General features: G+C 74.0%; 58 protein-coding genes and 1 tRNA gene (2 of these 59 cut by a window edge). 43 read left to right on the top strand and 16 right to left on the bottom strand.

The genetic code is table 11. The features are described 5' to 3' along the window. The 7 genes from pyrG to BJ968_RS02480 all read left to right on the top strand — a co-directional run. Window positions 1–1,647, top strand: the 3' portion of a protein-coding gene (pyrG, locus tag BJ968_RS02510; RefSeq protein WP_343077770.1) for a CTP synthase. 78 nt of this gene lie to the left of the window's left edge; only the last 1,647 of its 1,725 coding nucleotides appear in the window; its start codon lies beyond the left edge, outside the window; the stop codon is at window positions 1,645–1,647. Beyond that, the gene (locus BJ968_RS02505) at window positions 1,644–2,318 is read left to right on the top strand and encodes an NUDIX domain-containing protein (RefSeq protein WP_179748931.1); all 675 of its coding nucleotides are present in this window, start codon (window positions 1,644–1,646) and stop codon (window positions 2,316–2,318) included. The genes pyrG and BJ968_RS02505 overlap by 4 nt, the downstream gene beginning before the upstream one ends. Window positions 2,319–2,388: 70 nt before the next feature. After that, window positions 2,389–3,375: a tyrosine recombinase gene (locus BJ968_RS02500; protein WP_179748929.1), complete on the top strand. Its 987-nt coding sequence runs from the start codon at window positions 2,389–2,391 to the stop codon at window positions 3,373–3,375. Between the two features lie 373 nt (window positions 3,376–3,748). Next, window positions 3,749–4,603 carry a ParA family protein gene (locus BJ968_RS02495; protein WP_343078223.1) on the top strand — a complete coding sequence of 285 codons (855 nt, stop codon included), beginning with the start codon at window positions 3,749–3,751 and terminating at the stop codon, window positions 4,601–4,603. A gap of 220 nt (window positions 4,604–4,823) precedes the next feature. After that, window positions 4,824–7,433 carry an AMP-binding protein gene (locus BJ968_RS02490; RefSeq protein WP_179748927.1) on the top strand — a complete coding sequence of 870 codons (2,610 nt, stop codon included), beginning with the start codon at window positions 4,824–4,826 and terminating at the stop codon, window positions 7,431–7,433. A 163-nt stretch (window positions 7,434–7,596) separates the two neighbouring features. Then, a complete protein-coding gene (locus tag BJ968_RS02485; protein ID WP_179748925.1) occupies window positions 7,597–7,974 on the top strand; it encodes an SAF domain-containing protein in 378 nt (125 codons plus the stop codon). 451 nt (window positions 7,975–8,425) lie between these two features. Next, window positions 8,426–8,851: a hypothetical protein gene (locus tag BJ968_RS02480; RefSeq protein ID WP_179748923.1), complete on the top strand. Its 426-nt coding sequence runs from the start codon at window positions 8,426–8,428 to the stop codon at window positions 8,849–8,851. A gap of 619 nt (window positions 8,852–9,470) precedes the next feature. Here the strand turns inward: BJ968_RS02480 and BJ968_RS02475 are convergent. Both BJ968_RS02475 and BJ968_RS02470 read right to left on the bottom strand, forming a co-directional pair. Further along, on the bottom strand, window positions 9,471–10,448 hold the full coding sequence (locus BJ968_RS02475; RefSeq protein ID WP_179748921.1) for a hypothetical protein: 978 nt from the start codon (window positions 10,446–10,448) through the stop codon (window positions 9,471–9,473). Continuing rightward, the gene (locus tag BJ968_RS02470) at window positions 10,445–10,807 is read right to left on the bottom strand and encodes a MazG-like family protein (protein ID WP_179748919.1); all 363 of its coding nucleotides are present in this window, start codon (window positions 10,805–10,807) and stop codon (window positions 10,445–10,447) included. The genes BJ968_RS02475 and BJ968_RS02470 overlap by 4 nt, the downstream gene beginning before the upstream one ends. A 117-nt stretch (window positions 10,808–10,924) precedes the next feature. Between BJ968_RS02470 and BJ968_RS02465 the strand changes: the two genes are divergently transcribed. Beyond that, a complete protein-coding gene (locus BJ968_RS02465; RefSeq protein ID WP_179748917.1) occupies window positions 10,925–12,409 on the top strand; it encodes a hypothetical protein in 1,485 nt (494 codons plus the stop codon). A 78-nt stretch (window positions 12,410–12,487) separates the two neighbouring features. Here BJ968_RS02465 and BJ968_RS02460 read toward each other — a convergent pair whose 3' ends face one another. The 4 genes from BJ968_RS02460 to BJ968_RS02445 form a co-directional block, all read right to left on the bottom strand. Further along, complete coding sequence (locus BJ968_RS02460; RefSeq protein WP_179748915.1) at window positions 12,488–12,901, bottom strand: hypothetical protein; 414 nt, start codon at window positions 12,899–12,901, stop codon at window positions 12,488–12,490. Window positions 12,902–13,142: 241 nt separating this feature from the next. Continuing rightward, on the bottom strand, window positions 13,143–14,048 hold the full coding sequence (locus BJ968_RS02455) for a hypothetical protein (protein WP_179748913.1): 906 nt from the start codon (window positions 14,046–14,048) through the stop codon (window positions 13,143–13,145). After that, window positions 14,045–14,401, bottom strand: coding sequence for a hypothetical protein (locus BJ968_RS02450; protein ID WP_179748911.1), 357 nt, complete (start codon window positions 14,399–14,401; stop codon window positions 14,045–14,047). The genes BJ968_RS02455 and BJ968_RS02450 overlap by 4 nt, the downstream gene beginning before the upstream one ends. Continuing rightward, window positions 14,398–14,604 carry a hypothetical protein gene (locus BJ968_RS02445; protein WP_179748909.1) on the bottom strand — a complete coding sequence of 69 codons (207 nt, stop codon included), beginning with the start codon at window positions 14,602–14,604 and terminating at the stop codon, window positions 14,398–14,400. The genes BJ968_RS02450 and BJ968_RS02445 overlap by 4 nt, the downstream gene beginning before the upstream one ends. 459 nt (window positions 14,605–15,063) lie before the next feature. On the opposite strand from BJ968_RS02445, the gene BJ968_RS02440 reads away from it, so the two are divergent. Then, window positions 15,064–15,540 carry a hypothetical protein gene (locus BJ968_RS02440; RefSeq protein ID WP_179748907.1) on the top strand — a complete coding sequence of 159 codons (477 nt, stop codon included), beginning with the start codon at window positions 15,064–15,066 and terminating at the stop codon, window positions 15,538–15,540. A gap of 133 nt (window positions 15,541–15,673) precedes the next feature. Here the strand turns inward: BJ968_RS02440 and BJ968_RS02435 are convergent, their stop codons facing one another. The 6 genes from BJ968_RS02435 to BJ968_RS02410 all read right to left on the bottom strand — a co-directional run bounded on the left by BJ968_RS02435 (window position 15,674) and on the right by BJ968_RS02410 (window position 19,909). Next, window positions 15,674–16,918, bottom strand: a complete 1,245-nt coding sequence (locus tag BJ968_RS02435) for an AAA family ATPase (protein WP_179748905.1) — start codon at window positions 16,916–16,918, stop codon at window positions 15,674–15,676. Then, window positions 16,915–17,229 carry a hypothetical protein gene (locus BJ968_RS02430; protein WP_179748903.1) on the bottom strand — a complete coding sequence of 105 codons (315 nt, stop codon included), beginning with the start codon at window positions 17,227–17,229 and terminating at the stop codon, window positions 16,915–16,917. The genes BJ968_RS02435 and BJ968_RS02430 overlap by 4 nt, the downstream gene beginning before the upstream one ends. Continuing rightward, complete coding sequence (locus tag BJ968_RS02425) at window positions 17,226–17,384, bottom strand: hypothetical protein (protein ID WP_179748901.1); 159 nt, start codon at window positions 17,382–17,384, stop codon at window positions 17,226–17,228. The genes BJ968_RS02430 and BJ968_RS02425 overlap by 4 nt, the downstream gene beginning before the upstream one ends. Beyond that, window positions 17,381–17,755, bottom strand: coding sequence for a hypothetical protein (locus BJ968_RS02420; RefSeq protein ID WP_179748899.1), 375 nt, complete (start codon window positions 17,753–17,755; stop codon window positions 17,381–17,383). The genes BJ968_RS02425 and BJ968_RS02420 overlap by 4 nt, the downstream gene beginning before the upstream one ends. A 218-nt stretch (window positions 17,756–17,973) precedes the next feature. Further along, window positions 17,974–18,216, bottom strand: a complete 243-nt coding sequence (locus BJ968_RS02415; RefSeq protein WP_179748897.1) for a helix-turn-helix domain-containing protein — start codon at window positions 18,214–18,216, stop codon at window positions 17,974–17,976. Between the two features lie 286 nt (window positions 18,217–18,502). Beyond that, window positions 18,503–19,909 (bottom strand): recombinase family protein, encoded by a 1,407-nt coding sequence (locus tag BJ968_RS02410; protein WP_179748895.1) that lies wholly within the window; start codon window positions 19,907–19,909, stop codon window positions 18,503–18,505. A 26-nt stretch (window positions 19,910–19,935) separates the two neighbouring features. Between BJ968_RS02410 and BJ968_RS02405 the strand changes: the two genes are divergently transcribed. From BJ968_RS02405 to BJ968_RS02295, 23 genes are all read left to right on the top strand, one after another. Then, window positions 19,936–20,325: a hypothetical protein gene (locus BJ968_RS02405; RefSeq protein WP_179748893.1), complete on the top strand. Its 390-nt coding sequence runs from the start codon at window positions 19,936–19,938 to the stop codon at window positions 20,323–20,325. Window positions 20,326–20,329: 4 nt separating this feature from the next. Beyond that, window positions 20,330–21,118: a hypothetical protein gene (locus tag BJ968_RS02400; protein WP_179748892.1), complete on the top strand. Its 789-nt coding sequence runs from the start codon at window positions 20,330–20,332 to the stop codon at window positions 21,116–21,118. Next, entirely contained in the window at window positions 21,115–22,461 is a 1,347-nt protein-coding gene (locus BJ968_RS02395; RefSeq protein WP_343077769.1) for a TadA family conjugal transfer-associated ATPase, read from the top strand. Before BJ968_RS02400 ends, BJ968_RS02395 begins: the two co-directional genes overlap by 4 nt. Continuing rightward, window positions 22,458–23,306 (top strand): type II secretion system F family protein, encoded by an 849-nt coding sequence (locus BJ968_RS02390; protein WP_343077768.1) that lies wholly within the window; start codon window positions 22,458–22,460, stop codon window positions 23,304–23,306. Before BJ968_RS02395 ends, BJ968_RS02390 begins: the two co-directional genes overlap by 4 nt. Beyond that, window positions 23,303–24,265, top strand: a complete 963-nt coding sequence (locus tag BJ968_RS02385; RefSeq protein WP_343077767.1) for a type II secretion system protein — start codon at window positions 23,303–23,305, stop codon at window positions 24,263–24,265. The genes BJ968_RS02390 and BJ968_RS02385 overlap by 4 nt, the downstream gene beginning before the upstream one ends. A 24-nt stretch (window positions 24,266–24,289) precedes the next feature. Next, window positions 24,290–24,523: a hypothetical protein gene (locus BJ968_RS02380; protein ID WP_179748888.1), complete on the top strand. Its 234-nt coding sequence runs from the start codon at window positions 24,290–24,292 to the stop codon at window positions 24,521–24,523. Beyond that, the gene (locus tag BJ968_RS02375) at window positions 24,484–24,915 is read left to right on the top strand and encodes a TadE/TadG family type IV pilus assembly protein (protein WP_343078222.1); all 432 of its coding nucleotides are present in this window, start codon (window positions 24,484–24,486) and stop codon (window positions 24,913–24,915) included. Before BJ968_RS02380 ends, BJ968_RS02375 begins: the two co-directional genes overlap by 40 nt. Beyond that, window positions 24,912–25,316, top strand: coding sequence for a TadE/TadG family type IV pilus assembly protein (locus BJ968_RS02370; protein ID WP_179748884.1), 405 nt, complete (start codon window positions 24,912–24,914; stop codon window positions 25,314–25,316). Before BJ968_RS02375 ends, BJ968_RS02370 begins: the two co-directional genes overlap by 4 nt. After that, on the top strand, window positions 25,313–25,771 hold the full coding sequence (locus BJ968_RS02365) for a pilus assembly protein TadG-related protein (protein ID WP_218884708.1): 459 nt from the start codon (window positions 25,313–25,315) through the stop codon (window positions 25,769–25,771). The genes BJ968_RS02370 and BJ968_RS02365 overlap by 4 nt, the downstream gene beginning before the upstream one ends. Then, window positions 25,768–26,328, top strand: coding sequence for a hypothetical protein (locus BJ968_RS02360; RefSeq protein WP_179748882.1), 561 nt, complete (start codon window positions 25,768–25,770; stop codon window positions 26,326–26,328). Before BJ968_RS02365 ends, BJ968_RS02360 begins: the two co-directional genes overlap by 4 nt. Continuing rightward, a complete protein-coding gene (locus BJ968_RS02355) occupies window positions 26,328–27,506 on the top strand; it encodes a hypothetical protein (protein WP_179748880.1) in 1,179 nt (392 codons plus the stop codon). Before BJ968_RS02360 ends, BJ968_RS02355 begins: the two co-directional genes overlap by 1 nt. A gap of 65 nt (window positions 27,507–27,571) precedes the next feature. Then, window positions 27,572–29,479: a LysM peptidoglycan-binding domain-containing protein gene (locus BJ968_RS02350; RefSeq protein WP_179748878.1), complete on the top strand. Its 1,908-nt coding sequence runs from the start codon at window positions 27,572–27,574 to the stop codon at window positions 29,477–29,479. 125 nt (window positions 29,480–29,604) lie between these two features. Further along, complete coding sequence (locus BJ968_RS02345) at window positions 29,605–29,901, top strand: WXG100 family type VII secretion target (RefSeq protein WP_179748876.1); 297 nt, start codon at window positions 29,605–29,607, stop codon at window positions 29,899–29,901. Between the two features lie 177 nt (window positions 29,902–30,078). Continuing rightward, window positions 30,079–34,416 (top strand): FtsK/SpoIIIE domain-containing protein, encoded by a 4,338-nt coding sequence (locus BJ968_RS02340; protein WP_179748874.1) that lies wholly within the window; start codon window positions 30,079–30,081, stop codon window positions 34,414–34,416. A 4-nt stretch (window positions 34,417–34,420) separates the two neighbouring features. Further along, window positions 34,421–35,347, top strand: coding sequence for a segregation/condensation protein A (locus tag BJ968_RS02335; protein ID WP_179748872.1), 927 nt, complete (start codon window positions 34,421–34,423; stop codon window positions 35,345–35,347). Continuing rightward, the gene (scpB, locus tag BJ968_RS02330; RefSeq protein ID WP_343077766.1) at window positions 35,344–36,084 is read left to right on the top strand and encodes an SMC-Scp complex subunit ScpB; all 741 of its coding nucleotides are present in this window, start codon (window positions 35,344–35,346) and stop codon (window positions 36,082–36,084) included. The genes BJ968_RS02335 and scpB overlap by 4 nt, the downstream gene beginning before the upstream one ends. Then, complete coding sequence (locus BJ968_RS02325) at window positions 36,081–37,106, top strand: pseudouridine synthase (protein ID WP_179748870.1); 1,026 nt, start codon at window positions 36,081–36,083, stop codon at window positions 37,104–37,106. The genes scpB and BJ968_RS02325 overlap by 4 nt, the downstream gene beginning before the upstream one ends. A 35-nt stretch (window positions 37,107–37,141) precedes the next feature. Next, window positions 37,142–37,504 (top strand): chorismate mutase, encoded by a 363-nt coding sequence (gene aroH, locus BJ968_RS02320; protein ID WP_179748868.1) that lies wholly within the window; start codon window positions 37,142–37,144, stop codon window positions 37,502–37,504. A 10-nt stretch (window positions 37,505–37,514) separates the two neighbouring features. Further along, a complete protein-coding gene (locus tag BJ968_RS02315) occupies window positions 37,515–38,627 on the top strand; it encodes a prephenate dehydrogenase (protein WP_179748866.1) in 1,113 nt (370 codons plus the stop codon). A gap of 94 nt (window positions 38,628–38,721) precedes the next feature. After that, entirely contained in the window at window positions 38,722–39,453 is a 732-nt protein-coding gene (gene cmk, locus BJ968_RS02310; RefSeq protein WP_343078221.1) for a (d)CMP kinase, read from the top strand. Beyond that, window positions 39,450–40,214, top strand: a complete 765-nt coding sequence (locus tag BJ968_RS02305) for a 1-acyl-sn-glycerol-3-phosphate acyltransferase (protein WP_218884706.1) — start codon at window positions 39,450–39,452, stop codon at window positions 40,212–40,214. Before cmk ends, BJ968_RS02305 begins: the two co-directional genes overlap by 4 nt. Beyond that, the gene (gene der / locus BJ968_RS02300; RefSeq protein WP_179748862.1) at window positions 40,211–41,701 is read left to right on the top strand and encodes a ribosome biogenesis GTPase Der; all 1,491 of its coding nucleotides are present in this window, start codon (window positions 40,211–40,213) and stop codon (window positions 41,699–41,701) included. The genes BJ968_RS02305 and der overlap by 4 nt, the downstream gene beginning before the upstream one ends. Window positions 41,702–41,758: 57 nt before the next feature. Next, window positions 41,759–41,832, top strand: a tRNA-Pro gene (locus tag BJ968_RS02295). Between the two features lie 70 nt (window positions 41,833–41,902). Here BJ968_RS02295 and BJ968_RS02290 read toward each other — a convergent pair. Beyond that, on the bottom strand, window positions 41,903–42,568 hold the full coding sequence (locus tag BJ968_RS02290) for a TetR family transcriptional regulator (RefSeq protein ID WP_179748860.1): 666 nt from the start codon (window positions 42,566–42,568) through the stop codon (window positions 41,903–41,905). A gap of 100 nt (window positions 42,569–42,668) precedes the next feature. Here BJ968_RS02290 and BJ968_RS02285 point away from each other — a divergent pair, with 100 nt between their 5' ends. Both BJ968_RS02285 and BJ968_RS02280 read left to right on the top strand, forming a co-directional pair. Beyond that, window positions 42,669–43,571, top strand: a complete 903-nt coding sequence (locus BJ968_RS02285; RefSeq protein WP_179748858.1) for an SDR family NAD(P)-dependent oxidoreductase — start codon at window positions 42,669–42,671, stop codon at window positions 43,569–43,571. 308 nt (window positions 43,572–43,879) lie between these two features. Then, window positions 43,880–44,194 carry a hypothetical protein gene (locus BJ968_RS02280; RefSeq protein ID WP_179748856.1) on the top strand — a complete coding sequence of 105 codons (315 nt, stop codon included), beginning with the start codon at window positions 43,880–43,882 and terminating at the stop codon, window positions 44,192–44,194. Window positions 44,195–44,216: 22 nt separating this feature from the next. Here BJ968_RS02280 and BJ968_RS02275 read toward each other — a convergent pair whose 3' ends face one another. After that, on the bottom strand, window positions 44,217–44,795 hold the full coding sequence (locus BJ968_RS02275) for a TetR family transcriptional regulator (RefSeq protein ID WP_179748854.1): 579 nt from the start codon (window positions 44,793–44,795) through the stop codon (window positions 44,217–44,219). 123 nt (window positions 44,796–44,918) lie between these two features. Here BJ968_RS02275 and BJ968_RS02270 point away from each other — a divergent pair, with 123 nt between their 5' ends. From BJ968_RS02270 to BJ968_RS02250, 5 genes are read left to right on the top strand one after another with little or no spacing between them, the layout of a single operon-like run. Then, window positions 44,919–45,755, top strand: a complete 837-nt coding sequence (locus BJ968_RS02270; protein ID WP_179748852.1) for an ABC transporter ATP-binding protein — start codon at window positions 44,919–44,921, stop codon at window positions 45,753–45,755. Continuing rightward, on the top strand, window positions 45,752–46,528 hold the full coding sequence (locus BJ968_RS02265; protein ID WP_343077765.1) for an ABC transporter permease: 777 nt from the start codon (window positions 45,752–45,754) through the stop codon (window positions 46,526–46,528). The genes BJ968_RS02270 and BJ968_RS02265 overlap by 4 nt, the downstream gene beginning before the upstream one ends. A 17-nt stretch (window positions 46,529–46,545) precedes the next feature. Further along, window positions 46,546–47,643 carry an ABC transporter substrate-binding protein gene (locus BJ968_RS02260; protein WP_179756076.1) on the top strand — a complete coding sequence of 366 codons (1,098 nt, stop codon included), beginning with the start codon at window positions 46,546–46,548 and terminating at the stop codon, window positions 47,641–47,643. Further along, window positions 47,640–48,701: an LLM class flavin-dependent oxidoreductase gene (locus tag BJ968_RS02255; RefSeq protein WP_343077764.1), complete on the top strand. Its 1,062-nt coding sequence runs from the start codon at window positions 47,640–47,642 to the stop codon at window positions 48,699–48,701. The genes BJ968_RS02260 and BJ968_RS02255 overlap by 4 nt, the downstream gene beginning before the upstream one ends. A 13-nt stretch (window positions 48,702–48,714) precedes the next feature. Further along, window positions 48,715–49,377, top strand: coding sequence for an isochorismatase family protein (locus BJ968_RS02250; RefSeq protein WP_179748848.1), 663 nt, complete (start codon window positions 48,715–48,717; stop codon window positions 49,375–49,377). On the opposite strand, the gene BJ968_RS02245 is transcribed toward BJ968_RS02250, so the two are convergent. Continuing rightward, window positions 49,353–49,985, bottom strand: a complete 633-nt coding sequence (locus tag BJ968_RS02245) for a hypothetical protein (protein WP_179748846.1) — start codon at window positions 49,983–49,985, stop codon at window positions 49,353–49,355. The genes BJ968_RS02250 and BJ968_RS02245 overlap by 25 nt on opposite strands. Window positions 49,986–50,166: 181 nt before the next feature. Between BJ968_RS02245 and hrpA the strand changes: the two genes are divergently transcribed. After that, window positions 50,167–54,348, top strand: coding sequence for an ATP-dependent RNA helicase HrpA (gene hrpA, locus BJ968_RS02240; protein WP_179748844.1), 4,182 nt, complete (start codon window positions 50,167–50,169; stop codon window positions 54,346–54,348). 27 nt (window positions 54,349–54,375) lie between these two features. Here hrpA and BJ968_RS02235 read toward each other — a convergent pair whose 3' ends face one another. After that, window positions 54,376–55,131: a 3-oxoacyl-ACP reductase FabG gene (locus BJ968_RS02235; protein WP_179748842.1), complete on the bottom strand. Its 756-nt coding sequence runs from the start codon at window positions 55,129–55,131 to the stop codon at window positions 54,376–54,378. Between the two features lie 128 nt (window positions 55,132–55,259). Here BJ968_RS02235 and clsA point away from each other — a divergent pair, with 128 nt between their 5' ends. The 3 genes in view from clsA to BJ968_RS02220 are tightly spaced (at most 11 nt apart) and all read left to right on the top strand, a layout consistent with a single transcriptional unit that may run on beyond the window. Then, a complete protein-coding gene (gene clsA, locus BJ968_RS02230) occupies window positions 55,260–55,847 on the top strand; it encodes a cardiolipin synthase ClsA (protein ID WP_179748840.1) in 588 nt (195 codons plus the stop codon). Beyond that, complete coding sequence (locus BJ968_RS02225) at window positions 55,844–56,731, top strand: DUF881 domain-containing protein (protein ID WP_179748838.1); 888 nt, start codon at window positions 55,844–55,846, stop codon at window positions 56,729–56,731. Before clsA ends, BJ968_RS02225 begins: the two co-directional genes overlap by 4 nt. An 11-nt stretch (window positions 56,732–56,742) precedes the next feature. Further along, a protein-coding gene (locus tag BJ968_RS02220) for a DUF1290 domain-containing protein (protein WP_179748836.1) crosses the window boundary here: on the top strand, window positions 56,743–56,816 show its 5' end (the start). 259 nt of this gene lie beyond the right edge of the window; the window shows 74 of its 333 coding nt (coding positions 1–74); it begins with the start codon at window positions 56,743–56,745; its stop codon lies off the right edge, out of view.

The following is a 56,816-nucleotide window of genomic DNA, read 5'->3' as shown; positions in this document are numbered from 1 at the left end:
GGGTTGACCGCCTCCAGCCTCGGTCGTCTCCTCCGCGCCCGCGGTCTGCGCGTCGCGATGCAGAAGCTCGACCCCTACCTCAACGTCGACCCCGGCACGATGAACCCGTTCCAGCACGGCGAGGTCTTCGTGACCGACGACGGCGCCGAGACGGACCTCGACATCGGCCACTACGAGCGCTTCCTCGACGTGCGCTTCGACGCCTCGGCGAACGTCACGACCGGTCAGGTGTACTCCGCGGTCATCGCCAAGGAGCGGCGCGGGGAGTACCTCGGTGACACCGTCCAGGTCATCCCGCACATCACCAACGAGATCGTCGACCGGATGCGGGCCCAGGCCCGCGAGGACATCGACGTCATCATCACCGAGGTCGGCGGCACGGTCGGCGACATCGAGTCCCTGCCGTTCCTGGAGGCCGCCCGTCAGGTCCGCCAGCGCCTCGGCCGCGACAACGTGTTCTTCGTCCACGTCTCCCTCGTGCCGTACATCGGGCCCAGCGGTGAGCTGAAGACCAAGCCGACGCAGCACTCCGTCGCCCAGCTGCGCAACATCGGCATCCAGCCCGACGCCATCGTGTGCCGCGCCGACCGGGAGATCCCCGAGAGCGTCAAGCGCAAGATCGCCTCGATGTGCGACGTCGACGACGAGGCCGTCATCGCCTGCGTCGACGCGCCGTCGATCTACGACATCCCGAAGGTCATCCACCGCGAGGGCCTGGACGCCTACCTCGTCCGCAAGCTGAACCTCAGCTTCCGCGACGTCGACTGGTCGACCTGGGACGACCTGCTGCGCCGCGTGCACAACCCGCGCCGCCGCGTCGAGATCGCGCTCGTCGGCAAGTACATCGACCTGCCCGACGCCTACCTGTCGGTCACCGAGGCGCTGCGCGCCGGGGGTTTCGCCGAGGACGCGAAGGTGGACATCCGCTGGGTCGCCTCCGACGACTGCAAGACCCCCGAGGGCGCGCGCAAGCAGCTGCACGGCGTCGACGCGGTCTGCGTCCCGGGCGGTTTCGGGGTCCGCGGCATCGAGGGCAAGCTCGGTGCGCTGAAGTGGTCGCGGGAGAACGGCGTCCCGACCCTGGGGCTGTGCCTTGGCCTGCAGTGCATGGTGATCGAGTACGCGCGCAACGTCGCCGGGCTGAAGAACGCCAGTTCCACCGAGTTCGAGCCCGACGCCAAGCACCCCGTCATCGCCACGATGGCCGAGCAGCGCGAGATCGTCTCCGGCGAGGGCGACATGGGCGGCACGATGCGGCTGGGTTCCTACGACGCCGTGCTGCAGCCGGGGTCGGTCGTCGCCGCCACCTACGGCAGCGAGCGCATCTCCGAGCGGCACCGGCACCGCTACGAGGTGAACAACTCCTACCGCGACCAGCTGTCCGCCAAGGGCCTGGTGTTCTCCGGCACCTCCCCGGACCGCGAGCTCGTCGAGTTCGTCGAGCTGCCCGCCGAGGTGCACCCGTACTACGTGGGCACGCAGGCGCACCCGGAGTTCAAGTCCCGGCCGACGCGGTCGCACCCGCTGTTCTCCGGTCTCGTCGCGGCGGCTCTGCTGCGCCAGCGCGAGGGGCAGCTCCTGGACGTCGACCCCGAGCCGGCGGCCGAGGCCGGGCTCGTCGAGGAGCTCACGGACGTGAAGGCGTGAGCTTCCCGGCCGAACTGGGTGTCCCCGTCGTCGACGGGGCCGAGCTCCTGGACGCCGTCGCGCAGCGGCGGCTGGTGGGTTCGGACGTGGTGTTCTCGGGGCACGTCTGGGACGTCGTGCGCGAGACGGTGGAACTGCCCGACGGCGGCACGGTCGTGCGCGACGTGCAGCGCCACCCGGGCGCGGTGACGATCCTGGCCCTCGACGACGACGAGAACGTCCTGTTCATCAAGCAGTACCGCCACCCCGTGCGGCGGGAGCTGTGGGAGCTGCCCGCCGGGCTGCTGGACGTCGCCGGGGAGGAACCGCTGCTGGCGGCCCGGCGCGAGCTGGCCGAGGAGGCCGACCTCGTCGCCTCCGACTGGGCCGTCCTGGTGGACTGGTTCAACTCCCCCGGGGGGTCCAGCGAGGCCAACCGCATCTACCTGGCGCGCGGCCTGAGCGCCGTCCCCGAGGCCGACCGGCACCTGCGGGAGGACGAGGAGAAGGACCTCGTCCCGGTGCGGGTGCCGCTGGCGCAGGCCGTGCGGGCCGTCCTGGAGGGGCGGCTGACCAACCCCGGCAGCGTCATCGGCGTCCTGGCGCTGCAGGCGGCCCGGGCCGGCGGCTGGCAGGACCTGCGCCCGGCGGGCACGCCGTGGCCGACGGGGCTCATCACGCCGCCGCGCTGACCCGCGCCACGCCGGTCCCTCCCCGCGTGGGGGACCGGCCGGCGCCGGGGCGGGCCACTAGGGTCGGAGCGTGTCCGCCCAGCCCCTCGCCCCGCCCACGGGTGCGCCCGAGGAGGCGCCCGCCGCGCTGCGCTCGGCGGTGCGGGACTACCTCGGTCACCTGCAGGTCGAGCGGGGGCTGAGCGCCAACACCCTGGGGGCCTACCGCCGCGACCTGGCCCGCTACGTCCGCTTCCTCGCCGCGCGGGGCGTCGCCGACCCGACCGGTGTGGACGAGGCCGTCGTCGCGGCGTTCGTCGCGGCGCTGCGCTCGGGGGAGGACGGCGGCACCCCGCTGACGGCCAGCTCCGCGGCGCGCACGGCGTCGGCGGTGCGCGGCTGGCACCGGTTCCTGCACGCCGAGGGGCGCAGCGCGGACGACCCGGCCCTGCTGGTGCGCCCGCCGGCGCCGCCGCGGCGCTCGCCCGCGGCGTTGACGGTGGAGGAGGTCACCCGCCTGCTGCAGGTGGCGGGGCTGGGCGGTGAGGGGGAGCCGGCGGCGGTGCCGCTGCGGGACCGGGCGCTGCTGGAGGTGCTCTACGGCTGCGGGGCCCGCATCAGCGAGGCCGTCGGGCTGGACGTGGACGACGTCCCGTCGCGGCTGGCGGGGCGCCCGGGCGTGTTCCGCCTGCGGGGTTCGGGGGCTAAGGAGCGCCTCGTGCCCCTGGGGTCCCTCGCGCAGGACGCCCTGGAGCAGTACCTCCTGCGATCCCGGCCGCTGCTGGCGGGGCGCGGCGCCGGCACCGGCGCCCTGTTCGTCAACACGCGCGGTGGCCGCCTGTCGCGGCAGAGCGCCTGGGCCGTCCTGCAGACCGCCGCCCGCCGGGCCGGCATCACCCGGGCGGTGTCCCCGCACACCCTGCGGCACTCCTTCGCCACGCACCTGCTGCGGGACGGGGCCGACGTCCGGGCCGTCCAGGAGCTGCTGGGGCACGCCTCGGTGACCACGACGCAGGTCTACACGACGCTCGTCACCGCCGACGCCCGGCGCGAGGTGCGCACCGGGTCGCCCTCGTGAGCCTGCGCGCGCCCCGTCCGGCCCTCAGGGCCCACGCTGCGCGCACGCGGAACCACGACCCGTCGGCACCACCACCCGTTCGCGGCGACTAAGGTCGCGGCAGGACCGCCCGACCCGACGACCGCCCGAGGAAGTGCCACCTCCCGTGACCAGCGAGCACCTGCCGTCCGCCACCGCCCGGCCCTCGGCCTTCGGCCCCGCCGTGGACGCCTCCCGCGCCGCCGGGCAGCCGGTGCCGGCCGCGCACGATCCGGCGCCCCGGCCCGTGGTCCCGGTGGTGCAGCAGTCCTCGCAGGACCCCTCGCAGAACGCCTCGCCGGAGGCCGTGGCCCAGCCCGTGACGCCGGCCGAGCCGCGCGCGGTCCAGGGCGAGATCGAGCTGGGGCCGCAGGACGGCCCCACGGGCCGCCCGCTGCCGACCTTCCCGGTCCCGGCCCGGCTGGACCACCACGGCCCGGCGCGCGTCATCTCCATGTGCAACCAGAAGGGCGGCGTCGGCAAGACGACGACGACCATCAACCTGGGGGCGGCGCTGGCCGAGTACGGCCGCCGCGTGCTGCTCGTCGACTTCGACCCCCAAGGCGCGTTGTCGGCCGGGCTGGGCGTCAACCCGCACGAGCTCGACAAGACGGTCTACCAGCTGCTCATGGAGCGCGGGACGGACGTGCGCGAGGTCATCCGCGAGACGGCCGTCGAGGGGCTGGACCTGCTGCCGGCCAACATCGACCTGTCCGCGGCCGAGGTCCAGCTCGTCGGCGAGGTCGCGCGCGAGAGCGTGCTGGCCCGCGCGCTGCGCCCGGCGCTGGCCGACTACGACGTGGTCCTCATCGACTGCCAGCCGTCCCTGGGGCTGCTGACGGTCAACGCGCTGACCGCCTCGCACGGCGTGCTCATCCCGCTGGAGTGCGAGTTCTTCGCCCTGCGCGGGGTCGCGCTGCTGGTGGAGACGATCGAGAAGGTGCAGGAGCGCCTCAACCCCGCCCTGGAGATCGACGGGATCCTGGCCACCATGTACGACGGCCGGACGCTGCACAGCCGCGAGGTCGTCACGCGCGTCGTGGACGCGTTCGGCGACGACGTGTTCCACACCGTCATCGGGCGCACCGTGAAGTTCCCGGACGCGACCGTCGCGGCCGAGCCCATCACCTCCTACGCGGGCAACCACCCGGGCGCGGAGGCGTACCGGCAGCTGGCCCGGGAACTCGTCGCCCGCGGCGACGCGGCCTGAGGGCCGGCCCCGAAACCTGCCGCAGGGTAAGGGTTTCGGGGTTCTAGAACCTGTTCCCGTGCCTCTCGGTCGCTGCGCGTGAACGGTGAGTCACGAGGTATCGGCCGGTCGGAGCCGATCACCCACAACACCCCCGCATCGGCCGTTCGAGCGAACCCGAAAGGGCTATGGTTCGGCGTCGTGACCGGATCCACGTCCGGTCGGGGGAGGGGGCTCACCCGTGGGGGACAACACCGGAACGGCAACCGTGGACGACGGGTTCACGACGTTCTCCGAGGAACACGCGCAGGGGCAGCTGATCCCGCGCATCGTCGACGTCGCGCTCGCCCGCGCCGCGCACGTCCTGGTGGCCGACGCCACCACGCGGCTCACCGGCGCCGACCTGCTGCGCCGCGCGGCGCTCGTGCGCGACGCCGTCACCGCCCACCACGCCGGGACCGGGACCGCGCCGCAGAGCGCCCCCGTGGCCGTCCTGCGCGGTCACGACGCGGGCGCGGTCGCGGCCGTGGTCGGCGTCGTCGCCGCCGGCCACCCCGTCGTCGTCCTGGACCCCACGACGCCCGCGCCCCGGCTGCGGCACTACGTCGAGGCGGCCGGGGCCACCCTCGTGGTCTCCGACGCCGAGCGCCGCGAGACGGCCGCGCAGGTCGCCGGGACCGTCGTCGACCCCGACCAGGACGCCACCCGCCGCCGCCCCGACCACGTCGAGGCCGCCGCCGCGCTGCTGGGCACGCCCGCCGCCCCCGACGACGTCGCCGTCATCGTCTACACCTCCGGGTCCACCGGCGCCCCCAAGGGCGTGGCGTGCGACCACCGCTCGATCCTGCACGACACCTGGGTCAGCTCCGAGGGCACCGGCGCCTACCCCGCCGGCAGCGTCGTCGCCCACCTGCTGCCCATGGCCTTCAGCGCCGGTGTCACCCCGACCCTGGGCTGCCTGCTCGCCGGGGCCCGGCAGGAGCTGTTCGACCCCCGCCGCCGGCCCGTCACCGAGCTGCCGCAGTTCCTCGCCCGGGTCGGCGCCGACGTCCTGCTCGCCTCGCCCGCGATCCTGCGCGGGGTCATCGCCTCCCTGGGTCCCGCCGGCCGCCTGCCGGGCCTGAAGACGGTCACGATGGCCGGGGAGACCGTCCACGGCGCCGAGCTCGCCGCCGTGCGCCGCGCCGTCGGCCCGCAGTGCGTGGTCCGCAACCGCTACGGCTCCACCGAGACGTGGCTCATGACCGAGTACCCCATCACCGGCGACGACGAGGCCCCCGAGGGCGCCACGCCCGTGGGCTGGGCCGTCCCCGGCGCGCGCCTGCAGGTCGAGCGCGAGGACGGCACCCTCGCCGACGAGGGCACCGGCCGCGTCGTGCTCACCTCCCGCTGGCTCGGCGGCCGGTACTGGAGGAACCCGGGGAAGACGGCGGAGGTGTTCTCCGACAACCCCGACGGCTCGCGCACCTTCCGCACGTCCGACGTCGGCACCCTGGGCCCCGACGGCTGCTTGCGGCTGCTGGGCCGCAGCGACCACAGCGTCAAGATCCGCGGGCTGCTCGTCGAGCCCGGGGAGGTCGACGCGCTGCTGTTCGCCCAGCCGGACGTGCGCGAGGCGCTCGTCGTCGGCCGGCCCAACCCGCGGACCGGGCGGACGGCGCTCGTCGCCTACGTCGTGCCCGACGGACCCCGCCCGCAGGCCTCGGCGATCCGCGCCGTGGTCCGCGAGAACCTGCCCTCGCACATGGTCCCGGAGCACGTGGTCTTCCTCGACGCGCTGCCCCGCACCGAGCGGGGCAAGCTCGACCGGTCCGCCCTGCCCGAGCCGGCGCGCAGCAGCGCCCCCTTCGAGATCCCCCGCTCCAGCTGGGAGGAGATCGTCTACGAGCAGTTCTGCGCCGTGCTCGAGCTCGAGGACCTCTCGATCCACGACGACTTCTTCGAGCTCGGCGGGGACTCGCTGGCGGCCGAGGCGCTCGTCAGCCGCATCGAGGCCCTCGGCGTGCCGGGCGTGGCGAACCTCGGCACCTCACGGCTGGCCGAGGCGCCCACGGTGGCCTCGTTCGCGGTGGCGGTGCGCTCGACGAACCGCAGCACCCGGCCCACGCTGGTGCCCCTGCGTCCCGAGGGCGGGGAACGTCCGCTGTTCCTCGTCGCCGGTGCCGGCAGCGCCGCCCTGGCCCTGCGCACCCTCGCCCAGCGCATCGCGCCGGGGATCCCGGTGCTCGGCCTGCAGGCCAACGGCCTGGAGAACAAGGCGCTGCCGGACTGGTCGGTGGAGCGCATCGCCCGCCGCAACGTGGCGACCGTCCGCGAGCAGCAGCCGACGGGCCCGTACCGGGTCGCCGGGCACTCCCTCGGCGGGCTCATCGCCCTGGAGATGGCCCACCAGCTGCGCCGCGCCGGGCAGGAGGTCGAGCTGCTCGCCGTGGTCGACTCCTTCCCGCCCGACCCCGCCCTCATGCCCCTCCCGCCGCAGGCGGGCGCCCTCGCCCGGCTCAAGGAGGGGCTGTCCCTGGCGCTGACGGGCATCAAGGCCCACGCGGGCCTGGGTCACTACGTGCGCTTCTTCCGCCAGGGGAACTTCCTGCAGCGCCGCTACACCACCGCCCCTTACCCGGGGCGGACCCTGGTGCTCGTGGCGGCCGACGACGTCGACGCCGGGGCCCGGCGGCAGTGGGGACCGCACCTCAGCGGTGAGCACCACGTCGTCGAGGTCCCCGGCGAGCACATGTCCATCCTGCGCGACCCCCGCGTCGACCGTCCGGCCGAGCTGCTCTCCCGGTGGCTGCGCCCGGACGTCGTCGACCTCACCGGGCCCGCCCTCGACGGGGAGCTCGCCGACCGCTGACGGTCCCGGGTGGGCCCGGCCGGGGTCCCGGCCGGACTCACCCGATCCGAGCACGCAGCGTCGCCGGGGGTTGCGCGAAGCGGGTGACGGGCCGCCCCCGGACGGCCCAACCGGTGCCCGTGCGTCACCGGGGCCCGGTCCCGCGGCTGGCACCGTCGTCGCCATGCCCACCGCCGTCCCGACGAAGAACCGCCCCGGGGGAGCCGACGCCGCGACCGCCGGCGCGTCCGGCACCCGCCTGCCCGGCCCGGTCCGCGAACGACGTCCCGCGCTCATCGCGTTCGGCCTCGTCCTCGTCGTCGGCGGTGCCCTCGGCAGCGCCCTCGTGGTGCACCGCAGCGGGGACCGCGTCGACGTCCTGGTCGCCCGGCACGACATCGCCCCCGGTGAGCTCCTCACCGCCGACGACCTCGGCACCGCCCGCGTCGCGGCCGACGGGGCGGCGACCGTCCCGGCCGGCGCCCTGGCGAACTTCGTCGGGACGTACGCCACGACCCGCATCCCCGCCGACACCCTCGTGAACCGCATGGGTGCGCAGTGACAGCCATTTGGGTCAACGCATGATCGGATCGCTTCAGCTGACCGCTACCTACATCGATGGGTTGCTCGTACTCAGGATTCCGTCGACCGGTGCAACGTACTCGACACTGCCGCTTGACGACCTGGACCCCGTGGAGGCGCTGCAGTTGCTCGAGGCAGGTCACGACGTCGGCCGGTGGCCATTCGCGTCGCTGACTGACCTCGACGGCGTCCTCAATCGCGAGGGATGGAACCGGGTCATGCCTTGGTCGGGTAAAGGGGATGGCGCCTCGACGACAGTTGAGGAGGCTTAACCAGCGAATGCTGTGGCCCTCGTTGGCCATCTGCGCATCTTCGCCACCCTCCAACGTTCGACAAACCACTGCACTAACCAGACTACGAACTTCCGACACAACGGGTGGAAGGGTGCCGACGTCCCGGCGGCGGCGCTACTCAGCCTCGATGATCGACGGGTGACTTCTTGGACCGAACGCGACCTGCCCGTGCTGCAGTGGCTTGCCCAACGCCTCGACCCAATCGATGCCTACGACGTCAGCGGCCCTGAACCGATCGCCGACGCGCTGGGCATCCCCTTGGACAGCGCGAAGGCGGCACTGCGCAACCTAGCTCGTGACGGTCTAATCCGCGGAATCCCCGTCGGCGAGCTGCCGTACCCGATCCGCATCTCTGAGGTCACGCCTGACGGGCTTCGCGCCGCCGGCGCATGGCCGAGCCCCGACTCCGTCGTCGATGCGCTCGTCCGCGAGCTGCACGCGCGCGCCGACACGGCGAGCGACCCCGAGGAGAAGACCCGCTGGCAGCGCATGGCCGAGCAGGTTGGCGGCACTGCGCGCGAAATCTTCGTCGGCGTTGTGACGGCCCAGATTGGTGGCGCCTGAACCGCGTACCTTGAGCTATGCACGGGGCGCCGACCGAGAGTCAACGACGCAGGCCGTGGCTGCTTGGCGCTCTGGCGTGCGCGGTGCTCCGTTGCTGACTGTTATGACCCACCGCCGGGCAGGTCGTTCGGGAACTTCTAGCTAACCCGCCGAGGGTTCGGGGTCGAACAAAAGGTCGACCCGCTCATCGCGACTTGCGGGACGGACCCAATGAGTGAGCAAGCGACGCCCGACCGTCCGTGCTTAGACACGTCGATCAGCCCGGAAGCGCGTGTTCTGGCGGGCGGTCATCCTCGGTTTCATCGTCCTGCTCGCCTGGGCAGTAGCGACGGCGGCAGTCGTGTCAATGGGCCGGTGCAGCACACCCAAAAGGGGTGAGTAAAGGAACGCTTGAAAGCCCGTCATGGCGGGCTTTCCAACGTCTCAATCAGGTTGTCCGAAAGTCGATGGACCTCGAGCTGAAGCGTTGACGCGGAGAGTAGCCACGGTCGCCGATCTGAATGAGCTACACGGGCGTCACCACCAACGACGGGACCGAGAGCACTCTAGTCAGCATCGACGTCCAGTGAGGCACGGCGGCCGCAGAGCCCGGAAGTTTCTGCGGCCGCCGGCGCCGAAATTATCCAGTGGCCTTGAAGGTGTATTTACGGTGCCACGAAAAGTAGTCAGCTGAGGCGGGTGTGTGCGCAGCGCATTGCCGCCCCGCGAGCGCCGACAAGTAGTCGCTGATTGCGGTTGAGTCTTCCACGAATTTGCTGACGAGCACCCCGCCAGTGGCGTCAACGCCGAGGTAGCCTTCCTCATAGAGGCTGTCGCAGCCGAACTTGCATGCGAGCATCGCCACGTGTGGGACGTCGAGACGCTCCTGTGGGGAACATTCCGATCGCTTCTTGATATGAGCAGCGATCAAAAGTTTCCTGGGAAAGGTGCGACCACAGAGAGCGCAGTCTCCCTCTAGTCCTGGTAGAAGTGACTGCCTCAGAAACCCCTGTTCCAATCGTTGCACCGTCGTCACCAGCTTTTCGGTTTCCCCTCCTAGGCCAGCGATCTTCGCAGCTACCTCGGAGGCAGTTCCGACGGCGGGGTAGGTATCGCTGTCCAGTGAGAGGTATTCGAAGAGGGCGGCACTCTTCTCCTCGCCCAGAACCCGGAAGCCTTGAACGATAGCGTTCGCCCCGTACCCCACCACAGTGTTGTACTCGGCGTAGGTCAGATCGAGCTCTCTTAATTCGTCGAGGGCGAACATCAGCTCCCACGTTTCTCCTTCCTCGTCCCGCTGCCATAGAGACTCGGCTAGGGCTGCATTCCGGAACTTGTGCGTCACAGTTCCACCACGGAAGATGCGCTTGTTGGAAGCAAAGACGACGAAGTCGCCAGGCGACATATTGGCGTACTGCTTGACGTTTACTTCGCCCTTGCCTGGTTTCGCCCCCCACATCGCAGCTGACCCGGTCGGGTGAAGCTGACTGAGGATCTGAAGATCGGTAGAGGTCAAAAGCGAGGCATGCGCCGCGAAGGATACGGGAGACTCGACCGTGTCCTTATAGTGCTTGTGGGATTCAGGGCTGCCCGCTGGCTGCTGAACGATCCGTCTCACTGATTCTCCAATTTGTTGTACTTCGTCGCTCGGCCTCGGCTCGATTCAACTGGGTAGCGCGTCGCGTTTACTCTCATCTTCGTGCGCAGCGCCTCCTCTAGGTCGACATTGAGCACATCGGCGAGGCGGAGCAGGTAGCCAAAGACATCGGCCATTTCCTGCTCCAGGTCCTTCCGACGCTCAGCGTCGACCGAAAACTCAGTCAGGCTCTCCTCCGGCGTGAGCCACTGAAACAGGTCGGCCAACTCGCCGACCTCGCCAGCGAGTGCCATGACCAAGTTCTTGGGAGTGTGAAACTGTTCCCAGTCTCTCGCCTGCGCAAAGCTCTCCAGGTCACGCTGGAGTTCATCGTGAGTCACGGAGAACATGGTGCCATCGACTTACTTGTCGCTACCGCAAGCTCGAGCGTGTCGCGACATGGCTCGTTGCGGTGAGGAGGTATCCTCCCTACTCACTCGATGAGCTGAGGGGTATGTGTGCGCGTCTCGGAGCTGTTTGGACTGACTGGTTCACAAGGATCGTTCGACTTCATCGACGTTGATGTTGAGCACGATACCCCACTGTTCATTGATCCCTCGGCTTTGGCAACTCTTCAATCCCCGTGGGCCAATTCATGCATATCGTCGATTCAATCGTTCTTCCAGGCTGTTCTGGATAAGATTCGCGCAAAAGACTCATTCGGCGCGATGGCTCTCCTGCGTGAGCTCGGAGAAGTGAATGCGACCCATCTCGGGTACTCGAGCGTTTCCCAGGGCAGTGGGGTTGGCGACGGCCTGGCGGAAAAGTTCTACGATGAACTCGCCAACAGTGACGCAGTGGCATCGGGTTTCGTCACGGACTTGGAAGATACGGCCCTACTTGTGGAAGGGGTCCGCGAGGACCGAATCTCAGATGTCACAACGAACATCATCAGGGAACAGCTGGTCGAATATACTCAGGCCACGGCTGAGTTCTACGAAATTCCAACGCAGGACGGGCTCGCAATCGGCCCCTTCTGGAACGCTCGGGTCAACGCATGGGAACAGGCCACAGCTACCCTGCCACTTACGAAACAGGGTCCTCTTCTCCTGGTACCGAAGAGCATCGTTCGAAGAAATCTTTATTACAATCCTGGCGAGTATTATCGGCACTACGTGCTCGAGTATTTCAAGCAGCAGGAATTGGACTCGATGTCACCTCTTGTCTACCTGCTCAAAAAAGGCCCACATAAGGGGGAGCCAAGAGTCAAGAAGGGGGATGTTGAGAATAAGTATCGCCAACAGTTTGGGGCGGGAAGGCACAATCCAGGCGTCGAGAAACGCATCAACCTACATGCGACACAGCAAAATCCGGATCTACTGCTTCAATTCAAGTCGGATAAGGCAGAGACGCCCCCGCGCCCGACCGGTCACGAAGCGATTGCAGACGCGACAGGCGTTGATGCGCCCTGGTTGCACCTTAATGATCTTCTCAAGGCGGTGACCGATCTAGCCCCCGGGCAGGCTGACGCAACTGCATATGAGCGGGCCGTGGAGGCACTGCTCGCGGCGCTGTTCTATCCGGATCTGGTGAACCCAGTGCGCCAGCGCCGCCTCCATGACGGCCGGAAAATCATCGACATCTCTTACACGAACGTCGCCGCCAAAGACACCTTCTTCTACTGGCTCGCAACGCACTATCCGGCCGCCAACGTCGTCGTGGAGTGCAAGAACTACAGTAAGCCTCTCGGCAACAAGGAGTACGACCAGCTCGCCGGCAGGTTCTCGCCCTCTAGGGGACGCTACGGCCTCCTGGTCTACCGAAAGGTCGAGGGTAAAGACGCATTCTTGGAGAGCTGCCGGGACACCGCTAAGGACGACCGAGGATTCATTACTCCTTTGGACGATGACGATCTGGCGCAGCTGGTGCAGGAAGCCCAAGAGGGCGGATGTGCACAGATTGGTGGCCTCCTGCACCAGCGCTTCGAGTTTCTCACCTCCTAGAGCGAAGGGTGCGTGCGGCGGCCGTAGCCGCACCGTTGGTGCCGAGGTGGTCGCCCAATGGGCGACGTATGCCGCTCGCTAGGCGTACCGGATACTCTTAAGCACCTCGCGGATGGCGGCGTCGAGGATCCCGACCGCCCCACCAATCGGGGACGTCGGCAGGAGCCGCTCTTCAACCCCACCAGCGTCGAGCAGCGCCGTCGACACCCTCCGACCGGGGCGAAGGGTCCGACCCTCAAGCAGGTGCCCCACGCGGCCGCGCTCCGCGGTCGCGCGGCCGTCGGTGGCGGCCGGGTCGTACGGTCCCCATAGCCCGGCGTCGGTGCGCGCCAGCACCGTGCCCGACGGCACTACGCCGCCGGGGAAGCGCAGCGCGCCGAACAGCGCCGGGTCGAGGGTCACGCCGATGGTGTTGCGGAACCCGCTGTGATCCCGAATCCACCGCCGATCATCCGCGCTGTAGTCGATTCGCTCGAGGCTCATGTCGGTCATCGCTTCTCCTGGTGCTCGTCGTGGTGCTCGTGGTCGTGGGGTCATGCAGATGCGGCAGTGCCGGCGGCTCTCCTCGCGATCCACCGCCAGCACCCACCACCGACCCGTTCGCGGCGCCGGGGGCGCTCCCCGGCGCCACCAGCCCGGGGACGACCTCGCGACAGCGACTCGGGTCGGTGGCGGCTGCGCCGCGCACGGGGGTTCAAGGGGGCGGGCTCACCGCCTCACGGGCTGGCCGGCCTCACCACGCCGCCATCGCCGGGCGCCCGGCGGCCGCGATCGCCTCCCGCGCCCGCTCCTGCGCGCTGGGGTTGGCCACCACCCGCGGGGCCCGCGCCTGCTCGTGCAGCTCCGCCCATGTCGGCAGCCACCCGACCCCGGCCTCGACGAGCTGGTTCAGCGCGTCCCCGCCCACTCGGCCGCGACCGTCGCGACGGTGCACCAGCCCCCGCTCGTCGAGGTCGCCCAGCGACCCGGCGTCGGCGTTCAGCTGCAGCAGCGTCCGGTGCAGCCGGCGCACCGCCGCGACCTCCCGCGCCAGCTGTACCGCTTCCTCACGGGCAGCGCGGGCACGGTCAGCAGCGGGCCCGATACCGACGAACTCGGCCGGGTCGCGCGGGTCTGCGTCCTCGAGCTGTTCGACGATCCGCTGCCAGCGGACCCGCAGCGGCTCCCACGCACCGGCGCGCAACTGCTCGACCAGCTCCTCGTCGGCGTACCCGACGGCCATGCCCAGCTGCCCGGCTGTGCTCAGCACCTGCTCCGACAGCACCTGCAGCACCCGGGCCTGCGCCGCGTCGTCGTTGGCGGCCTGGCGCATGGCCTGGATCTGCGCCGCGGTCAGCGCCTGCCCCCCGGCATGAGCCTGTGCGGCCTGCGCGGTCAGGTCCGGCAGCCGCTCCTCGATCTGCGCCGCCTTCGCGGTGCCCAGCGACTGCACCGCAGCGCGGTAGGCGGCCAGGACGACCGCGACCTCGACGGGCGCCTCGAGCATCCCGGCCTCGATCGCGGTCACAATCTCGCGCACCTCCCGGCGCGGCTGGTGGGTGTGCGGCACCCGCGCTGCGCTCAGCAGCTCCCGCAGCGACATCGTGGCCGGGCCCGTCGTGCTCGTCGACGGGGTCGTGGTGGTGGTCGTGAGGCTCACCGTCCACCGCCCATCTGCGCCAGCGCGGCCACGACGTTGTCGGGCAGCGGCTGCCCGTCCGGGCCCAGCGCGGGTTGTACCCGTGCCGGCGTCCCGCCCATCTGCATCAGCGCCTGCTGCACCGCCGCGTCCAGCTCTGCGGCCGCCTGCGCGGCCTGTTCCTCGTCGCTCACCTGCGGTTCCTCCTCTGCTCGTCGCTGCGCTTCCCGCAGCCCTTCCATGACCCGCTCGACGACCTGCCGCAGCGCGGCCGCCTCCCGCGCCGCCCGATTCCGCGCGACCTGCGCCGCACTGCGCGCCGCCTCCCGGCGCAACGCCTCGACCTCCGCCGGCGTACAGCCGTAACTGATCACCGCGCCTCCTCCACCCGGTCGTCTCCGCCCACGATCGACAGCAGGACCTCCCCCATGTCGTCCGCCCCCGACCCCGCCGGCGGCCACTGCTGCACCAGCACCAGCCGCATCTGCGCCCGCGACTTCGGGGACAGCCCCAGCCGGTCCTCGATCGCCACCATCAGCGCCTGCGCCTTCGTCCCCGGCAGGTCCTCACGCGTCATCAGCTCGCACAGCCGCACGATCGGCCCGGCGTCCGACCGCTCGTCCCACAGAACCGCGACGGGGCTGCGCCACAGCCGGCGCCACGCGGCCTTCCCCGCGGTCGACAGCTCTGCAGGCGGTGCCGGCGCCGGCCCCGGACGACCACCTGCCGGGATAGGCACCTCCCCTACCCGCAGCGGCCGATCGACCCCACCCGGCCCGGCGCTGGACGGCTCCTGCCACCGCTGACTGCGGGCCCGGCTCACCGCGCACCGCCCTCGGCCGCCCGCCGCAGCGGACCCCCGAACGACCACACCCCGCCCAGACGGCGCCTGGACGTCCCCACAGGCCCCTGCCGGACTTCTCGGCCTGGGGGGTGGGGGGTGGCTGCAGCCCCGAGAGGACCAACCCTCACGGTCGCTGTCCCCAGATGCCCAATCTTGATCCCCCACCCGTGGGTCTTGCTTACGCTCAGGGTCATGGAATGGGCTGTGGTGCCCTCTGGGGTGTCAGCGTTAGTGGCGGTAGCGGCGTTGATCTTCGCGATGCGCTCGTCCATGGCCGCACGTCGTTCTGCAGATGCGGCGCAGCGGTCGGTGCAGGCGGCGGAACGCCAGCTAGAGCTAGCAGAGCAGGCTGCCCAGAGGATGGCAGTCCGACCGCCATGGCGAATGCAGCATCGATCAGGGGACACGTACGACCTCATCAATGAGGGCGCGTATCCGCTGTTCGATGTAACCGTGACAAGCGGCTCGATGAAGGAGCCGGTGAAGCATCTGCAACTGGATGCCGGTGGCGCGATGATTTTTTCCGCACGACGCGGTCTGTCGTGTCGAGAGCCGATCAGTGTGACGTGGCGGGAGAGCCACGAAGCCGAGATGCGTTCGTGGCAGCGGCCGCTACCGCCACCGCCTCGTCCTTTGGACCCTCGTCCCCCAGACGGGTTGAAGTTTTGACTTGAGGAAGCTGCGCTAGTCGACTGGGTGATCACGGTTATCACTGGTCCTTTCTGCTGGTAGCCACTTCGTGCGTCCATGCGTCCCCGATGCGTCCCCGATGCGTCCCAGACGCGGTCGTATGTGTCCCGCTTCATGCGTCCCGGACCCGGGTGTTAACCCGGGACGCAGGACGCATGACGTCCAGGGCCCTCGGGGGCTGCTGCGCGAGGTCGGATGCGTCCCGCGGCTGGTAGAGGTCGGACAGGGGGTCATCGGTCTGTCGGTACGGGCGCAGGCAGTGGTGGCGCTGGGCTCGGCCGTGCATGACCCGGGCGACGTATTGCTCTGCGACCAGCAGGTCGAGGGCAGCGCTGACAGCTGTCCGCTTGCCGCGCACCGCCGCGGTGACAGTGCTGCCGACCACTGGGTCGCGGGAGTCCTCGAGCAGCCGAGAGACCTTCTCCATGAGGGCGGTCGGACGCCACGGCCTGCTGCCGCCGAGGTCGTCGTCTGCCGGCGCCGCGGCTACAGGCGGGTCGACGGTGACGACGATCCGGTCGTCGGGTCCGGTGCTGTCCACTGTGACGCGGGCGGCTTCAGCAGTGCGGTCGCGGCGCGGCTTGCCGGCGAAGCCACGTACGGCGCCGGGGCGGTCTTTCGCCACGCGCAGCGACAGCACGCCGCGCAGTCCGCGGCCCAGCGGCTGGACGACGTCGACGACGTAGGCGGCGCCGTCGAGGGCGGCCAGCTTCGCCTGCCCGCCGATCGCGTAGCGGCCGCGGCTGTCGCTGTCCTTGACGACGTGGTCGATCACGACGACGGCGGCGCCGGTGCGGTGCGCGATCGCCCGCGGCACCCGGCGCACCCACAGCGTCACCGCGTCGTTGTCCTTCGACGCGATGCCGGCCAGCGACAGCGCTTCGGTGACCCCGTCGAGCACGGCCAGGTCGAAGCGCTGGGCCAGCAGCTCCGTCCACGCCTGCTGCTCGTGCGGCAGGGACGGCGGACCCTCCGGGCGCACGTAGTGGAAGCGCTCGAGGATGGCCTCGACGGATGCGCCCAGTGCCAGCAGCCGCAGCGCGACCGTCCCCCGATCGGACTCGAAGTCGACGAACAGCACCCGCCCGCCGTCGGTCAGGACGCGGGCGGCTTCGGCCTGCGCCACGAGGGACTTCCCGCTCTCCGGCTCCCCGTGGAAGCTGTGCACCCGCCCCGGGTACAGCAGCCCATGTCCGTCGGTGCGGACGAACAGCGCCGGCTCCTCCGGGACGTGGGTGCCCTCGAGGACGTCGCGCAGGTCGATCGGCGCCCATGTCGGCGGGATCAGCTCGACGGGGGTGTGCTGGCCGGGTTCGTCCCACGGGGCGGGCACGTCGCCGTCGTACGCCTCGATCACTGCTCCGCCCTCCACTGCCGCAGCGCCGGGCGCAGGACGTCCTCGGTGGCCGGGCAGCCGGGTTCGTGCTCGACGCGCACGTGCGTAACGTCGCGGCCGCTGCGGGCGGCTGCGCGGCGGGCGGCGCGGTTGGGTATGACGAGCGCGGCGCCGCAGGGGCAGCGGCCGGTGCTGGCCGTGATGCGCCGGCGGGCGACGCCTTCGCGCACAAGGTCGGGGGCGTCGTCGGGGACGTCGGGCAGCACCAGCAGCCCGGCCCGGCCGTCGAGGGCGGCTGGCTGCGCGGTGTGGCGCAGGGAGCGGCCGGTCACGACGGCACCGCCCCGGCGGGCTCGTCGTGGGGTTGGGGCTGCTCCTGGCGAGGGCACAGCACGTAGATCGCCGACAGTCCGACGTTGCCAGGCAGGTCGTGCACCTCGAGGCGGGCAGCGGTCAGCAGCCCGTCGATGGTCAGCCGTGTGGTCACCGGGCACCCCCGCCCCACCCGCCGGCGGCCTCGACGAGCTCGTCGCGTCGGCGCCAGTCGTCGCGGACGGCGGCCGCGCGGGCAAGGTTGCCGCGACGTTCCCACAACGTCGCGTAGTCCGGGCTCTTTGCCGTCCGACGCACTGACGAGCGGGCCGCGTCGTCGACGATTGCGAAGGTTTCGGCGCGCTCGACGGCCGCGCCGTCGGCATGTCCGGCGCAGTAGGCGGCGTGCCAGATCTCCCACTCTCGGCCGGTGAATCGGGCGGGGTCTACTTCGAGTTGCGGCTCGACCGGCGCAGGCATGGTAACGACGGGTTCGTCATCCGCGCACAGCGGGTGAGCCGTCTGCAGGGGATCGATCTGCGTCATTGGGAGACCACATACGCTGCAGTGCAGATGCCCATCGAGGCGCGGTTCCCAAGCAGGTGCGGACGCGCCGACACTCCGTCGCGCAGGACTGGCGCCGTCACGCTGCAGCCTGCCCCGCGAAGACGTTGCGTAGCAACGCAGCCTGTTCCGGTGTGAGCGGTGGTGCATCGGCGACTAGCCGATCGAGGTACGTTTGCAAATCGTCATTGTCGCTGCGCTTACGCGGCATCGGTGCTCGCCTCCCGACGCACGAGTTCGTCGAGCGAGACGCGGAGGATGATCGCGAGCGATGCTGCCGTCGCGAGGGTGGGTTCTCTGCTGCCGTTCTCCCACGCCTTGACGCTCTCAGCCGTGCAGCCGAGTTCAATCGCGAGCAGTTCGCGAGACTTCGCGCTGTCGGTCCGGAGCTTGCGGAGGTTGGGGCCATTGAACGTATGCACGCGGGATCGCGTGAAGGTCATGACGTCTCCCGGGACGGATGCCGTTAAGGGGAGACACCGGCGCTCGATCAGCCCCTCTCGGGCTGTCGCTGCTCGCCGGCCTCGCGCACGGTCCCGTCGGGTCATCGCACCATTGCCGAGGAAGCTCGGAACCGGGCCTCGCGCGCCGCGTTCCTGCTCGGACCCCGCTGGCCTCGCGCCTTAGGGTGGCGATGACTTCGACGTGCAGTCGATGTCGCTATCAGAATAGCGCAGCGTCGTGTCGTTGACTACAGGGCGCGACAGTGTGTCGCTCTGTGTACGCGGACTACCCCTGGTCGTGGCCGAAGCGTAGGTCGATGGACTCGCGGTGGAAGGTGCGGCCGGTGCGCGGAGGGCGGTGCACGGTGATCGTCAGCAGCGCGTTGATCACCGCGCGACGCTGCGCCAGGTCGAGCCGGTCCCACGCTGCGTGTACATCGACGGCGTCGACGAGATCGGCTAGACCCGGCGTTGGCAGCGCTGCGCGGGCGGCGGCGCGAGCGGCCGCCATCTTAGGGCGCAGCCGCTCGACGATGCGCAGGTGAGACCGTGCGTCGAGCAGTCCGTCGGCGTACTGATCAGCTGCTAGGTCGAGGCGCGCCTGCAGTTCGTCGGCCTCTAGCTGCGCTCGCGCCGCGGCGGCATCGCCATTCCTCGACGCGACGAGCAACTTGCGCGCGTCGGGTTGCCGTAGGCGCGTAAGAGCGGCACCGACGACGAGCTCGTCGAGACGGTCGGCGTCCCGCTGCGTACAGCCACGCCCAGAGCAGCGATAGATCCGCGCCGACGATCGAGCGGTCCTGCCGCAGCGCATCGTCTCGCTGCAAATTCCGCAGCGGGCCAGACCTGCGAGCAGGTGAACGGCTCGGGTTGACGCTGCGGTGCGCCTCGCTGGGTCGTTCAGCAGCGCGAGCACGCGATCGAGTTTCTCGCCGGGCAAGATCGCGGGCCAAGCCGCCTCACCGACCACGATGCCATTGTGCTCGCGACGAGCTGCGTTCGACTGCCGCTTGACCAGCCGGCGCACAAGCTGCGGCTTCCATGGCACCCCTGATGGCGTCGCGACGTCGTCAGTGGTCAGCCCGCGCGCTATCGAGTTCATGCTGCGTCCGGCGAGTAGCTCGTCAGCAATTCGAACGATCACTGCGGCCTGCTCTTCATGCAGCACCTCGTGCGTAACCCCCGTGACGGCATCGACCTCGCGCCGCCAGCCGTACGGCAACCACGACGACCGGCGCCCCTGTTGAGCTCGCTGCGCGGCAGCCGCTGCGACCCGCTCACCCTTGAGCTCGGACTCGTGTCGAGCGACCGACCCAAGCACTCGAGCCGTCATCCGACCCGACGCGGTCGACAGGTCCCATCGGCCCGCTTGCACCGTGACGACGTTTACGCGGTGCCGCTCAAGCAGGTCGATGAACGTCTCGAGCTCGGCCGGGGATCGGTGCAGCCGGTCAGGTGCCCACGCGACAACGATGTCAATGCTGTCGGCGGCGATCAGCCGCAACAGTTCTTGATAGGCGGGTCGTTCACGTCCCAAGTACGCGCTGACGTCGTTGTCGACGAGTACGTGATCGACGGCCCAGTCGTTGCGGCCGGCAAGGTCGACGCATGCGTCGCGCTGCCGTGTCACGCCGAGCGCGAGGCCCTGTGTGTCCTGCGAGATCCGGCAGTAGACCGCGGCCCGTTCAACCATGCTTCGAATGCTGTCACAACTAACGCGTGCTGAACCGGACGATGTTCCTCGCCGGGGACACGGTCCCGGCCGACGCGGCGGTCGTCGGCGTCGTCCTGGGCCCCGAGCAGCGCCCCACGGAGGGCCTGGCCGCCGGGGACGCCGTGCGCGCCTACCTCGTCGCGGCCGACGGCTCGACGACCGTCACCGGTCAGCCCGCCGGCACCGTCCTGCTCGACGCCGCGCGGGTCGTCGCCTCCGGCACGACCGGCGCCGGGTCGGTCGCCGGTCAGGTCGGCACCGACTCCGGCACCGTCTCGCTGCTGGTCCCCACGGCCGACGCCGCCGGCGTCGTCGCGGCCGCCGCGGCCGGTCAGGTCGCCCTGGTGCGGCTGGCCGACGCCACCACCCCGTCCGTCGACCTCGTGCGGGAGTGACCTCGTGGCGATCGTGACCTTCCTGTCCGCCAAGGGGTCCCCCGGGGCGACGACGACCGCGCTGCTGGCCGCGGCGCTGTGGCCGCGCCCGGCCGTCCTCGTCGAGGCCGACCCGGCCGGCGGTGACCTCGCCGCGCGCGTCCCGGCCGCCGACGGTTCCGTCCTCGACGCCGACCGCGGGCTGCTGCCGCTGCTGACCTCCGCGCGCCGGGGCCTGACCCCGGCGCAAGTGCTGGAGCAGACCCAGCTCGTGGCCGGGGGCTCCCGCGTCGTCGTCGGCCTCGGCGGCTCCGAGCAGGCCCTGGCCGCCGGGCAGGGCTGGTCGGCCCTGGCCGGGGCGCTGCGCGAGCTGACGCGCCACCAGGACGTGCTCCTGGACGCCGGCCGCGTCGGCGCCGACCCCGTCCACCTGGACCTGCTGCGCGCCTCCGACGTCGTCGTGCTCGTGGTCCGCGCCGAGGCCGGCGCCGTCCTGCACGCCCGGGAACGGCTGCGGGTCCTGTCCGGGGCGCTGCGCCGCCCCGACGGTCTGCTGCCGCGGCTGGGGGTCCTCGTGGTGGGCGACCTGCGCCGCCGCGCGCGCGAGGCCGACGACGCCGCCGCGCTGCTCACCGGTGCCGGGGACCGGGCCGACGACTTCGGCCGGCTGCCGCTGGACCCCGCCGGCGCCGCCGTCTTCGACGGGGCCCGCACCGCGCGTCCCGAGCGCACGGCCCTGGTCCGCGCCGGCCGCGCCGTCGTCGGCTCCCTCGCCGACGCCGCGACCGGTTCCACCCGCCGGAGCGCCGCGTGAGCGCCACCCTGGCCGAGCGGCACGGCCTCGAGGGCGGGGTCGACCACGACCTCGTCCGCCGGTTGCGCGGCGCCGTCGCCGACCGCCTGTCCGCCCAGCGCCGCCGCGACGACGCCGAGGGCCGGCGCCCCATGTCCGCCGGCGACGAGCGGCAGTTCGCCCGGTCCCTCGTCGTGCAGGTCCTGGAGGACCACGCCCGCGCCGAGCTGGAGGCCGGTCTCGCGCCGCTGTCCGCCGCGGGGGAGGAGGCCGTCGCCGCGGCCATCGTCGCCGCGCTGTTCGGCGTCGGTCGCCTGCAGCCGCTGCTGGAGGACCCCGACGTCGAGAACGTCGACATCAACGGCTGCGACCGCGTGTTCGTCTCCTACGCCGACGGCCGCGAGGAGCTGCACGGCGCCGTCGCCGAGTCCGACGAGGACCTCGTCGAGCTCGTCCAGGTCCTCGCCTCGAACGTGGGCCTGACCAGCCGCCCCTTCGACGCCGCCAACCCGCAGCTGGACTTGCGGCTGCCCGACGGCTCGCGCCTGTCGGCCGTCATGGGCGTGTGCCAGCGGCCCGCCCTGAGCATCCGCCGCGCCCGGCTGTCCAGCGCCACGCTCGCCGACCTGGTGCGCTCGGGGACCCTGACGGAGGACCTGGCCGGGTTCCTGCGGGCGGCCGTGCGGGCCCGCAAGAACATCATGATCGCCGGGTCGACGAACTCGGGGAAGACGACGATGCTGCGCGCGCTCGCCGCCGAGATCCCCGCCCACGAGCGGCTCATCACCGTCGAGCGCGCCCTGGAGCTGGGCCTGGACGCCCAGCCGGGGCACCCCAACGCCGTCGCCTTCGAGGAACGGCTGCCGAACTCCGAAGGGGTCGGCGGGGTGACGATGGCCGAGCTCGTGCGCCGCTCGCTGCGCATGAACCCCAGCCGCGTCATCGTCGGTGAGGTCCTGGGCGACGAGATCGTCACGATGCTCAACGCCATGAGCCAGGGCAACGACGGGTCGCTGTCGACGATCCACGCGAACTCCTCCGCGGAGGTGTTCAACCGCATCGCCACGTACGCGCTGCAGGCCGAGGAGCACCTGCCGGTCGAGGCCAGCCACATGCTCATCGCCGGGGCCGTGGACTTCGTCGTGTTCCTCGACAAGCAGAACACCTACCACTCCGGCGGCGGTCTGCGCCGCGTGGTCGCCAGCGTCCGCGAGGTGACCGGCGTCGACGGCCGCGTCCTGAGCTCGGAGGTCTTCCTCGCCGGTCCCGACGGGGTCGCGCGGGCCCACGCGCCGCTGCAGTGCGCCGACGACCTCGAGGCCGCCGGGTACGTCGCGCCCGTCCTGGACCGGTGGGGTTCGTGACGCTCGCCCCGGAGTTCTCCGCCGCCCTCGCCGCGGCCGTGGCCGGGTCGGGGGTCCTGCTGACGGCCCTGGGCCTGGCGGGCCGGGTCGCGGGGCCGAGCTCGCGCCCGGGCCGGCGGCGCACCGCGCTGCTGGGCCGGCAGGCGCTGTTCGGCCTGGCCGCCGGGGTCCTCACCCTCGTCCTGACCCGCTGGGTCGTGGCGGGGGTCGGCATCGGCCTGCTCGTCGCGTGCTGGCAGCGGCTGCTGGGCGGCAACGCCGAGGAGAACCGCGGCATCGCCCGGCTGGAGGCGCTGGCGAACTGGACGGAGTCGTTGCGCGACACCATCGCCGGGGCCATCGGCCTGGAGCAGGCGATCCCGGCGACCGCCGGGACGTCCGCGCCGGCGCTGCGCCCCTCGCTGAACCTGCTCGTGGACCGGCTGCGCATCCGCGAACCCCTGCCCGACGCGCTGCTGCGGTTCGCCGACGACGTCGACGACCCCAGCGCCGACGTGGTGGTGGCCGCGCTCGTGCTCAACGCCCGGCTGCGCGGCCCCGGTCTGCGCGACGTCCTCACGGCGCTGGCGACCTCGACGCGCGAGGAGCTGGACGTGCGCCGGCGCATCGAGGCCAGCCGCCGCAGCATCCGCCGCAGCGTGCAGATCGTCCTGCTCATCGTCCTGGGCGTCATGGGCCTGCTGGCCGTCTTCAACCGCGACTACGTCGCGCCCTACTCCTCCTTCGCCGGGCAGGTCGCGCTGGTCCTCGTCGCGGCGCTCATGGTCGCCGGCCTCACGTGGCTGCGGCGCCTGGCCCGGGTCGAGACCCACGAGCGGTTCCTGGCGGGGGTGAGCCCGCGGTGAGCGACCTGCACCTGGCCCTGGGGACCGGCGCCCTGACCGCCGGCGGGATCGTCGTGCTGTCCGCCGCGCTCGTGCGGCCCCGGCCGTCGGTGGCCACGCAGGTGGCCCGGCTGGACCAGCTGCGCCGCTCCCACCAGCGCAGCGCCCTGTCGGCGGCCGAGGCCGCGGCCTCGGCGGCCCCCGATCGCGGCCTGTTCGGGCTGTCGGCGACGTTCGGGCGCGCGATGGCGCGGCTGGCCGACCGGCTGGAGGTCCTGGCCAGCGACCGCGGCTGGCGGTTGCGCCGCACGCGCGCCGACCTGGCCGTCCTGGGCCGGCCCACGGGGGAGTTCCTCGCGACGAAGGTCGTGGCGGCGCTGGTGCTGGTGCTGCTGGCCCCGGTCTGCTGGCTCGTCCTGCGCACCTTCGGCGTCCCGCTGCCCGGCGGGGTGCCGCTGTCGCTGGCGCTCGTGCTGGGCGGAGCGGGGTTCTGCGTCCCCGACCTGGCGCTGCGCAGCGACGCCACCCGGCGGCGGCGGGACTTCCGGCGCGTCGTCGGGGTGTTCTCCGACCTCGTCGCCATGAACCTCGCCGGGGGCCGCGGGCTGCCGGAGGCGCTGCTCAGCTCGGCCTCCGTCAGCGACTACTGGGCGCTGGTCCGCATCCGCCAGGCCCTGTCCGGGGCCCGGCTGTCGGGCAGCACCCCGTGGCAGGCGCTCGGCGCGCTCGGCACCGAGCTGGCGGTCGCCGAGCTCACCGACCTCGCCGGTGCGCTGGCCCTGGCCGCCGACGACGGCGCGAAGATCCGCGCCTCCCTGGCGGCCCGCTCGGCGACGCTGCGGCGCCGGGACATGGCCGACGTCGAGGGCGAGGCGGGGGAGAAGTCCCAGTCGATGCTCGTCGCCCAACTCGTGCTGTGCACCGCCTTCATGGTGTTCCTCGCGTTCCCCGCCGTCCACAACCTCATGGCCACCTCGTGAACGAAACCCCTCAAGGAGAAACCGATGTCCTCCACCTCCCTGGCCCGCTGCGCGCGGGTGCTCTCGGCCCGCGCCCGGCGCGCCGCCCGCGACGGTCGCGACGCCGGCGCCTCGGCGCTGGAGTGGGCGATCATCGCGGCCGTCGTGGTCGTGGCGGCCTCGCTCATCGGCGGTGCGATCTACAAGATCGTCCAGGACAAGAGCCAGGACCTGCAGACCTGCGCGTCGGTGGCCGTGGGCAGCTCCTGCGCGAGCTGAACGACCGGGGGTCGGCCGCGCTGGAGATGGCGTTCATCGCGCCGGTGTTCCTGCTGCTGGTGTTCTTCGGCATCCAGGTCGGGCTCTGGGCCTACGGCCGGTCCGTGGCCCTGGCCGCGGCCCGCGAGGGCGTCGCGCAGCTGCGGGTCGTGCCCGACGCGCAGTTCGCGGCCGAGGCCGACCCCGTGGTCCGCGACCACGTCGAGCGGTTCGCGACCACGATCGGGCGCGAGTCGCTGCTGGGCCCGCGCGCGGCCACGTCCTGGAGCGCGGACGGGAACTCCGTCACCGTGACGGTGACGGGCCACGTCATCAGCCTCGTCCCCGGCCTGGACCTGAGCACGACGCAGCACGCCTCGGGCACGGTCGAACGTTTCGGCGGTGTCCGGTGAGGCGCGAGGAGGAGGGCTCGATCGCCCTGGAGTTCACCCTCGTCGCCCCCGCCCTGCTGCTGCTGATCCTGCTGCTGCTGGCCTGCGCGCGCGTCACGTCGGTCTCGGCCACCCTGGACACCGGGGTCCGGGACGCGGCCCGCGCGGCCACGACGTCGCGCAACCCCGCTGCGGCGCAGAGCAGGGCGTTCACCGTCGTGCAGGCCGCGGTCGGCCCGGGGGACTGCGCGGACAGCCTGGCCGTGCTGCCGATCCCGGAGTTCGCCGCGGGCCGGCCCGTGACGGTCACCGCGCGCTGCACGTACTCCGTCGCCGACCTCGGGCTGCCGGGCCTGCCGGGCTCGTTCACCGTCAGCAGCTCGTTCTCCTCACCGCTGGACCCGAACCGGGAGTTGTCGTGAACCGCAGGGACGAGGGCTCGATCGCGCCCGCCGTGCCCGTGCTCGCCCTCGTGCTGCTGCTGCTCGCCGGGCTCGTCGTCGACGCGTCGCGGCAGCTGGGCGAGCGGGCCCGGGCGGTGGCCTACGCCGAGGAGGCCGCCCGCGCCGGGGCGGCCGCCGTCGACCTGGACGCCCCCGACCTCGAGCTGCTGCCCGACGGCCAGGTCGCGGCCCGGGTCAACGCGTACTGCACGGCGGCCGCGGCCGCCGGCGCACCCATCGTCGACCCCGGGAACTGCTTCCGGGGCACGACGGAGGTCGGCGACCCCCAGGGCCGCCGCATCGTGGTGCGGACGCGCGTGGAGGTGGTCCAGCCGGCCACCCTCCTGGGCATCGTCGGCGTGCACGAACTGCGGGCCGCCGGTGAGGGCCGGGCCCGGCCGTTCGAGGGGACCCGCGAGGAGGACGCGTCGTGAGGAAGCACTGGGTGCTGATGCTGCCGCTGGTCGCGCTGACCGCGTGCTCGCAGCATTCCGACGTGGCGCCCCCGGTGCCCGCCCCCTCCAGCGCCGCCTCCGTGACGCCCACGGCGGAGGCGGCCACCGCGGCCGCCTTCGACGGAGACGCGGCCGTCACCGCGTTCCGGGCCTACCTGCGCGAGCAGGCGCTGGCCGTGAACGCCGGCGTCGCCGACCCCGCACACCTGCCGGGTTTCACCGCGACCCTGACCCCCGCCGCGCAGGGGTGGGCCGTCCCGCTGCTGGCATACAACCTCGGGGACGAGATGCCCGGTCCCTACCCCTCGGGTGTCCTGACCTCCGACCGCACCGCCGAGGACCGGGTGCAGCTGCGCGTCTGCCTGCAGGACAGGGGGTGGCAGGTGGACCGGGCCACCGGGGAACCCGTCAACGCGGCGCACTACGGCACCGCGACCGCCGTCGTGGTGCGCGCGGGGGACCGGTGGCTGGTCGACGACGTCGTCGGTGACGGCGGTTCCTGCTCGGCTTCCGACGTGACCGTGGAGAGGTTCTGATGCGCCGCTGGGGCCCGGTCCTGGGGGCCGTGGCCGTCGTGGTGCTGGCCGCGACGGGGACCGCGGCGGGCGCCCCGTCCGCCCGCGCGGCCGAGGCCGGTGGGGCGCGGCTGCTGTCGTCGTCGACGGACGTGCACGGGTCCGTCGGTGCGTGCTCCCTGTGGTCCAGCGCGGCCGGTTCCTACGGGATGCGCTGCGCGGGGGGCGGGAAGTACCGCAGCTTCAGGGAACTGCTGGGCGGTGCGCCGGTGCCGACGTGCTGGTTGCTGCCGCCGGGCAGCGAGGGGGACCCCACCCCGAAGGACGCCAGGCCGTTCGGGTCCACCACGGGGCGGTCGCTGCTGGCGGCCACCGCCGGACCGACCGCTGAGCCGACCGGCACCCCGACGCTCGTCCCGGCGCCGGAACCCACGGGAACCCCCACGGGGACTCCGACGGGAACTCCCACCGGGGCCGTGACGCAGACCCCCACCGAAACCCCCACCGCGACGCCCACCGGAACCCCCGTCCCGACGCCCACGCAGACGACTCCGGTGGAGCAGCCCGAGGAGTTCCTCCAGGTGTGCCTGTCGTCGCCGGTGAACCCCACGACCCTGGCCCCGTCCTGGGACCTGACGTTCGTCCCGACCCCCGGCGTGGAGGTGCTGCGCAGCAGCCCCGACCGGCCGCCGTTCTGGTGGGAGCTCACGCCGGGGCAGCGCGCGTGGCTGACCCGCGCCCAGTACTCGGGGAACATCGACGAGGGGACCCTCACGACCTCGCCGTCGCGCACGCCCCGCATCGGGCAGACCGTGGCGTTCTCGGTGCAGGGCGAGGAGGGCCGGCCCATCGGTGAGGGTGACGCCGTCATGGAGGGCAGGCTCACGTCCCTGGAGGTCAGGACGGGCGAACCCGGCCGCCCCGTGGTCACCTGCCCCGGCGGCGGGCGCGAACTGGCGGCCGGGGCGACCGAGCGCACCGGGCCGGACCTGTGCTCGTTCGTGTTCCGGCAGACCTCGGCCGGGCAGGACGGGCGTGTGCCGGACACCTACGCGGTCACCGGGACCGAGGTGTGGGTCATCCGGGCCAGCGCCGACCGGGGCCGCACGTGGGACGAGGTCCGCGAGGTCCGCCGGGAGGTCCGGTTGAACCTGCGCGTCACCGAGGTCCAGACCCTCGTCGTGCCCCTCACCCCCTGACCCGCCGAACCCCGTCCCGAACCCCGCCCGAACCCAGTACCGAACCCCGCCCTGGAGAACCCGCCGTGAGCACCGCCACCCCGACGAGGACGCCCCCTCGCCCCGCCACCCGGCTGCCCAGGGTGGCCCTCACCCCGCGCGCCCGGGCCGGGGAGGTCCTGCGCGGGCTGCTGGCCGCGGCGCTGCTGGCCGCGGTCCTGCTGGGGGTCCCGTGGGCCCTGGTGGAACTGGTCGGCAACCCGCTGCCGACCTCGGCGCCGACCCGCAGCTGGCTCGACGCCGAGTTGTCCACGACCGCCGTCCTCGACGTCCTCGCGGTCGTCCTGTGGGCGGTGTGGGGCCACTTCGTCGTGTGCGTCCTGGCCGAGTTCCGCGCCTGGGCCGTCGGGGCCCGGTCGGGGACGGTCCCCTTCGGCGGGGCCAACCAGCTCCTGGCCCAGCGGCTCGTCGCCGCGGTGCTGCTGCTGGCCGCCGTTGCGGTGTGGGTTCCGGGCACGGTCACCGTCGTGGACGCCGTGGTGGTCAGCGCGTCGACCCCCGTGGCCACCAGCCCGGGCACGGCGGGTGCGGAGGCGGGCGCGGCGCGCGTCGCCCCCGCCACGGCCACCCCGGCGGCGGCTCCCGTCGCCGCCGGGGAACCGGTGACGTACGTCGTGCAACCCCCGCACGGCCGCAACCACGACTGCCTGTGGGACATCGCCGAGCGGACCCTGGGGGATCCGCTGCGCTACCAGGAGATCTTCGAGCTGAACCGGGACCGCGTGCAGGCCGACGGGTCGCGGCTGCTGGACGCCGACCTCATCCGCCCCGGCTGGGTGCTGCTGCTGCCGTCCGACGCGGTCGGGCCGGTGTCGGCGCCGCTGGCGGACCCGGTGACCGCCGGCCCCGCCACCGGCCCCGCCACCGGCCCCGCCACCGACCCCGCCACCGACCCCGCCACCGACCCCGGCTGGTCGCCCACCGCTACCGGAACCACCACCGGAACCGGGACCGGCGCCGTCGAGCGGACCGTCGACGGGTCCGCCGCCGACGCGGGTTCGCGCGCCGTCCTCAGCGGCGGGCTGCTGCTGGCGGGCGTCCTGGTCGCCCTGCGCCGGCCCGGCGCACCGGCCGGTCCCGGGACCGGTCCCGACCTCGCCGGGGCCGACCCCGAGCGCGCCCGGTTCCTCGACGACGCGCTGCGCCGGCTGGCGGCCGCCCGCACCGCCTCCGGCCTGCCGCTGCCCGAGGTCGTCGCCGCGCACCTGTCCGCCGACGAGCTCGTCCTGCACCTGGGGACCCACCTGGACGGTGCCGCCGCGCAGCCGCCCGCCCCGTGGACGGTCCTGCCCGGCGGGGCGTGGCGGGTCCGCCGGGAGGACCTGCCGACCGGCCCGGTGGGCGAGGTCCCCGCCCCGTTCCCCGCGCTGGTCGACGTCGCCGTCTCCGGCGACCACGAGGTCCTGCTGGACCTGGAGAGCGCACCGGGTCTCGTGGCGGTCGGGGGGGACCCCGGCGTCGCCCGCGACGTCGTGACCTCGATGGCGGTGGAACTGGCGACGAACTCCTGGTCCGACGGCGTGGACGTCCACCTCGTCGGCTTCGGCGACGACCTGTCCGCGTTGTCCCCCGGGAACGTCCGCTCGCACGCGCTCCTCGACGGCGTCCTCGACCTGCTCGAACGCCACCCCCGGCCGGCCGGGGACGGTCTGCTGGCCGGTCGCGCGGCCCGGACGGGAGGCACCCGGCCCGTCGTGGTCGCCGTCTCCGGCGCGCCCACCGAGCAGCAGGCGGCCCGGCTGCACGCGCTCACCGGCACCGGGCGCACCCCGGTGGCCGTCGTGTGCGTGGGCGACGTGCCGACCGCGACCTGGCGGTTCTCGGTGACCCCCGACGGGCACCTCGACCTCGGCGTGCTCGGTCTGGCCGGGACGGCGCGCCGGCTCACCCGCGAGCAGTACGCGCCGTGGCTGGCGGAACTGCGCGCCCGCTGAGGCACCACCGAACTCCCCCGGACGGGGGTGTGGACAACCCCCGGGCCGCACCGGCCCGGTGGTCCACTGGAGGAAACCCCACCCCGACCGGGGCGGGGGACGCGAACACCGGAGGCAGGCCCACCATGGCGAACCTGAACGTCACCTACGACGACATGAGCAGCGCGGCGACCAACCTGGAGCACGGCAAGTCCGAGATCGCCGACAAGCTCGCCCGGCTCAAGGCGCTCGTCGACTCCCTCGTCTCCGGCGGGTACGTCACCGACCGCTCCTCGGTCGCGTTCAAGGACTCCTACGACGAGTTCAACACCGGGATCACCCAGGTCCTCGAGGGGCTGTCCGGGATGTCCGGCTACCTCAGGACGGCCGCCCAGACGCTGTCCGACACCGACTCCCAGCTCGCGGCCAGCCTCGGTCGCTGACCGGCCGGAACCCGCCGGCCGGAACCCGCCGGCCGAAACCCCCGGGCCCACCCGTCCGGGACCGCCGGAACGGGTGGGACCGGCCCCCACGGGTGCTCCGGTCGGGCGAGGGGAACCCCCCGCCCCGCCGGGCCCCGGCCACGCTGGACCACCACCGATAACCCCGAGGAGCAGCACGTGCGCCTGGCCGTGACGGTCGTCGACCCCCGCGCCGGGCAGCGCCGTGACGTCGTCGTCGAGGCCGACCCGCGCACCCCCCTGACCGACCTCGCCGCGGCGCTGGGGACCGGGGACGCGCGGCTGTTCCACGACGGGGCCGAACTGGACCCGGGGACCCTGCTGGGCGACTCGGGCGTCCACGAGGGCGCCGTGCTCAGCCTGCACGACGCCAGCGGCTGCGTCCCCGGCGAACCGGGCGGCCTGGTGGAACTGCGCGTCGTCGGCGGCGACGGCGCCGGGGCGGTGCACCGCCTGGGCGTGGGTGAGCACGTCGTCGGGCCGTCGGGGACCGTGCGGGTCGCCGGGCCCGCCGCGGTGCGGGTGGCCGTCGCCGTGACGGGCGCCGTCACCCTCGCACGGGTCGGGGGCGCACCCCGGCTGGAGACCGCCGACCTCCAGGACCCGCAGCTGTGGACCCCCGGGGACCTCCTGGACCTGGGGCGCTCCGTGCTGGGCGTCGGCCGCCCCGGCGCGCCCGACGCCGTCCTGGGACCGGCGGCCCCCTCGGCCGAGGACGTCGTGGGCCTGGACTTCAACCGTCCCCCGCGGCTGCTGCCGCCGGAGCGGACCACGCGGTTCCGGCTGCCCCAGCCGCCGGCGGACCCGGTGCGCCGGCCGTTCCCGGTCGTGGCGGCCCTCGTCCCGCTGCTCATGAGCGTGGTCATGGTCGCGGTGACCGGCAGCTACCGCTACCTCGCGATCGGCCTGCTCAGCCCCGTCGCCGTGGTCGCCAACGCCGTCGTGGACCGCCGGGCCGGGCGCACGAGCCACCGCGAGGTCCTGGCCCGGTACCGGCAGCGCAAGAGCGCCGTCGAGCGCGACGCCGCGCAGGCCCTCGTCACCGAGCGCCGCGCGCGCCGGCAGGTCGCCCCCGACCCCGCCGAGCTGCTCCTGACCGCCGTCGGGCCGCGCGCCCGCCTGTGGGAGCGCCGCCGCCACGACGCCGACCACCTCGTCGTGCGGCTCGGCCTGGCCGACCTGCCCTCCGACGTCGTCCTGGAGGACCCCGAGCAGCCCGAGCACCGGCGGCAGGTCAGCCGGACCGCCCACCGGGTCCCGGTGACGGTCGGCCTCGCCGACCACCCCGTCACGGGCGTCGCGGGCCCGGCGGCCCGCGACGTCGCCGTGCGCCTGCTCGTGCAGCTGGCGGTGCTGCAGAGCCCCCGCGACGTCTCGTTCCACGTCCTGACCAGCCCCGCCGGGCTGCCCGCGTGGGAGTGGGTCCGCTGGGTGCCGCACGCGCGCGCCGAACCCGGCGGCGGTGCGGGCGTGTTCGTCGGCACGACCAGCCAGACGTGGGCCCGGCGGGTGGGGGAGCTCACCGCCGCCCTGGAGGAACGCCGCCGGGCGCTGGCCGCCGCGGGCCGGGGCGCCGGCCTGGACGCCCCCGACCTCGTCGTCGTCCTCGACGGCGCGCGTCGGCTGCGGGCCCTGCCCGGTGTCGTCACGCTGCTCACCGAGGGCCCCGCGCTGGGGATCCGGGTCGTCTGCTGCGACGAGGACCCCCGGTCCCTGCCCGAGGAGTGCACGGCCGTCGTCGAACCCGGTCCGGACGGGACGCTGGTCGTCCGGCGGCAGCGGCACCCGGCCGTCACGGGGGTGGTCGCCGACGTCCCGGGCCCGGCGTGGGCCCCGCGCATCGCCCGCGCCCTGGCCCCGCTGCGCGACGCCGGCGGCGACGACGGCGGTGCGGCGCTGCCCGCGTCGTCCCGGCTGCTCGACGTCCTGGACCTGGAACCGCCCACGCCGCAGGCCGTCGCGGCCCGCTGGCTGCTGCAGCCGGCCAGCACGACGGCCGTCGTCGGGGAGTCCCTCGACGGGCCGTTCGGCGTCGACCTGCGCGCCGACGGCCCGCACGGCCTCATCGCGGGGACCACCGGGTCGGGCAAGTCCGAGCTGCTGCAGACGATCGTCGCCTCCCTCGCGGTGGCGAACCGGCCCGACGCCATGACGTTCGTCCTGGTCGACTACAAGGGCGGCGCGGCCTTCAAGGACTGCGTCGACCTGCCGCACACGGTCGGCATGGTCACCGACCTCGACACCCACCTGGTCGGGCGGGCGCTGACGTCGCTGGGCGCCGAGCTGCGCCGCCGCGAGCACCTGCTGGCCGCCGTCGGCGCCAAGGACCTGGAGGACCACGACGACCTGCGCCGCGCCGACCCCGCGATCGCGGCCCTGCCGCGGCTGCTCATCGTCATCGACGAGTTCGCCTCCCTGGCCCGCGAGCTGCCCGACTTCGTCACCGGCCTGGTGGACGTCGCCCAGCGGGGGCGCTCTCTGGGGATCCACCTGCTGCTGGCGACCCAGCGCCCCACGGGCGTGGTCAGCGCCGAGATCCGCGCCAACACCAACCTGCGCATCGCGTTGCGGGTCACCGACGCGGGGGAGAGCTCCGACGTCCTCGACGCCCCCGACGCCGCGCGGATCCCCGCGTCCGCACCGGGCCGGGCCTACGTGAAGCTGGGCCACGGCTCGCTCGTGCCGTTCCAGTCCGGCCGCGTCGGCGGCCGCCGCCCGGGGGTGCGCGACGACGCCGAGGTCCCGCCGCCGTGGTCGGCCCCCTGGCCCGGGAGCGACCTGGGGCTGCCCGCCCCGCGCCGGCCGAAGGGGGCCGCCGCGCCCGAGGACGCCTCCCGGACCGACCTGCGGGAGCTCGTCGAGGCGGTCCGCGGCGCCGCGGAGCACCTGCGCGTGCCCGCCCCGCACAGCCCGTGGCTGCCCGCGCTGCCGGACCTGCTGACCACCGCCGCGCTGCCCGGGCCCGAGGGCCCCCTCGCCGCCGCCTTCGGGCTCGTCGACGTCCCCGAGCACCAGCGGCGCGAGCCCCTGCGGTTCGACCTGGACCGCGACGGGCACCTGTACGTCGTCGGGGCCCCGCGCAGCGGCCGCTCCCAGGTGCTGCGGACCCTCGCGGCGGGCCTGGCCGAGCGCACCTCCTCGGCCGACCTGCACCTGTACGGCCTGGACTGCGGCGGGGGCGCCCTCCTGGCGCTCGCGGCCCTGCCGCACACCGGCGCCGTCGTCCAGCGCACCGAGACCGACCGCGCCGTGCGGCTGCTCAGCCGGCTGCGCGAGGAGGTGCTGCGCCGCCAGGGCGAGCTGGGGGCCCTGGGCGTGGCCGACGCCACCGAGCAGCGCGCCGCCGCCCGCGCCGCCGGCCGGGACCCCTGGCCGCACCTGGTCCTGCTGCTGGACCGGTGGGAGGGGTTCCTCGGGGGGCTGGCCGAGCTGGACGCCCAGGCGCCGCTGGACCTGGTCACCGCGCTGCTGCGCGAGGGCGCCGGCGTCGGCGTGCACGTCGTCGTCGCCGGCGACCGGCAGCTGCTGACCGGCCGCACCGGCACGCTGGTGGAGGACAAGCTCCTGCTGCGGCTCACCGACCGCGCCGACGCCGCCCTCGTGGGGCTCAGCGCCCGCCAGGTCCCCGAGCGGATGCCCCGCGGCCGGGTCCTGCTGGCCCGCACCGGCGGGCAGGAGGCGCAGGTCGCGGTGCTGGGCGAGGACCCGTCGGGCCCGGCCCAGGTGGCGGCCCTGGCGGCGCTCGCGGAGCGGTTGCGGGCCCGCGACGCCGGGCTGGCCCGCGCCCGGCGGCCGTTCCGGCTCGACAGCCTGCCCGCGCAGCTGGACTTCGGGCAGGCGATGGCGCTGACGCCGACGGGGTCCGGGCGCCTGGTGGCCCTCGTGGGGGTCGGCGGGGACGACCTGACCGGTCTGGGCCCGGACCTGCTGGCGGGCGCGGGCACGGCGGTCGTGGCGGGCCCGGCCCGCTCGGGCCGCAGCACCGTGCTGCTGACCATGGCCCACGCGCTGCTGGAGCAGGGCGCGCAGCTGGTCGTGGCGGCCCCGCGGCCCTCCCCGCTGCGGGACCTGGCCGGGCGCCCGGGCGTGCGCGCGGTGCTGACGGGGCAGGACCTGACGGTGGCGGAGCTGGAACCGGTGCTGGGGGCGGCCGCGGGCCCGGCCGTCCTCGTCGTCGACGACGCCGAGCTGCTGAGGAACTGCGCCGCCGACGGCTGGCTGGCCGGGTTCGTCTCCCGCGCCGGGCGCGACGGCAGCGGGGTCCTGCTGGCGGGGGAGACCTCCGAGGTGGCGTCGGGGTTCTCCAACTGGCAGGTCCCGTTGCGGCGCAACCGGTGCGGTGTCCTCATCGCCCCGGCCGACGCCCTGGCCGGCGACCTGGTGGGGGTGCGGGTGCCGCGCAGCGCGCTCGGCGCGTCGGCCCAGCCGGGCCGGGTCCTGCTGCACACCGGTGACGGCGAGCTGCGCACGGTCCTCGTCCCCCGGTCGGTAGCCTGAGCCCGTGCCGCCCAGCCCCTCCGAGACCCCCGAGGCGCAGCCGTCCTCCCCGGGGGCCGCGCCGGGGGCGGCGCCGGGAGCCGGCCGCGGGGGTTTCGCGGTGCGGCTGGACAACTTCGAGGGCCCCTTCGACCTGCTGCTGGGCCTGATCACCAAGCACCAGCTCGACGTCACCGAGGTCTCGATCGCCCGGGTCACCGACGACTTCATCGCCCACCTGCGGGCGGCCTCGCGGCAGGAGGAGGGTTTCGACCTCGACGAGGCCAGCGAGTTCCTGCTCATCGCGGCGACCCTGCTCGACCTCAAGGCCGCCCGGCTGCTGCCGGCCGCCGAGGTCGAGGACGCCGAGGACCTCGCGCTGCTGGAGGCGCGGGACCTGCTGTTCGCCCGGCTGCTGCAGTACCGCGCGTACAAGCAGGTGGCGGCGCTGCTGGCGGACCGGTTCGCCGACGCCTCGCGCCGGGTGCCGCGGGCCGTGGCCCTGGAACCGCACTTCGAGCGGTTGCTGCCCGAACTCGTGCTGACGGTCTCCCCGGAGCAGTTCGCCGCCGTCGCCGCCCGCGCGCTGACGCCCAAACCGGTGCCCGTCGTGGACCTGGACCACCTGCACGCCAGTGCGGTCAGCATCCGCGAGCAGGCCGCTCTCGTCATCGACCGCCTGCGCCGCAGCGGGTCCGCGACGTTCGCCGAGCTGGCCGCCGACGCCGGGGAGGGCGAGCTCGGCACCCTCGTCGTCGTCGCCCGGTTCCTCGCGGTGCTGGAGCTGTTCCGCGAGCGGCGGGTCCGGCTGGAGCAGCAGGAGGCGCTGGGGGAACTGACCGTGCGCTGGGACGCGCAGGCCGAGGCCGAGCGCGGTGGGGACGGCCGGGACGGGGTCGCCGTGCCGGCCGGGGTGGACGAGTTCGACGGACCGGCGGAGGGAGCACGGTGAGCGAGGGCGAGCAGGGCGAGCAGGGCCCGGGGCAGGACCCCGGCCGCCGGGTGCGGGCCGCCGTCGAGGCGGTCCTCATGGTCGCCGACGAGCCCGTCGGCACCGCGGCGCTGGCCCGGGCGACGGGGGAGCAGGTGGACGAGGTGGACCTGCTGCTGCGCGAGCTGGCCGCCGAGTACACCGAGCAGGGCCGCGGCTTCGAGCTGCGCGAGGTCTCCGGCGGGTGGCGGGTCTACTCCCGCGCCGAGCACGCCGACGTCGTGGAGGCCTTCCTGCTCGACGGGCAGACGGCCAAGCTGACGCAGGCCGCGCTGGAGACGCTGGCGATCGTGGCCTACCGGCAGCCGGTCAGCCGGGCCCGCGTCTCGGCCGTCCGCGGGGTCAGCGTCGACGGCGTGATGCGCACGCTGCTGACCCGCGGGCTGGTGTGCGAGGCCGGGGTCGAGGCGACGTCGGGGGCGACGCTGTACCGCACCACCGACGAGTTCCTGCAGCGGATGGGGCTGGACGGCCTGGAGGACCTGCCGCCGCTGGCGCCGTTCCTGCCCGAGGAGCTGTCGGTGGAGGACCTCGGCCCGCCGGAGGTGCTCGCCGGGCCGTTCCCCGGCGCCGCCGACCTGAGCGACAATGGAGGGTCGGAGCCCGCGGACGGCCCGCGGTCCGACCCCGCTGGAGCCCAGCAGCCCGCCGGAGCCCAGCAGCCCGCAGAACCCCAGCAGCAGGAGGACCACTCATGAGCCCGCAGGCACCCCGCGGCGGCGGCCGAGGCCAGGGCCGCCCCCAGCGACCCACCGGCGGCCGGGGCCGGGGACCGCAGGCCTCCGGCGCCACCGGCAAGGCGGGCGCACCGCGCCGCGGCCAGGGCACCGGCAAGGGCGCGGCTCAGGGCGCCGGGAAGACCGCGCAGGGCGGGCGCCCCGCCGCGCGCCGGGGCGCGGCCAAGCGCATGACCGACCAGATCGCGCCCGCCCCCCAGCCGCCCCGCCGGGGCCCGGCCCAGGTCAAGCCGCGTCCGGGCGTCGACGTCCACGACCCCGAGGGCGTGCGCCTGCAGAAGGTCCTGGCCCAGGCCGGGGCGGGCTCGCGCCGCGCGTGCGAGGAGATGATCGCCGCCGGGCGCGTCACGGTCGACGGCGAGGTCGTCACCGAGCTCGGCGTCCGCATCGACCCGACCCGCCAGGTCGTCCACGTCGACGGCATGCGCTTCACCATCGACGACGAGCTCGTCTACATCCTCGTCAACAAGCCCAAGGGCGTCGTGTCGACGATGTACGACGAGCAGGACCGGCTGAACCTGGCCGACATGGTGGGCCCGCGCGAGCAGCGCCTGTTCCACGTGGGCCGCCTGGACCTGGAGACCGAGGGGCTCATCCTGCTCACCAACGACGGGGCGCTGACCCACCGGCTGCAGCACCCCTCCTTCGGCGTGCAGAAGACGTACCTGGCCGAGGTCCGCGGGCCCGTCAAGAAGGACCTGGGCAAGAACCTGCGCGCGGGCGTGGAGCTGGAGGACGGCCCCGTGGCCGTCGACTCCTTCAAACTCGTCGACTCCAAGCCGGGGTACGCCCTCGTCGAGGTCGTCCTGCACGAGGGCCGCAAGCACGTCGTGCGCCGCCTCCTGGAGGCCGAGGGCTACCCCGTCCTGAAGCTGGTGCGCGTGCAGATGGGCCCGATCGTGCTGGGCGACCTCAAGCCCGGCAAGAACCGCCGCCTCACCCGCGGCGAGGTCCAGCAGCTCATGGCGGTCGCGGGCCTGTGAGCACGGCGGACGAGCAGGTCGGTAACCTGCCGCGCGTGTCGGTGAGAGCGGTCCGCGGTGCGGTGCAGGTCGACGTCGACGAGCGGCAGGAGGTGCTGGCGCGGACGCGGGACCTGGTCTCGGAGGTCATCCGGGCCAACGACCTGAGCCTGGACGACTTCATCAGCGTCATCTTCACCTCCACCGCCGACCTCACCTCGGAGTTCCCGGCCGTCGCCGCGCGCGAGCTCGGCATGGGGGACGTGCCGCTGATGTGCGCGCGGGAGCTGGAGATCGAGGGCTCCATGCCGCGGGTCATCCGCCTCATGGCGCACGTGGAGACCACCCGCGCCCGCGGCGAGGTCAAGCACGTGTACCTCAACGGTGCGCAGGCCCTGCGGCGCGACATCGCCCAGTGAGCGCGGCCCGGTGACGCTCGACGCGGCGGCCCCGCCGCGCACCACCGGCACCGTCCGGGTCGTGGGCACGGGCCTGCTGGGCACGTCCGCGGCGCTGGCGCTGTCGCTGCGCGGCGTCGACGTCGTGCTGTCCGACCCGTCCCCGACGGCGGTGGCGCTGGCCCGCGACCTGGGCGCGGGCCGCTTCGCCGCCGACGGCGACGACCCCTCGCTGGTGCTCGTCGCCTGCCCCCCGGACGTGGTGGCCGACGTCGTGGCCGGTGAGCTGGCGGCGTTCCCGCGCGCCGTCGTCACCGACGTCGCCAGCGTCAAGGGCGGCCCGCTGGCCGCGCTGGCCGCGCGGGGCGCCGACCTGTCCCGCTACGTCGGGTCCCACCCCATGGCCGGGCGGGAACGCTCGGGGGCCGTGGCCGCCCGCACCGACCTGTTCGCGGGCCGGCCCTGGGTGGTCGCCGCGCCCGACGTCGCCGGACCGGCTGCGGTGCAGGCGGTCCGCGACCTGGCCACGGACTGCGGCGGGGTCCCGGTCACGATGCCCGCGCAGGCGCACGACGAGGCCGTGGCCCTCGTCTCGCACGCCCCGCAGGTCGCCGCCAGCCTGGTGGCCGCGCGGCTGCGCGACGCCTCCGAACCGGCCGTCGGGCTGGCCGGGCAGGGGCTGCGCGACGTCACCCGCATCGCCGGCAGCGACCCGGTGTTGTGGGCGCAGATCCTCGCCGGCAACGCCGCCCCCGTCGCCGAGGTCCTGGAGGCGCTGCGCACCGACCTCGACGAGGTCATCGCCGCGCTGCGGGCGCTCGCCGAGGACCCGGCCGCCCCCGGGGCCCGCATCCGGCTGGCCCGGGCCATCGCCGACGGCGGGGCGGGCCGGGACCGGATCCCCGGCAAGCACGGCAGCGCGCCCGCGCTCTACACGACCGTCGTCGTCGTCGTCCCGGACCGCCCCGGGGCGCTGGGCCGGCTGCTGACCGACGTCGGCGAGGCGGGGGTGAACCTGGAGGACCTGCGGCTGGAGCACTCCGAGGGGCAGGCCGTGGCGCTGGCGAGCATCGACGTCCTGCCCGCGTCGGCCGACCCGCTCACCGAGGCGCTGCGGGCCCGGGGCTGGACCGTCCCGCGCTGATTCTCGCCGGAGGCCTCCCGTCGACTAACCTCGTCCGGTGTCCTCCACACCCGCTGCACGTGGTCCCCTCGCGTCCCCGACCGCCGACCCGGAGGTGTCCGTCGTGACCACCGCCCTCGTCGTCGCCGTCGACGGGCCGTCGGGCAGCGGCAAGTCCAGCGTCAGCCGCGCCACCGCCCGCGCGCTCGGGGTCGCCTTCCTCGACACCGGGGCCATGTACCGCGCCGTGACGTGGGCGGCGCTGCGCGCCGGGGTCGACCTCGCCGACGCCGACGCCGTCGCCCGGCACGTGCGGACCGTCGCCCTGGTGGTGGGCACCGACCCCGCGGCCCCCACCGTCGCGGCCGTCGTCGAGGGCGTGGAGACCGACCTCACCGAGGCCGTCCGCACCGCCGAGGTCACCGCGAACGTCAGCGCCGTCGCCTCGGTCCCGGCCGTGCGCGCGGACCTGGTGCTGCGACAGCGCGCGCTCATCGAGTCCGCCTGCCTGGCCCCCGCCGCCGGCCGCGAGCCCGGGATCGTCGCCGAGGGGCGCGACATCACCACGGTCGTGGCGCCCGAGGCCGACGTGCGCGTCCTGCTCACCGCCGACGAGTCCGTGCGGCTGGCCCGCCGGGCCCACCAGGACCTCGGGGCGGCCGACGCGGCGGCGCTGGAGGCGACCCGCGACGCGATCGTCGAACGCGACCGCGTGGACTCGCGCACGACCTCCTTCACCACGGCCGCCGACGGCGTCGTGACGGTCGACTCCACCCACCTCGACTTCGACGGGACCGTCGCGGCCGTGCTCGAGGTCGTCGCCCGGGCCACCGGGGGTCGCGCGTGAGGCTGCGTCCCAACCCGGCCCCGGCGGACGGGTCGCGGCCCGGGGAGCCGTTCGCGTGGACCCGCGGGGTGGGCAAGCTGCTGGCCCACGGCGCGTGGAACTCCCGGGTCCTGGGCGCCGAGAACGTCCCGGCCACCGGCCCGGTGCTCTTCGCGGCCAACCACGCCTCGATCATGGACGGGCCGCTGCTGTTCGGCGTCACGCCCCGACCGGCGCACTTCCTCGTCAAGAAGGAGATGTTCGAGGGGGCGCCGGCGAAGCGGTTCGTGGGCTGGGCCCTGCTGCAGGCCGGGCAGATCCCGATCGACCGCAGCCGCGGCGACCGCGACGCGCTGCAGTCGGTCCTGGCCGTGCTGGCCGACGGCGGGGCCGCGGGGGTGTTCCCCGAGGGGACCCGTGGCCGCGGGGACGCGGCCAGCGTCCGCTCGGGCATCGCGTGGATCGCGCTGCAGTCCGGTGCGCCCGTCGTGCCCGTCGCCTGCCTGGGCGCGCACCTGCCCGGTGAGCCGCGGCGCTCGGTGCCGCCGCTGCGCCGCAAGCTCACCTTCTGCTTCGGCGAACCGTTCACGGTCCTCAAGGAACCCGGTGTGCCCGGCCGGGTGGCGCTGGCGAACGCCGTGGAGCAGGTCCGCGTGAAGCTGTCCGGCCACGTGCTGGACTCCTTGCAGCGCACCGGCACCCGACTACCCGATGACGAAGCCGCCGACGAGCTCGGGCTCGGCGAGATGGCGTCCGACGACGTGCCAGGAGGCACCCGGTGAGTCCCACCGACGAAACCCCCCAGAACACCGACCCGACCCCCGAGGTCCCCGACGAGAACGTCGAGCAGGCACTGCGCGTCGGCCTCGACGACTACGACCTGTCCGAGGAGGACGTCGCGCTCCTGGACGCCGACGGCGACCAGGACGAGGACGACACCCCGGCCGGGCCGCTGCCCGTGCTGGCGGTCGTCGGGCGCCCCAACGTCGGCAAGTCGACGTTGGTGAACCGCATCATCGGCCGCCGCGAGGCCGTCGTGGAGGACGTCCCCGGCGTCACCCGCGACCGCGTCGCCTACCCGGCGAACTGGGCCGGGCGCGACTTCACCCTCGTCGACACCGGCGGCTGGGAGGCCAAGGCCGAGGGGCTCAACCTCGCCGTCGCCGACCAGGCCGAGCTCGCGATCGAACTGGCCGACGCCGTGATGTTCGTCGTCGACGGGACCGTGGGGGCCACCGCCAGCGACGAGCAGGTCGTGCGCCTGCTGCGCCGCTCCGGCCGGCCCGTGGTGCTCATCGCCAACAAGGTCGACGGCCCCAAGCAGGAGGCCGACGCCACCGAGCTGTGGTCCCTGGGCCTGGGCGAGCCGTTCCCCGTCTCGGCCTTGCACGGCCGCGGCGTCGGCGACGCCCTCGACGCCGCTGTGAAGGTCCTGCCGGCCGTCTCGGCCGTCGGCGGCGGTGCGCTGCCCGCCGGCGGTCCGCGCCGCGTGGCGCTGCTGGGCCGGCCCAACGTCGGCAAGAGCTCGCTGCTCAACAAGCTCGCCGGGTCCGAGCGCGTCGTCGTCCACCCCACGGCCGGCACCACCCGCGACCCCGTCGACGAGCTCATCGAGCTCGGGGGCCGCACGTGGCGCTTCGTGGACACCGCCGGCATCCGGCGGCGGGTGCACCTGACCAAGGGCGCCGACTTCTACGCCTCGCTGCGCACGCAGACGGCGCTGGAGAAGGCCGAGGTCGCCGTCGTGCTCGTCGACGCCAGCGTCCCCATCGCCGAGCAGGACATCCGCGTCATCTCCACCGTCGTGGAGTCCGGCCGCGCCCTCGTCGTCGCCTACAACAAGTGGGACCTGACCGACGAGGAGCGCCGGCACTACCTCGAGCGCGAGATCGAGAAGGAGCTCGTCCAGATCCCGTGGGCCACCCGGGTGAACGTGTCGGCCCAGACCGGCCGGCACGTGGAGAAGCTCGTCCCGGCGATCGACCAGGCGCTGGACTCCTGGGAGACCCGCATCCCCACCGGGCGCCTCAACGCCTTCCTGGGGCAGGTCGTGGCCGCGCACCCGCACCCCGTGCGCGGGGGCAAGCAGCCGCGCATCCTCTTCGGCACCCAGGCCTCGACGCGGCCGCCGCGGTTCGTCGTCTTCGCCAGCGGCTTCCTGGAGGCCGGCTACCGCCGGTTCATCGAGCGCCGGCTGCGGGAGGAGTTCGGCTTCATCGGCACGCCGATCGAGCTGAGCGTGCGGGTGCGGGAGAAGCGCAAACGATGAGGTAAGGTTCTACCCGGCTCGCAGGAACGGGGCCGGGTAGGACCAGAAGTACAGTTTCGGGCTGTGGCGCAGCTTGGTAGCGCACTTGACTGGGGGTCAAGGGGTCGCAGGTTCAAATCCTGTCAGCCCGACCGGCGTTCGCGCAGGTCAGAGCGGGTGTTCACCTTCGGGTGGGCACCCGCTTCGTCGTGCTGGGCCGGATCAGCCGCGCGGCACGGCACCCAGCAGCAGGGTGCGGATCGCCGACCCCAGGGAGTCCGGCAGTTCCCGGTGCAGGACGGCGAGGGCCGGTTCGGCCTCGTAGGCGGCCCGCACGCCGGGCGGCGGTGAGCTGTAGGGCGCCAGCGCCCCGGCGAGGACCATCGCGTGGAAGCAGAACTCCTCGGCGGCGTCGCCGAGTTCGGGCAGGTGCCGGCGCAGCAGGTCGGCCGCGGCGGTGAGCTGGGTCAGGGTCCGGCGCTTGTGCTGCCTGACGACCTCGACGCCGACGTTGCGCTCCAGGACACCGCCCTGGGCGCCCAGGAGGTCGCACAGCGTGCGGTGGGCGGCCAGCGAGCGGGCGAGGGCGCCGGACAGCTGCTCGGCGCGCGCCGTCGGCGGCAGGGCCGGGTCGACCGCGGTCGCGAGGTCGCCGGACAGCTCGGTGAGCCAGCCCTGCACCACGGCGCCCATGAGCTCCAGCAGGACGTCCTCGCGGGAGTCGAAGTACCGCAGCACGTTCGACTTGGCCAGGCCGACGCGGCGGCTGAGCTCGTTGAGGCTGAGGTCGGCCACCGGCATCTCCTCGAGCATGGCGGCCGCGGTGTCGAGGACGGTGCGGCGCCGGATCTCGCGCTGCTCGTCGCTGCGGGCCCGCTGGAACGTCACGGGAGAACGCTAACAGTTCCAGACCGCCGGTCTCTTGACTGCAGACCGCTGGTCTCTTACGGTCGGGACAACAGACCAGCGGTCTTTTGGGGAGGACGAGATGACCACGAAGTGGACGGCGCACGAGGTCCCGGACCAGCGGGGCCGGGTGGCGGTCGTGACCGGCGCCAACACCGGCCTGGGCTTCGAGACGGCCAAGGTGCTCGCCGAGCGCGGCGCCACGGTGGTGCTCGCCGTGCGCGACGTCACCCGCGGGGAGCGGGCGGCCCAGCGCATGGCGGGGGACGTCACCGTGCAGCAGCTCGACCTCACGTCCCTGGCGTCGGTGCGCGCCGCCGCCGCCGCGCTGCGCGAGGCCCACCCGCGCATCGACCTGCTCGTCAACAACGCCGGGGTCATGTACACCCCCCGGCAGACGACCTCCGACGGCTTCGAGCGGCAGTTCGGCACCAACCACCTCGGCCACTTCGCCCTCACCGGCCTGCTGCTGGACCGGCTGCTGCCCGTCCCCGGCTCGCGCGTCGTGACCGTCAGCAGCGTCGGCCACCGCATCCGCGCCGCGATCCACTTCGAGGACCTGCAGTGGGAACGCTCGTACTCCCGGGTCGGGGCGTACGGGCAGTCCAAGCTCGCCAACCTGCTGTTCACCTACGAGCTGCAGCACCGGCTCACCGCCCACGGCGCCGCGACCGTCGCGGTGGCCGCGCACCCGGGGGTGTCGAACACCGAGCTGGTCCGCAACTCACCCGCCGCGCTGCGCGTCGCCGTCGAGCGGGTGGCCCCCCTGCTGACCCAGCCCGCCGCGGCGGGGGCCCTGCCGACGCTGCGGGCCGCGACCGACCCGGCCGTGCTCGGCGGGCAGTACTACGGCCCCGGCGGCCGCGGCGAGGTCCGCGGGTACCCCCGGCTCGTCACCTCCAGCCCGCAGTCCCACGACCTCGCCACCCGGCAGCGGCTGTGGGCGGTCTCCGAGGACCTCACGGGCGTGACGTTCCCCCTCTGAGGCGGCCCCCGGTGGGCGGGGAGGGGTTGCGCGCGGCGCCGGTCGCGGGGCAGGGTGGCCGGACGGGGTGGCGACCGCCGCCCGGCGCGACCAGGGCGGGAGGGCGGACGTGACCACCACCGTCGGCACCCCCGTCCCCGCCACCTCCCCGGCCACCCGGCGAGTACCCGGGACCGCGCCGGACTGACCGGCCCGCCCGACCCCGTCGACCGCCCCCGCGCGGACGCGCCGGGGGCCGGGGGTCCGTCCCGTCGGCCCGCCGCGGTCAGCCGCAGCGACCCCCACCGACCCCCGCCGGGAGGAACCCCGTGGACACCACCCCTGCCTTGGACACCGCCCCTGCTCCGGACCCCGCGCCGGCGACCGACTACCGCCGCCGCGCCCTGCACCAGCTCACCGCCCCCGGCGACGACGACGGGGAGTACGTCAGCCACCTCGTCTCGCGCTACCTGTCCCACCTGGACGAGGGGGCCCGCAGCCCCCTGCAGGCCCCGGACCTGCTCACCAGCCTCACGGGGCTGTTCGCGGCGCTGGCCGACCAGCGCCACCTGCGCCCCGACGACCCCGCGGTGCGGACCCTGGCCCGGGTGCTGCTGCAGGGGGACCGGACCCCGGCCGCCTGAGCGCGGCTCCCGGCCCCGCGGGTCAGCGCACGGGCCGGGAGCCGGCCCGCACGGGCCACCAGCCCGGGACCAGGTCGGTGTACGCCTCGAGGAACGCCTGCGGGTCGCGCACGTCGCGGCCCAGCCACACCGACAGCGCCCCCACCGTCCCCTCGGCGACGTAGCGCGCCATGAGGTCCGGGTCGGCGACGGGGGAGTGCAGCACCCCCCGCCGGGTCAGCAGCAGGATCGAGGCGTGGAAGTGGTCCGACAGCAGGGAGCGCAGGGTCCCGTCGGCGGGGCTGCCCAGGCTGCGCAGGTACACCGCGCGGTGCCGCTCCAGGTGCTCCAGGACGTCCAGCGTGGTCGCCCGCAGCGCCTCGCGCCAGTCGCGGTCACCGGGACCGGCCAGGTGGCGCTCGCGGGCGTCGTCGAGCTCCTCGCGCAGCACCGTGCCCAGCAGGGCCGAGGGGGAGTCGCTGTGCTCGTAGAACGTCGAGCGGTGAACGCCTGCGGCGCGGGCGATCTCGGCCACCGAGAGGGTCTCGGCGGACCGGGTCGCGGCCAGTTCCAGGACGGCAGCCGACAGGCGCTCGAAACTGCGCTGCGCCCGTGCGTCCACCCCGGGAGCCTACCGCCGGCGGGGTCGGGGTCCGGACGCCACCGCCGGTGCGCCCGCGCCCGCGCACCCCGCCGCCCGGGGGTCCTCCCCCCGGGCGCGCCGTGCGCTGAGTAAGGTCACCGCATGTCCACCGAGCCGGCACCCGGCGCCCCCTTCGTGGCGGTGGACGACGCCTGCAAGACGTACGGCGACGGCGAGAAGTCCGTCCGCGCCCTGGCCCACGTCGACCTGCAGGTCCCGCGCGGACGGTTCGTCAGCGTCATCGGCCCCTCCGGCTGCGGCAAGTCGACGCTGCTGCGCCTGGTCGCCGGCCTGGAGGAGCCCGACGCGGGGACCGTGCGCATCTGCGGCCGGACGCCCGAGGCGGCCCGCGCCGCCAAGCTCATCGGCTTCGTCCCGCAGGTCCCGGCCCTGCTGCCCTGGCTGGACGTGCTGGGCAACGTCCGGGTGCTGGAGAAGGTCAACCGCCCCGCGGGCCGGCGCGGGTCCCGGCGCGGGCTCGCCTCCGACCCGGTCGCCCTGCTGACCCGCCTGGGCCTGGGCGACGTCCTGCACCGCCGCCCCGGGCAGCTGTCGGGGGGCATGCAGCAGCGCGCGGCCCTCGCCCGGGCGTTCGCCCTCGAGCCGCAGGTGCTGCTCATGGACGAACCCTTCTCCGCCCTCGACGAGTTCACCCGGGAGTCGGCGCAGCTGCAGCTGCTCGACGTCTGGCAGGACCTGCGCACGACCGTCGTGTTCGTCACCCACTCCATCGCCGAGGCGGTCCTGCTGTCCGACACCGTCGTCGTCATGGCCGCCGGGCCCGGCCGCGTCGCCGGGGTCGTCGACATCGACCTCGACCGCCCCCGGCACCACGGGCAGCTGGACACCGCGGCCATGCACGAGCACGAGCACCGCGTCCGGCAGCTCCTGGAGACGGCGTGGAACCCGCTGGAACCCTCCGGGCGGGACGTCGCGTGAGGGGCGCGGCCCGGTTCGCCCACCCCGTGTTCTGGCTCCCGACGGTCCTGACGCTCCTGGTCGTGGCGGCCCTGTGGAGCTGGGTGGCCGCCGGCAACCCCTACGTGCTGCCGACGCTGCCCAGCGTGGGGCGGCAGTTCCTCGACCAGCCCGACCTGTACCTCACCAACGCCTGGACGACGCTGTCCGAGGCGCTGCTCGGCCTGCTGGCCGGGGTCGCCGCGGCCGTGCTGGTCGCCGTGCTGATCTGCGAGTCGGCGCTGTTCCGGCGCGGTGTCACCCCGCTGGCCGTCATCCTCAACGTCACCCCCGTGGTCGCCATCGCCCCGGCGCTGGTGGTCGCGTTCGGCTTCGGCATGACGCCCAAGGTGGTCGTCACCGGGCTCACGACGTTCTTCCCCGTCCTGATGAACACCGTCACGGGGTTGCGCTCGGTCGACCGGCACGTGCTGCAGGTGTTCCGCACGGTGGACGCCTCGCGGCTGGACGTGCTGCTGCGGCTGCGGTTCCCCAGCGCGCTGCCCTACCTGTTCTCCTCGCTGCGGGTCGTGTTCCCGCTGTCCCTGGTCGGGGCCATCGTCGCGGAGTTCTCCGCGGCCGGGGCCCAGTCCGGGCTGGGGACCCTCATCAGCGTCGCGAGCTCGAACTCCCAGCTGGACCGGGTGTTCGCCGCCATCGCCTGCCTGGCCGCGATGGGTTCGCTCATGCTGCTCGTCGTCACCACCGTGGAACGTCGTGCGCTGTCGTGGCACGAGTCCCAGAACCGCCGCTGACCGACCCGGAGGAACCCGTGCACCGCCTGCGCACCGCTCTCGCCCTGGGCGCCACCGCCGCCCTGTTCCTGGCCGCCTGCGGGGGGTCCGACGACGACGACGCGGCGGGCGGATCCACGCCCACCGGCAGCCGGGGTTCGGCCGTGAGCGCCGAGCGCTGCGCGCAGAACGAGGCGGCCGGGCGGGTCACCTACGTCACGGGTTTCCAGTACCAGGCCTCGGCCAGCATCCTCGACCCGATCGCGGCGCGGGCGCTGGGCTACTTCGACGACGTCTGCCTCGACGTGGAGATCCAGCCGGGCACGGGGGAGACCGCCCAGAACGCCCAGCTCGTTGCGGCCGGCACCGCGCAGGTCTCCTCCATCGCCGGCAACGGCGACGTCCTGGTGAACGTCGCGAACGGCGTCGACGTGAAGGCCGTGGCGATGTTCGGGCACGTGCCCGTCGCGACCCTCATGACGAAGCCCGACATCACCGACCTCAAGCAGCTGGAGGGCACGACCCTGGGGCAGAAGGGTGCGCTGCCGGTGACGATCGAGGCCATGCTGCGCGCGAAGGGCGTCGACCTGTCGAAGGTCAAGCAGGTCGTGGTCGGCTACGACCCCAGCGTCCTGGTCCGCGGCCAGGTCCAGTCCCTCACCGGGTACAAGTCCAACGAGCCGCTGACCCTGGCCGCGATGGGCGAGGAGGTCACCGAGTGGAACCCCGAGGACTACGGGGTCCCGGGCTCGATCGCCACGACCATCGTGAACCCCGCGTTCCTGGCCGACCACCGCACCGCGGTCGAGGACTTCCTGCGGGCCCAGCTGAAGGCCTACGCGTACTGCGAGGACCACGCCGAGGAGTGCGTCGCCGACGCCGCGGAACTGTCCCAGGCCGGGTACGACACCGACCACAACGTCGAGGTGTGGCGCACCGAGACGGGGCTGGTCGACGGTTCGCTGCCGGCCGGGCAGGTCCTGGGGCAGATCGACGAGGCGCCGGTGCGGACCGAGGGGGACTTCCTCGTGCAGATGCGGCAGATCCCGGCCGTACCGGACCTCGGGGAGGTCGTGGTGCCCGACCTCGTCCCGTCCCTGTACTCCGGCGGGGAGCTCGTCTGGCCCGTCCCGTGACCGGCCCCGGGCGCGGCACCGAGTACGGCGTCTTCCTGCCGGTCGGCAACGGCGGCTGGATCGTGTCCGACACCGCGCCGCAGCCGCAGGCCACGTACGCCGACAACCGCGCGACGGCCCTGCTGGCCGATGACCTCGGCCTCGACTTCGTCATGTCGATGGCCAAGTGGCGCGGGTACGGCGGCAGCACCGACCACTGGGGCCGGACGCTGGAGTCGCTGACCACGACCGCCGCCCTGGCCGAGGCCACCGAGCGCGTGCAGGTCTGGGCGACCGTCCACACCAACCTCTTCCACCCGGCCGTGGTGGCGAAGGTCTTCGCGACCCTGGACCAGGTCTCGGGCGGCCGCTGCGGGCTGAACGTCGTCGTGGGCGCCTACGAGCGGGAGTTCTCCCAGATGGGGCAGTGGCGCGCCGACTTCGACCACGACGACCGCTACCGCTACACCGAGGAGTGGCTGGAGGTGCTGGAACGGCTGTGGACGGAGGACTCCGTGACCCACCACGGCGAGTTCTTCACCCTCGACGACTGCCAGTCCCGCCCCCACCCCGCGCGCCGGCCCACCGTCGTCTCCGCCGGGCGCTCCCCGGCGGGCCTGCGGTTCCAGGGCGCCCACTGCGACGGCTCGTTCCTCACCGCCCCCGACCTGCCGGGCCTGCGCCGGGCCGGGGAGGAGGTCCGGGCCCACGCCGCCGCGCACGGGCGCACGGTCCGCACCTACGCCATGCTCACGGTCGTGCTGGGCGACTCCGACGCGGCGGCCGAGGCGGCGTTCCGCGAGTACGGCCGCGGCTACGACGTCGAGGCCCTCACGGCGATGAAGCTGTCGTGGGGCCTGCCGCTGGAGCAGGCGCTGTCCCTGGGCGCCGGCGACGAGGCCCACGAGGCGTTCCAGACCGCGGTGGTCGTCGGCGGGGCGGGGTCGGTGACCGAGCAGGTCCTGCGCCTGGTCCACGACGGCGGCCTGGACGGCGTCATGCTGATCTTCCCCGACTACCTGCGGGACCTGCCCGTCTTCGGCGAGCGGGTCCTGCCCGCGCTGCGCGCGGCGGGCTGAGCGGGTGAGCGGGGTGGACGAGCCCGGGGGCGACGACCCGCGGCTGGAGGCGCTGTGGGGGACCCCCGGGGCGCTGCTCGTCGTCGACGTCCAGCGCTCCTTCGCCGACCCCGCGCTGCTGCCGCACCTCGGGGCGCAGGCGCTGCGGGACGTCGCGGCGGCGGTGCGCCGGACCGGCGAGGCCGTCGCGGCGGGCCGGGCGGCGGGGGTGCCCGTGGCCTGGTGCCGTCTGCGGGTGCGGCCCGACGACCCGTGGCCGGCGTCGAACTGGCTGCGCGGCCTGGGGCCGGGCGACCCGTGGCCGACGCCGTGGGACCCGTGCGTCGAGGGGACCGCCGGGGTCGAGTGGTACGGCGTGGAACCGGCCCCGGGTGAGCTCGTCGTCGACAAGCGCACCTACGACGGGTTCGCCGGCACCGGTCTGGCCGACGGGCTGCGGCGGTTCGAGTGGCTCGCGGTCGCCGGCCTGACCACGGACTGCTGCGTCCTGGAGACCGCCGGCAGCGCCTTCACGGCGGGTTTCCGGGTCGTCGTGCTGGCCGACGCCTGCGCGGCGGAGGACCGGGCCGGTCACGACGCGGCGCTGCGCGTGCTGGGCACGCACAGCGCCGTCGTCAGCGACACCCGGTGGTTCGCCGCTCGGGCCGCAGCTCAGACCAGGGGCGCGGGGAAGTAGTACGAGTAGGTCTGCGGCGCCGAGAAGGTGCCGGTCACGGTGCCGTCGAAGGTGTGGCGGGCCGAGGCGACCGACGTCACGCGGTAGCGGTACCAGCCCGCGGTCTGGCCCTCGGCGCAGTCGAGCTGGTCCAGCTGCCCGGCGCGGTCGCGCAGGATGCCCTTGAGGACGACGTCGGCGCTGACGGTGCCGGAGGTGGTGGAGGGCTCGACGACGGTGTCGACGTAGGAGCCGTCGTTATAGAACGGGTTGCCGCCCAGGTCGCCGGTGCGGACCCAGCCCAGGCTGACGCCGCTGCCCCGGACGACGGCGCCGTCGGCGAAGCAGGCTGCGGTGACCTTGCCGTTGAGGGTCGTCTCGACGTAGCTGCCCTGCTCCAGCGGCCCGACGGCGCTGCGGACGGCCAGGCCGGCGCCGGTGCCGGTGACGGTGCCGACGACGGTGCTGGTGACCTGCCCGGTGCCCAGGTCGGTGGCCCGGCGGGTGGCGGCGTCGGCGCTGCCGGTGCCGACGGCGGCCAGGCCCGTGCCCAGCGCGACGGCGGCGAGGGCGCCGACCGTGCGGCGGGTCAGCCGGCGGCGGGTGGTGGTGGACGCGAGAACGGTCATGGTCTTCCCCCAGGAGATGCGATCGGTCGTCGCTCCCCGTGACGACCGAGAGAAGCGTCACCCGTTCGAGGGCTGCGGGACAAGCGAATCGTGAGAATTGGTCCGAACGTGTCTCTACAGAGCGTGACCGTCTAGTCCGAAAGGGTGAGTGAGCCCGGCCAGGACCTAGACTCGACGGGCCATGTCATCGTCCGCTCCCCGGTCCCCCCAGCGGCGCCAGCGCCAGCAGCCCCGTCGCTCCTCCCGCCCCGGCTCGTCGCGTCGCCCCGGACCCGCACCGCGGGCCCTGCCCGACGACCCCCGCGCCGCGGCCCTGGCCCAGCGCCTGGCCGGTGTCTCCCTGCGCGACGAGGACCGCCTCCGGCGACGGCTGGCCGCGCTGGCCCGGCGTCCCGCGGAGGCCCTCGACGCCGAGCTGCCCGCCCTGGAGGAGCTCACCGGCACCGCCGAGGCGCGCACCGCCCGCCGGGCCGCGAGCGTGCCCGCGCTGACCTACCCCGAGCAGCTGCCGGTCAGCCAGGAGAAGGACCGCATCGCCGAGGCGCTGCGCGAGCACCAGGTGGTCGTCGTCGCCGGGGAGACCGGGTCGGGCAAGACGACGCAGCTGCCGAAGATCTGCCTGGAGGTCGGCCGCGGCGTCCGCGGCCGCATCGGGCACACCCAGCCCCGCCGCATCGCCGCCCGCGCCGTCGCCGAGCGCGTGGCCGAGGAGCTGGGCACCGACCTCGGCGGCACCGTCGGGTACGCCGTCCGGTTCACCGACACCGTCGGGGAGGACTCCCTCGTCAAGGTCATGACCGACGGGATCCTGCTGGCCGAGATCCAGCGCGACCCCGAGCTGCTGCAGTACGACACCCTCATCGTCGACGAGGCCCACGAGCGCAGCCTCACCATCGACTTCCTGCTCGGCTACCTCGCCCAGCTGCTGCCCCGCCGCCCCGACCTCAAGCTCGTCATCACCTCCGCGACCATCGACCCCGAACGGTTCTCCCGGCACTTCGGCGGCGCGCCGATCCTGGAGGTCTCCGGCCGCACCTACCCCGTCGAGGTCCGGTACCGGCCGCTGCTGGCCGCCGAGCTCGCCGAGGAACTGCTCGGTGAGGACGCCGCGAACCCCTCCGAGGACGGCGGCGACTCCCTGGACTCCGACGACGCCCTCGAGCAGCTCGTCGGCGACGACCGCGACCAGACCGAGGCGATCCTCGACGCCGTCCGCGAGCTCGGCGCCGAGGGGCCCGGCGACGTCCTCGTCTTCCTGCCCGGGGAGCGGGAGATCCGCGACACCGCCGACGCGCTCGGGGACCTGCTGCGCGAGCGGGAGTTCCGTGGCACCGAGATCCTGCCGCTGTTCGCCCGCCTGTCGGCCGAGGAGCAGCACCGCGTCTTCCGCCCGCACGGCAACCGCCGCATCGTGCTGGCCACCAACGTCGCCGAGACCTCCCTGACCGTCCCGGGGATCCGCTACGTCGTGGACGCCGGGACCGCCCGGATCTCCCGGTACTCCCACCGCACCAAGGTCCAGCGCCTGCCCGTGGAGCGGATCTCGCAGGCCTCGGCGAACCAGCGCGCCGGCCGCTGCGGCCGCGTCGCCGACGGCATCTGCATCCGGCTGTACTCCCAGGCCGACTTCGAGTCCCGGCCGGAGTTCACCGACCCGGAGATCCTGCGCACCAACCTGGCCGCCGTCATCCTGCAGATGGCCTCCCTGGGCCTGGGCGACATCGCGGCGTTCCCGTTCGTGGAACCGCCCGAGCGCCGCGCCGTCACCGACGGCCTGGACCTGCTGGCCGAGCTCGGCGCCCTCGAACCGGCCCGCCCCGGCGACCGCGGGGTCCCGCGGCTGACCCGCACCGGCCGGGACCTGGCGAAACTGCCCATCGACCCGCGGCTGGGCCGGATGGTGCTGGAGGCCCAGCGCAACGGCTGCCTGCACGACGTCCTCGTCGTCGTCGCGGCGCTGTCGGTGCAGGACCCGCGCGAGCGGCCGCTGGAGCAGCGCGAGCGCGCGGCGCAGCTGCACGCGCGGTTCCGGAACGAGAACTCCGACTTCCTCACCTACCTGAACCTGTGGTCGTACCTGCAGCACCTGCAGCGCGACCTGTCCAGCTCGGCGTTCCGCCGCCGGGTCAAGGCCGAGATGCTGCACTTCCTGCGGATCCGGGAGTGGCAGGACACCTTCTCCCAGCTGCGCCGCGTCGTGCGCGACCTGGGGTTCGACCTCGAACGCCGCGAACCGGCCGAACCCACCGGGGACGAGCTGTTCCCCGACCCCGGGTACGACGGCGACGCCGTGCACCGGTCCCTGCTGGCGGGGCTGCTGGGGAACATCGGGCTCAAGGACGTCCGCGAGGACAAGGCCGGCCGGCGCGAGCAGCGGCGGCCGCAGGTGGAGTACACGGGAGCGCGGGGCGCGAAGTTCGCGCTGTCGCCCGGTTCGGCGCTGGGCCGCAAGAACCCCGACTGGGTCGTGGCGGCCGAGCTCGTCGAGACCTCCCGGTTGTGGGCGCGCGTCGTCGCCGGCATCGACCCGCGCTGGATCGAGCCGCTGGCCGAGCACGTCGTCAAGCGCACCTACTCCGAGCCCCGCTGGTCCCGCAAGCGGGCCGCGGTCGTGGCGAACGAGCGCGTCACCCTCTACGGCGTGCCCGTCGTCGCCTCCCGCACCGTCGCCTACGGCGGCGTCGACCCCGAACTGGCCCGGGACCTGTTCATCCGGCACGCCCTCGTCGAGGGCGACTTCGAGACCCGCCACGCGTTCTTCCACCGCAACCGCGAACTGCTCGCCGAGGCCGAGGAGCTCGAGCACCGCGCCCGCCGCCGCGACATCGTCGTCGACGACGAGGTCCTCTTCGCCTTCTACGACGCGCGGATCCCCGCCGACGTCGTCTCCGGCCGCCACTTCGACGCCTGGTGGAAGGAGGCGCGGCGGGGCGACCCGGAACTGCTGACGTTCGACCCGGCCATGCTCGTCACCGAGGAGGACGTCGTCAGCGAGGAGCAGTTCCCGCTGACCTGGCGCCAGGGGGACTTGGAGCTGCGGCTGGAGTACGTCTTCGACCCCGGCTCGGCCGCCGACGGCCTGACGGTCGACGTGCCCGTGGAGGTCGTCAACCGCTTCGACGACCGCGACCTGCTGTGGCAGGTCCCCGGTCTGCGGCACGACCTGGTGACGGCGATGATCCGCTCCCTGCCCAAGGAGCTGCGCAGGAACCTCGCCCCCGCCCCCGACAAGGCGAGCAGGTTCCTCGAGCGGGTCCGGCCGCACGAGGAGCGGTTCTGGGCCGCGTTCGAGCGGGAGATGCCGCGGCTGGGCGACGGCACCGAGATCTACGAGCAGGACGTCGACTGGTCCAAGGTCCCCGCCCACCTGCGCCCGACGTTCCGGGTGCTGGGCGCCGACGGCTCCGTCATCGCCGCCGGGAAGGACTTCCCCCGGTTGCGGGCCCAGCTGGAGTCCACCGTCGAGGAGACCCTGACGGCCGCGGCCGACGAGGTGCAGCGCACGGGGGAGACGTCCTGGGCGAACCTGCCCGCGCGGATCGAGACCACCCACACCAGCGTCGTGCGCGGCAGCGACGTCACCTCGTTCCCCGCGCTGGTCGACGAGGGCGCCACGGTGGGGCTGCGCACCTTCCCCACGGACGCCCAGGCGCGCACCGCCCACCGCGAGGGGGTCCTGCGCCTGCTGCTGCTGGCGCTGCCGTCCCCGGCCAAGGCCGTCCAGGACCGGCTGGCCAACGACGCCAAGCTGCTGCTGGCCCGCGCCCCGCACGGGAACGCCGGCGCCGTCTTCGCCGACGCCGCGCACGCCGCGGCGGCCCAGCTGCTCGACGAGGCCGGCGGGGCGGAGGTCCGGACGGCGGAGGGGTTCGAGCAGCTGCTGGCCGCGGTGCGGCCCCGGTTCACCGAGCTCACCGCCACGGCCGTCGACCGGACCCTGCGCGTGCTGCGGACGGCCGCGGCGGTGGAGAAGAACATCTCCCGCACCTCCAGCCTGACGCTCGTGCCCTCGCTGGCCGACGTGCGCGAGCAGTTCACCGGGCTCGTGCACGCCGGGTTCGTCGCCGAGACCGGGATCGACCGGCTCCCGGACCTGCTGCGCTACCTGCAGGGCATCGACCGGCGGCTGGCCACGATGCCGGACGATCCCCAGCGCGACCGGGTGCGGATGGCCGAGTTCGCCCGGGTCCGCGACGCGTGGGCGGGGCGGGTCCGGCGCGCGGGCACGCCCGTCCCGCCGGAACTGGCGCGCCTGCGCTGGACGCTGGAGGAGCTGCGGCTGCAGAAGTTCGCGCCGGGGATCCCGACGGCGCACCCCGTGAGCGACGAGCGGGTGCTCAGGGCCCTCGCCGACCTCGGCTGAGGCCCGGGCCACGGGGCGCGCGCGGGGTCAGTGCGCGGCGTAGCCGCCGTCGACGAGGTGGTACGAACCGGTCACGAAGCTCGCGGCGTCGCTGGCCAGGAACGCGGTGAGGGCCGCGACCTCCTCGGGGGTGCCCAGCCGGCCCGTGGCGTGCTGGGCGGCCAGGGCGGCCTGGGCCTCGTCGGTGAGGTTGGCCTCCAGCAGCGGGGTGCGGATGAACCCCGGCCCGACCGCGTTGACGCGCACGCCCTGCGCGGAGTACTCCAGCGCGGCGTTCTTCGTCAGGCCCACGAGGGCGTGCTTGGTCGTCACGTAGGCGCTGGACCCGGCGATCCCGACGCTGCCGAGCACCGAGGCCATGTTGACGATGGACCCGCCCCCGGCGGCGACCATCGCCGGGATCTGCGCCCTGAGCGCGTAGAACACCGCGTGGAGGTTGACGTCGACGACCCGGTGCCAGGAGTCCAGGGAGTACTCGGCGACGGGCTTGGCCTCCCCGCCGACGCCGGCGTTGTTGACGGCGACCCGCAGGGGGGCCAGCGCCCCGGCGGCCGCGACGGCCGCGACGTGGGTGTCGGGGTCGGCGACGTCCCCGGCGAACGCCCGCGCCGTCCCGCCGGCCGCCGTGATCTCGGCCGCGACGGCCTCGGCGGAGCCGCCCGACAGGTCGACGACGAGGACGGCGGCGCCGTTGCGGGCGAGTTCGAGGGCGACGGCGCGGCCGATGCCGGAGCCGCCGCCGGTGACGAGGGCCGAGCGGTCGGCGAGGTCGTAGGTGGGCACGGGGTTCTCCTCAGGTCTTGTTCTGCGACAGGTGTCGGTCAACACGGCGACTGTACGCCGGGCGCGGGACCTGCCCGTCACGGGTCGTAGGCTGCTGGCCCAGGACGAGGTGCACGGGGAGGGACGGCGTGGCGACGGCGAGCGGTCAGGTCGTCAGCGACCGCGTGCTCACCGTCCCGAACGCCCTGAGCTTCCTGCGCCTCCTGCTCGTGCCCGTCTTCGCGCTGCTCATCCTCGACGGCCGGGACGGCTGGGCCCTGGCCGTCCTCGCCGTCAGCGGCGCCAGCGACTACCTCGACGGCAACCTGGCGCGCCGGTGGAACCAGGTGACGCGCCTGGGGCAGGTGCTCGACCCGTTCGCCGACCGCCTCTACATCCTCACGACGCTGCTGGGGCTGGCCTACCGCGGGCTCGTCCCGTGGTGGCTCGTCGTCGTCCTCGTGGCCCGCGACGCGACGATGCTCGCGACCCTGCCGGTGCTGGCCCGGCTCGGCCACAGCGCCCTGCCGGTGCACTTCCTGGGCAAGGCCGGCACCTTCTGCCTGCTGTACGCCTTCCCCCTGCTGCTGCTCGGGGAGCTGTCCGCGACCCTTTCGCTGGTCGCCGGCGCCCTGGGCTGGGCCTTCGCGCTGTGGGGGACCGGCCTGTACTGGTGGGCCGGGGTGCTGTACCTGCAGCAGGTCCGGCAGCTGTGGCGGGCCGAGCACCGCCCATGAGGTCCCCGCGCCCGCCCCTCCGCCTGCCCTTCCGCTCGCCCCTGCGCCTGCCCGTGCACGTCGACCCCCACCGCGACCCGGCCGCCAGCACGCGGCTGCTCACCGAGGTCATGACCCGGCCCCTGGACCCCGGCTACGCGGCGGCCGCGCGCCGCCGCGCCGAGACGGGGCGGGGACCGCGGCGGGCCGACCGGGTGGTGACGACCCTCGCCCTGCTGGCCACCGGCGCCCTGTTCGCCGTCGCGGGCGTGCGGGCCGCCGCCGCCGCCCCCGACGCCGACCGCGGCCGGGCCGCGCTGGTGCAGCGCATCGAGGACGGCACGGCCCGGGCCGACGGCCTCGCCGCGCGCGCCGGCGCCCTGCAGGCCGAGAACGCCCGCCTGGCGGCCGCGCTGGGCGGCGCCCCCGCCGCCTCGGCCGACGCGCAGTCCTCCGGCCTGGAGGTCGCCGCGGCCGCGACGGCCGTCACCGGGCCGGGGCTGCGGGTCGTCCTCGACGACGCCCCCGCGGGCGAGGGGCCCGCCACGAGCTCGGGCCGGGTCGTCGACCGCGACGTGCAGCTCGTCGTCAACGGCCTGTGGGCCGCCGGGGCCGAGGCCGTCGCGGTCAACGGCCAGCGCCTGGGGCCGCTGTCGTCCATCCGGGCCGCGGGGGAGGCCGTGCTCGTCGACTACCGGCCCCTGACCCCGCCGTACGCGGTCGCCGCGATCGGGGACCCCACCGCGATGCAGACGGCCTTCGCCACCTCGGTCGCCGGCCGCTACCTGCAGGTCCTGCGCGACAACTACGGCCTGCGCACGCAGGTCTCCCCGGCCGACGACCTCCGGCTGCCCGCCGCGCGGCTGGACCTGCGCCTGGCGCGGGGCCCGGCGCAGGGCCAGTAGGGTTCCGCGACGTGATCGCAGCCGTCGGACTCGTCGTGGGCGTCGTCGTGGGGGTGCTCCTGCACCCGGAGGTGCCGGTGGCGCT

The sequence above is a fragment of the Kineococcus aurantiacus genome (genome assembly GCF_013409345.1).
GTDB classification, from domain to species: domain Bacteria; phylum Actinomycetota; class Actinomycetes; order Actinomycetales; family Kineococcaceae; genus Kineococcus; species Kineococcus aurantiacus.
This window is presented reverse-complemented; position numbering and strand designations above follow the sequence as displayed.

Bases quoted from the DNA above. Each gene is read 5' to 3' on its own strand.
- BJ968_RS02225 (WP_179748838.1), top strand. From the start codon at position 55,844: ATGAGGTCCCCGCGCCCGCCCCTCCGCCTGCCCTTCCGCTCGCCCCTG.
- BJ968_RS02355 (WP_179748880.1), top strand. From the start codon at position 26,328: ATGCGCCGCTGGGGCCCGGTCCTGGGGGCCGTGGCCGTCGTGGTGCTG.
- BJ968_RS02410 (WP_179748895.1), bottom strand. From the start codon at position 19,909: ATGGTTGAACGGGCCGCGGTCTACTGCCGGATCTCGCAGGACACACAG.
- BJ968_RS02460 (WP_179748915.1), bottom strand. From the start codon at position 12,901: ATGACCGACATGAGCCTCGAGCGAATCGACTACAGCGCGGATGATCGG.
- BJ968_RS02325 (WP_179748870.1), top strand. From the start codon at position 36,081: ATGAGCCCGCAGGCACCCCGCGGCGGCGGCCGAGGCCAGGGCCGCCCC.
- BJ968_RS02345 (WP_179748876.1), top strand. From the start codon at position 29,605: ATGGCGAACCTGAACGTCACCTACGACGACATGAGCAGCGCGGCGACC.
- BJ968_RS02270 (WP_179748852.1), top strand. From the start codon at position 44,919: ATGTCCACCGAGCCGGCACCCGGCGCCCCCTTCGTGGCGGTGGACGAC.
- BJ968_RS02245 (WP_179748846.1), bottom strand. From the start codon at position 49,985: ATGACCGTTCTCGCGTCCACCACCACCCGCCGCCGGCTGACCCGCCGC.
- BJ968_RS02415 (WP_179748897.1), bottom strand. From the start codon at position 18,216: ATGACCTTCACGCGATCCCGCGTGCATACGTTCAATGGCCCCAACCTC.
- BJ968_RS02420 (WP_179748899.1), bottom strand. From the start codon at position 17,755: ATGACGCAGATCGATCCCCTGCAGACGGCTCACCCGCTGTGCGCGGAT.
- BJ968_RS02380 (WP_179748888.1), top strand. From the start codon at position 24,290: ATGTCCTCCACCTCCCTGGCCCGCTGCGCGCGGGTGCTCTCGGCCCGC.
- BJ968_RS02445 (WP_179748909.1), bottom strand. From the start codon at position 14,604: ATGACGCGTGAGGACCTGCCGGGGACGAAGGCGCAGGCGCTGATGGTG.
- BJ968_RS02485 (WP_179748925.1), top strand. From the start codon at position 7,597: ATGCCCACCGCCGTCCCGACGAAGAACCGCCCCGGGGGAGCCGACGCC.
- BJ968_RS02440 (WP_179748907.1), top strand. From the start codon at position 15,064: ATGGAATGGGCTGTGGTGCCCTCTGGGGTGTCAGCGTTAGTGGCGGTA.
- BJ968_RS02285 (WP_179748858.1), top strand. From the start codon at position 42,669: ATGACCACGAAGTGGACGGCGCACGAGGTCCCGGACCAGCGGGGCCGG.
- hrpA (WP_179748844.1), top strand. From the start codon at position 50,167: ATGTCATCGTCCGCTCCCCGGTCCCCCCAGCGGCGCCAGCGCCAGCAG.